Source organism: Geobacter sp. (assembly GCF_030834625.1).
Taxonomy (GTDB): domain Bacteria; phylum Desulfobacterota; class Desulfuromonadia; order Geobacterales; family Geobacteraceae; genus Geobacter.
The window spans coordinates 1-56,791 of the sequence record NZ_JAUQXO010000022.1; the positions used below are offsets into that span (position 1 = coordinate 1).

Genomic DNA, 56,791 nt, shown 5'->3' on the forward strand with positions numbered 1-56,791 from the left:
TTCATCCTCTTTCACAACAAGCGTCACCCCCAGGAGATGGGCAAGACGGAGGTTGAGGCGTTCCTCACCCACCTGGCCGTGACCCACAAGGTCTCGGCCTCTACCCAGAACCAGGCACGGGCCGCGATCCTCTTTCTCTACCGCGAGGTGCTCGAAACCGAGCTCCCCTGGCTCGATGACGTTGAGCAGGCGAAGAAACCCCAGCGCCTGCCGGTTGTTCTGACGGTGGGCGAAGTCCAGACGCTGCTGTCACGCCTGGCGGGCACCCATGAGCTGATGGCACGCCTTCTGTACGGCAGCGGCATGCGCATCATGGAATGCGTGCGCCTGCGGGTGAAGGATGTGGACCTGGAGCGGCGCGAGATTGTCGTGCGCGAGGGAAAGGGGGCGAAGGACCGCGTGACGATGCTTCCCCTGTCGCTGGTGGAGCCCCTGCGGGCGCACCTTGCCAAGGTGAAGCTGATCCATGGGGATGACCTTGGTGCGGGGCTCGGAGAAGTCCACCTCCCCGCTGCCCTGGCGCGGAAGTATCCCACGGCGGGACGGGAGTGGGGATGGCAGTACGTTTTCCCTTCCCAGCGCCTGTCGGTTGATCCCCGTACAGGGGTTACCCGACGCCATCATCGCGACGAGCAGGGGTTGCAGCGTTCGGTAAAAGAGGCTTCCCGCGCCGCGGGAATCGCCAAGCTCGTCACCCCCCACACCCTGCGCCACTCCTTCGCGACGCACCTCCTCCAGTCGGGGTACGACATCCGCACGGTGCAGGAGCTTCCGGGCCACAAGGATGTGCAGACGACGATGATCTACACCCATGTGCTGAACCGGGGGGGCAAGGGGGTGGAAAGTCCCCTGGATCGGTTGTAGAATTGACCGGCAACCTAATCGGGCACGGAGGGAACGCCATGAAGGAAAAGATCGAGATCATAACGGGGGATATCACGAAGCTGGCGGTGGATGCCATTGTGAACGCGGCCAACGAGTCGCTCCTGGGGGGGGGCGGGGTGGACGGCGCCATCCACCGGGCCGCGGGGCCGGAGCTGTTGGCGGAATGCCGCACCCTGAACGGCTGCCCGACGGGGGACGCGAAGATGACGAAGGGGTACCGGCTGCCGGCGAAGCACGTGATCCACACGGTGGGGCCGGTGTGGCACGGGGGGGCGAAGGGGGAGCCGGAGAAGCTCCGGAGCTGCTACCGCCGCTGTTTCGACGTGGCCCACGGAGCCGGCCTCACGTCCATCGCGTTTCCGGCCATCAGCTGCGGGGTCTACGGCTATCCGCTGGATGAGGCGTGCACCATCGCCCTGGAGGAGACCAAGGCCGCCCTGGAACGCTACCCGGAGCTTCAGCGGGTGATCTTCACCCCCTTCGGGGCGGCGGCGGAGGCGGCCTACCGGGCAGCTCTGGCGAGGGTGTTCGGGGCATGAAGGCGGTGATCCAGCGGGTGAGCGAGGCGCGGGTGGTGGTGGACGGCGAGACCGTGGGGGCCATCGGCCGGGGGATTCTGGTCCTTCTCGGGGTGGAAAAGGGGGACACGGAACGGGATGCGGCGTGGCTGGCGGAGAAGATTGCCGGGCTGCGCATCTTCGAGGACGAGGCGGGGAAGATGAACCTGTCGGTGCGGGAGGTGGCCGGGGGAATCCTTGCCGTGTCCCAGTTCACCCTGGCGGGGAACTGCGCCAAGGGGCGGCGCCCCTCCTTCGACACGGCAGCCCCGCCCGACGAGGGGAAGCGGCTCTACGACTGCTTCACGGACTTCGTGCGGGAGACCGGCATCCCCACGGCCACGGGGATCTTCCAGGCGGACATGAAGGTGCACCTGGTGAACGACGGACCGGTGACGTTCATCTTGGAGAGCCCGAAGGCTATCGGGGGATAATCCCCACGGCAATCATGGTCCCTTCCTCGATCTTCGAAGGTGCTCGCTCGCCGCCCCCTCCAGGGCTTCGTCCAGGTCGGCAGCGGTGCCGGCATAGGCTTGGGCATAGGAAACCAGTTCTTCGTTAACAGCATTGACCCGCTGCGGCCTCACCCACTCTACCTCCGCCGGAAGAGGAAGATGGGAATTGTGCATCAGTGATGTTTTCATGGCAGACCTCCTGTCATAAGAATATGCCCGCATAGACAAGAGCGCAAGAAGGACATGTTCACCGAAGCGTGGCCTCCCCTTTTTCCGTTTGGCGCTTCCCGCCGCCGTGGTGTACCATAGCGGCTTTCCGCGCCCACTTTACTCCCCCGGGAGCTGACCGTTGGACATCAAGGCCGTCCTCGACAATCTCTACGCATCCCGCTCGCCCCGCCACCTGGCGAACGACCCCCTCTCCTTCTGCCACCGCTATGCCTCCCCCGAGGACCGGGAGATCGCGGGGCTCGTGGCGTCGTGCCTCGCCTACGGCAACGTGAAGATCATCCTCCGGAACCTGGAGGCGGTCTTTGCCGCCCTGGGGCCGTCGCCCCGGCGATTCGTGGAGAATTTCGAACCGAAAGAGGGGCTGCGGCGCTTCGCCGGCTTCAAGCACCGCTTCAACGACGGCCGCGACCTCTGCGCGCTGCTGCTGGCGGCCCGGACCATGATCGAGGAGGCGGACACCATCGGCGATTTCTTCCTGGGGTGCCACGATCCCCATGCCGAGGATATCACCCCCTCCCTTATCGAGTTCAGCGCCGCCATCCTCGCCTTTGACTACGCCCCGGTCTTCGGCACCGATGCCATCCCCGCCGATTCCTACTTCCCCTTCTTCTTCCCCTCTCCTGCATCGGGGAGCGCCTGCAAGCGGCTCTGCATGTACCTGCGCTGGATGGTCCGCCCCGCCGACGGCATCGACCTGGAGGTCTGGAAGGGGGTCTCCCCGGCCCAGCTGGTAATCCCCGTGGACGCCCACATCCAGCGGATCTGCCGCCACCTGGGGTTCACGAAGCGGAAGCAGGCCGACTGGCGCATGGCCCGGGAGATCACGGCGGCCCTCCGGCGCCTGGACCCGGCCGACCCGGTGAAGTACGATTTCCCCCTCTGCCACCTGGGAATCTCGGAAGGGTGCGACGGCACGGTGCAGCCCCTCTGCCGGGAATGCCCGGTGGTGAAGCTGTGCGGGGCGGGTGCGCCATGAGCGGGATGCCGGCCGTCACCCTGGCGTCCTTCGCGCCGGAACACCACCCGTCCTCGTATCGCTTCGAGGGATTCGTGGAGGAGATCAGGGCCCGCACCCCCGAGGAGGTGGTCCCGGCCCTGAAGAGGGTTGAGGAGGCCGCGGCCCGGGGGCTCCACGCGGCGGGCTTTGTCTCCTACGAGGCGGCGGCGGGGCTCGGCACCGGCCTCGCCACCCACCCGGCCGGCTCCCAGCCGCTTCTCTGGTTCGGCCTGTTCGAGAAGCGTTTCGGTTTCTCGCCCCGCCTCCCCGACGCGGAGGAAGGGGAAGAGGCCTACGACACCACCCGCTGGGAGCCCACCCTCCCCCCCGAGGCATATGAAATCGCCATGGGGCGCATCAGAGAGTACATCGCCGCCGGCGACACCTACCAGGTTAACTTCACCTTCCGCCAGCGCTTCGCCTTCACGGGGGACCCCGGGGCCTACTTCGGCGACCTCTGCCGCGCCCAGAAGGCCCCCTTCTGCGCCCATCTGGACCTGGGACGCTTCCAGATCCTGTCGGCATCCCCCGAACTCTTCTTCGAGCTGCGCCACGGCCTCCTCACCTGCCGCCCCATGAAGGGGACCGCACCCCGGGGACGCTGGCGGAGCGAGGACGAGCAGCTCAAGACCCGCCTTGCCGAGAGCGAGAAGGAGCGGGCCGAGAACCTGATGATCGTGGACCTTATGCGCAACGACCTGGGGATGGTGGCGAAGACCGGGTCGGTGCAGGTGGACGGGCTCTTCGCGGTGGAGACCCTGGATACGGTCCACCAAATGACCTCAACCATCACGGCACGGCTGCGGGAGGGGGTAGACCTGCCGGAGCTCTTCCGGGCCCTCTTCCCCTGCGGCTCCGTGACCGGCGCCCCCAAGAAGCGGAGCATGGAGATCATCCGGGAGCTGGAGGATTCTCCCCGGGGGGTCTACACCGGCTGCATCGGCCACGTGTCGCCCGGCGGGGAGATGACCTTCAGCGTCGCCATTCGCACCGTGGTCATCGACACCGAAACGGGGGCAGGAGAACTGGGTATCGGCAGCGGGGTCACCATCGGCTCCCAGGCCGGGGACGAGTATCGCGAGTGCCTCGCCAAGGCCCGCTTCGCCCGCACGCGCCTCCCCGACTTCCAGCTGGTGGAGACCATGCTTTACGAGGAAGACAAGGGGTGCTTCCTCCTGGAACGGCACCTGGCGCGGCTTTTCCGCTCGGCAGCCTACTTCGGCTTCGCCGTCCGCCTCGGCACCATCACCACGGTCCTTGACCACCGCACCGGCGGTCTCGAAGGGAAGCACAAGGTGCGGCTCCTCCTGAACCGGCGGGGGGCCTTTACCATCGAGACCGAGCCGCTCCCCGCCGTGGACGATGCTAATCCGGTGGCAGTCTGCTTCGCCTCGGAGACCGTCGACTCCGCCGATTCGTTCCTCTACCACAAGACCACCCACCGCCCCCTCTACCAGCGGGAGCGGGAGCTGCACCCCGCCTGTGCCGACGTGATCTTCGTGAACGAGCGGGGGGAGGTGACCGAGGCGGCCAACGCCAACGTGGTGGCCCGCATCGGCGACGCACTGGTAACCCCGCCCCTTTCCTGCGGGCTCCTCCCCGGCACCTTCCGGGAGGAGATCCTGGCCCTGGGCCAGGTGCGGGAGCGGGTCATCACCCGGGAGGAGCTGAAGCGGTCAGAGGAGATATTTCTCGTCAACTCGGTCCGGCAGTGGCGCTGGGCGCGGCTGGTTTAATCAGAGAAAAGGAGATATTCCATGCATAAATTCGGTTTCATCGGCCTCGGCATCATGGGAAGCGCCATGGCGAAGAACCTTCTGAAGGCGGGGTTCGGGGTGACGGTCTGGAACCGCTCCCCCGACAAGGCGGAAGAGCTGGTGGCCCTGGGGGCGGAACGGGTCGCGACGCCCAAGGCGGTGGCGGAGTCGTGCCCGGTGACCTTCGCCATGCTGGCCGACCCGGCGGCGGCGGAAGAGGTCTGCTTCGGCAAGCACGGGGTGCTGGAGGGGATCGGCGAGGGGCGGGGCTACGTGGACATGTCCACGGTGGACCCGGCCACTTCCCAGCGGATCGGCGTGGCCGTGGTGGCCAAGGGGGGACGGTTCCTGGAGGGGCCGGTGTCGGGGAGCAAGAAGCCGGCCGAGGACGGCACTCTCATCATCCTGGCCGCCGGCGACCGGAGCCTTTACGACGAGGCGCTCCCCGGCTTCGAGAAGATGGGGAAGAAGATTGTGCATCTGGGCGATGTGGGGAAAGGGGCCGAGATGAAGCTTGTGGTGAACATGGTCATGGGCGGGATGATGGCCGTCTTCTGCGAGGGGCTGGCCCTGGGGGGAAAGGCGGGGCTCGCCACGGATGCAATCCTCGATGTGATGGGCGCCGGCGCCGTGGCAAATCCCATGTTTGCCCTGAAGGGGGGGCTCATCCGGGACGGGAACTTCGCGCCGGCCTTCCCCCTGAAGCACATGCAGAAGGACCTGCGGCTGGCGGTTGCCCTGGGTGATCGGGTGGGTCAGCCCCTCGTTGCCTCCGCTGCGGCCAACGAGCTCTTCAAGGGAGCCCGGGCCGCGGGCTTCGGCGACGAAGACTTCGCGGCCCTCTTCAAGACCATGGACCGGTAACAACCGGTGAAGGCCCTTTTCTCCCTCCTGGCGGTGGGGCTCCTGATGGGGGCCTTCCACTATCCTCTCTGAGGATCTTCGCCCTTACGGCAGCTCCTCGCCCCCCGGCAGGGCAAGCCCGGCCAGGGGGTGCCGCCGGGAATCCTCGCCTTCGTCACCCTCCCCCTGTCCGGCAACGTGCTCCTCGACCCAGCCGTTCACCTTCTCGGCCACCATGGCCTTCAGCTGCTCCTCCAGCCGCTCCCGCGCCTTCTTGTCATAGCCGGGGATCTGCCGCACCTCGTAGTGGACGTGGGGGCCGGTGGAGCGCCCCGTGCTCCCCGCCAGAGCGATGACGGTTTTCGTGTCCACCGCCTGGCCCGCCGTGACGCGAATCGCCGAATTGTGGCCGTAAAGGGTCACGTAGCCGTTGCCGTGGTCCACGGCCACCAGGTTGCCGTACCCCTTGTAGGGGCCGGCGTAGGAGACGGTCCCCCGCTGGGTCGGATAGACCGGGGTTCCCTCGGGGACGGCGATGTCGACCCCCTGGTGGTAGCTCATCCGGCCGCTGCCGAAGGGGTCGAGGCGCCAGCCGATGCCGGAGGTGACGGTGCCTCCGTCCACCGGCAATTGGCGCGAGGCAGCGGCAAGGGCGGGAATGAGAAGAAGGGAAAGAGTATAGGCAATGATCCGTTTCATGGGGTTTTCACCATCCGGTCCGGCTACTTGGCGAGGCCGAACACGATAAGGGTAAGGGAGAAGACGAGCAGGCAGAACATGGCTGCCAGGATGGGCCTGTCGCCGTTTGCCGCGCCTTCCCTGAGGGTACGAATGAAGTCTCTGATGATCGACATGGGCTCACCTTCGGGTAATCGGTCTCTCTTTTCAAAGCAACATATATGCCACGGATCAGGCCGCCGAGGCAACCCTTTTATCCCAAATTTAGCTTGTCTTTTCATCGGAATATTGACATACTGACGTGTTTTTGGGACGAGCCGGCGCTCGTCTTTTTCATTTACCGGAAACAAGAACACAAGGTCCCCCTCCCACCCAATCCATCTATCCCTTGAATCTATCGCCATACGGCAGAAGGAGCACGCACCACCCATGCAAGAACGGATCAGGAACATCGCCATTATCGCCCACGTCGACCACGGCAAGACCACCCTCGTGGACGCCATGCTGAAGCACGCGGGGGTTTTCCGCGAAAACGAGGCCATCACCGAGCGGGTCATGGACTCCAACGACCTGGAGAAAGAGCGGGGGATCACCATCCTCGCCAAGAACCTCTCGGTTCACCACGGCCGCTACAAGATCAACATCATTGACACCCCGGGCCACGCCGACTTCGGCGGCGAGGTGGAGCGGGTCCTGAAGATGGTGGACTCGGTGCTCCTGCTGGTGGACGCCCTGGACGGCCCCATGCCCCAGACCCGCTTCGTCCTCAAGAAGTCCCTGGATCTGGGCCTCAAGCCCATCGTGGTCATCAACAAGATCGATCGCCCCGGCGCCCGGGCCGACGAAGTGGTGGACATGGTGTTCGACCTCTTCTGCGAGTTGAACGCCAAAGACGAGCAGCTGGACTTCCCCATCGTCTACACCAGCGCCAAGCTGGGCTACGCCAAGCTGGACCTGGCCTCCGAGTCCAACAGCATGGAGCCCCTCTTCGCGGTGATCGAAAGCAACGTCCACCCGCCGGCCGGCGACCCCAAGGCGCCGTTCCAGCTCCTGGTCACCAACATCGACTACAACGACTACATCGGCCGCATCGCCACGGGCAAGATCTTCAACGGCAGCGTGAAGGCCGGCGAGCAGGTGGCGCTGGTGCGCCGCGACGGCAGCGTGGTGCGGGGGCGTATCTCCAAGCTCCTGGGGTACGAGGGGCTCAAGCAGGTGGAGATCGCGGAGGCATGCACCGGCGACATCGTCACCGTGGCCGGCTTTGACGAGGTGGGGATCGGCGAAACCCTGGCCGCCGCCGACAATCCCGTGGCCCTCCCCTACGTCTCCATCGACGAGCCGACCATCGCCATGAACTTCATCGTAAACTCCTCCCCCTTTGCCGGCAAGGAGGGGAAATTCGTCACCTCCCGCAACATCCGCGACCGGCTGGACAAGGAGCTGCGGACCAACGTGTCGCTCCGCGTCGAGGACACTGGCAACGCCGACACCTTCAAGGTCTCGGGCCGCGGCGAGCTTCACCTCTCCATCCTCATCGAGAACATGCGGCGCGAGGGGTTCGAGATGGCGGTCTCCAAGCCCGAAGTCATCATGCGTGAGATCGACGGCAAGAAGATGGAGCCCATGGAGTACCTGGTGGTGGACGTCCCCAGCGAGTTCCAGGGGGCCATCATCGAGAAGATGGGCCCCCGCAAGGGGGAGATGACCTCCATGCAGCCCATGGGTGAGACGGTGCGGCTGGAGTTCATCGTGCCGGCCCGTGGCCTCATCGGCCTTCGGGGCGAGCTTCTCACCGATACCCGCGGCACCGCGGTCATGACCCATACCTTCCACGACTACGCCCCCTACAAGGGCGACATCCCGGGACGCAAGAACGGAGTCCTCATCGCCATGGAAAACGGCGAGACCACCGCCTACTCCCTGGACGGTCTCCAGCCCCGGGGCATCCTCTTCATCGGCCCCGGCACCGAGGTCTACGGCGGCATGGTCATCGGCCAGCACGCCAAGGACAACGACCTGGACGTGAACCCCTGCAAGGGGAAAAAGCTCACCAACGTCCGGGCCTCGGGCTCCGACGACGCCATCAAGCTCACCCCGCCGCGCATCCTGACCCTGGAGCAGGCCCTGGAGTTCATCGACGACGATGAGCTGGTTGAGGTGACCCCCCAGTCGATCCGGCTCCGCAAGAAGGAGCTGGACCCGAACCGGCGCAAGCGGAAGTAACGCCCCTGCCGTCCCGCTCCTTCGGGGGCGGGACGGAACTTTGCGTTGACTTTGTCAGGGGATTTCACTACTTTTTCTCTGATACCAGACGGAAGGCGGGACCCCCATGAACCGTATCCAGCGACCCTCTCTCTACCCTTTTCTTATACTCTTTGCTCTTGCGGCCGCCGGCTGCGCCACCACACCGGATTCGGTGAGCCGCAACCCGGAAGCCATGGCCAAGGCGGCAGAGGAGTTCCAGAGCTCCGGCCGCAACGAAGATGCCATCGCCCAATGGCGCAAGGTGCGCGAAAGCTACGCCTCGCCGGAGCTCACCGCCCTGGCCGAGATCAAGATCGCCGACGCCCAGTTCGACGAGAAGAACTACATCGAGGCGGCCGCCTCCTACGAGGAGTTCCGCAAGCTCCACCCCAACCACGAGAAGGCCCCCTACGCCCTCTACCGCCAGGGACTCAGCCACTACGAGCAGATCACCGGCATCGACACCGACCAGACGCCGGTGGCCAACACGATTACCCTGTTCGAGTCGTTCCTGCGCACCTATCCTTCCTCCGAGCACGCCGAGGAAGTCAGGAACAAGCTTGAGATCTGCCGCATGAAGCAGGTGGAGCACGAGGTCTACGTGGGGCGCTTCTACTACCGGACCGACCGGTACGGGGCAGCCGTCAAGCGCCTGGAGGAGGCCCTGAAGAAGTATCCCCGGTCCCCGGTCCACGACGAAACCCTCTTCTACCTGGGCTCTTCCTACATCCGCTCCGGCGATAAGGCCAAGGGGCGCGATGCCTTCCAGAAGCTTTTCACCGAGTACCAGACGAGCAAATACGTGAACGAAGCCCGGAAGTTCCTGGACAAGAATTACTGATGCGCACGCTGCTGGCGGCCCTGTTCCTCCTCGCCTTGGCCGGCTGCACCCCGGAGCAGCGCACGGTGGAGGAGGTGATGCGGCAGCGGGAGCAGGCCCTGGCCACCGCGGACGCAACCCTCTACGCATCGCTCATTTCCCCCGCATACCGGGACAAGGGTGTAGACAGCCGCGCCAAGCGGGAGGAGCTGTCCCAAACCCTCGCCTCCTTCGGCCCCGTCGCCTACCGCTCCCTCGGCCGCGACATTGCGGTCCATGGCGACTCCGCCACCGTGACCGGCCGTTACGCCATGAAGGTGACCGTGGCCGGAAAGCCCCTTGAACTTGCCGGCGAGGAGACCATCCGGCTTCGCCGCGACGCGGGGGACTGGAAAATCGTCGGGGGCATCTGACCTCTCCATGCAAACCATCATCGCCATAGCCTTTTTCGGCGCCCTCGGCTGCCTTGCTCGCTACCTCCTCTCGGGGTGGGTCTACGCCCTGGCCGGCAGGGGGTTCCCCTACGGCACCCTGGCGGTGAACGTGGCGGGGGCCTTCCTCATCGGCCTCATCATGGAGTTCGGCCTCCGCACGACCCTTATCCCCCAGGAATTGAGGGTCGGGCTCACCATTGGCTTCCTCGGGGGCCTCACCACCTTCTCCACCTTCAGCTATGAAACCTTCCGGCTCCTGGAGGAGGGAGAATTCGTCACCGCGGCCGTGAATGTCCTTGCCAGTGTCCTCGTCTGCCTCGTCTGCACCTGGGCAGGGATCATGACGGCGCGGCACCTGTAACGGGAGAAACCATGTCCAAGCTCATCGGCGAACAGGTCCTCATGCGCATCTTCATCGGCGAGGGGGACAAGCACGGCCGCAGGCCCCTCCACGAGGCCCTCGTGGAACTCTTCCGTCAGGAGGGGTTCGCCGGGGCCACGGTGCTGCGGGGAGTTGCCGGGTTCGGCGCCCGCAGCGTCTACCACACCGACAAGCTCCTGCGCCTCTCCGCCGACCTCCCCCTCGTGGTGGAGGTGGTGGACTCCCAGGAGCGGTTCGACGCGATCATGCCAAAGATCGACGCCATGATGAGCGGGGGGATGATTACGCTGGAGAAGGCCACGGTCATCCACTACGACCACCGCAGGGAGAAGGAGTAGCACCCCATGAAGACCGACGTAAAGCGCCTCGCCGCCGAAATGGCGGCGATCGTCCTCATAGCTGCCGCCATCGGCATCGCCTTTAACCACCGACTCCTCCTGGAGGTTTTCCGGGGGCAGGAATCCCAGGCTCCGGCTGCGGCCGCCACCGCAACCCCGTCGACGCCGGCCGCGGCCGCAACACCGCTCCCCCTGGGACTCATGCAGGTGAAGGAACTCGTTGACACCGGCGAGGCAATCATCATCGACGCCCGGGACCGGGAAACCTTCCGCAAAGGTCATATCAGGGGAGCCGTCTCCCTCCCCCTGGGAGAGGCTGAAGGACTCATCTCCCCCTTTGCGGAACGGACCCCCAAGGACAGGCTTCTCGTGGTGTACTGCGGCGGCTACGACTGCCATGACAGCAGACTCCTGGGGGAGAAGCTCCTGGCGGCCGGCTTCGGCCAGGTCTTCATCTACGAAGGGGGATTCCCCGAGTGGCGGGACGCAGGCCATCCCGTGGCAATGGGAGGCGAGTGATGGAACCGGTCAAGAAGCACCTCACGGCAGTCCTCCGGGTGGGCCTCGGCGCCCTTTTCCTCTACGCGGGGGTCATCAAGATCATCAATCCCGCCGCTTTCGCAGGGAGCGTCGCCAACTATCAGATCCTCCCCTACGCCGGCAACTATCTGGTGGCGGCCATCCTGCCGTGGGTCGAGGTTATCTGCGGCGTCCTGCTGGTCACCGGCTGGCGCGCCCGGAGCGCAGCAGCCCTCGTGGCCCTCATGAACGCGTTCTTCATTGTCCTCCTCTTCTCCACGGTCGTGAGGGGCCTCGACATCGACTGCGGGTGCTTCAAGCAGGGGGGGGAGAAGACTACCGCCTGGACCGCCATCTTCCGGGACACCATGCTCCTGGTGGCCGCCGTTTTCGTCTACCGGAAGGGGACGAAGTAACGCCGCCCACTTGCAGCCGGCGCTGAAATGGGTTACTATTCACGGCGTTTTTTCTGACTTGTCGGAGTTGCACATGCTGAACGAAATCCTTCTCCTGGCCGGGGCATACCTCCTCGGCTCCATACCCACGGGGCTTCTGCTTGCCAAGGCAGCCGGCGTCGACATCCGGAACACCGGAAGCGGCAATATTGGCGCCACCAACGTCTACCGCACCCTTGGCCGGTCCGTCGGCATCGCCACCCTGGTGGGGGACTGCCTCAAGGGGCTTCTTCCGGTTCTCGCCGCCACATACCTGGGGATGGCTGAGATATGGGTGGCTCTCGCGGGTCTCGCCGCCTTTCTGGGGCACGTCTACACGGTATTTCTCGGCTTCAAGGGGGGTAAGGGTGTCGCCACCGCCCTCGGCGTATTCCTCGGCATCTCGCCCCTGTCGGTCCTGGTGGCCCTCGGCATCTTCATGGCCGTTGTCGCCACCTCCCGCTACATCTCCCTCGGCTCCATCGCCGCTGCTGCGGCCATGCCCCCCATCGTGGCGTTCCTGGACGGACGCCCTCCCTTCGTCGGCGTGACCCTTGTCATCGCCCTTCTTGTCATCTGGAAACACCGGGAAAACATCCAGCGATTGCGGGCAGGGACGGAAAACCGCTTCAAGGCCTGACGCCCAATCCCGGCACCCGCTCCCATGGAAGATTCGATCCCACCACAAGACCAATCCGCCAGCGAAACCAGCGAGACGCAGCACCGCTTCGCGTTCCTGAAGAATCGGCACATCCAGGCGGCACTGCTCCTTGCCCTTCTCCTGCTCGTTGCCCTACCCCTCCGCTACGCCTATTTTCTCGCCTTTCCCGCAGGAGACGGCAGTACCGTGCGAATCGTCGACTTCGCCAAGGGGGAGCCTCTCGCACAGATCGCCGCCGATCTGGAACGGGAGAGGATTGTATCCAGCGCACGTCTCTTCGTCGTCCACGCACGCCTCAAGGGGGCAGACGGCCGGCTCCAGGCCGGGGAATACCAGTTCAGCGACGGGATGCGGCCCACGGAGATTCTCCGCAAAATGGTGACCGGCGAGATCAATGTCCGCCGGTTCGCCATCCCCGAAGGGTACTCCATCCACCAGGTCGCCGAGCTCCTTGAGAGCCAGAAACTCTTCAGCAGGGAAGGATTCATTAAGGCTGCCACCGACCCGACACTCCTGGCCGAACTGGGCGTAGAGGGGAATAGTGTCGAGGGATACCTTTTCCCGAGCACCTACAACGTAACCCGAAAAATGGACGAAGCAGCCCTCATCCGGGCCATGGCGGCCCAATTCAACAAGATCTATGGTGAACGTTTCGTCGAGGCGACACGCCGCAGCGGCATGACGAGGCACGAGGTTGTGACCCTCGCCTCCCTCATCGAGAAGGAGGCCGTGGTTGCTGCCGAACGCCCCCTCATCTCATCCGTCTTTCACAACCGTCTTGCCCGGGGGATGCGCCTGCAGAGCGACCCGACCGCCGTCTACGGCGTGAGGGCCTTCGGCGGCACCGTCACGAAACAGGACATCGAGCGCCACACCCCCTACAATACCTATCTCATCACCGCCCTTCCCCCCGGCCCCATCGGCAATCCCAGCGAAGGAGCCATCGAGGCCGCCCTCACCCCTGCCCGCACCGGATACCTCTACTTCGTCGCCAAGAAAGACGGCACCCACCACTTTTCCACCACCCTCGACGAGCACAACGCCGCCGTCAACACCTATCTGAAGAGCAACCGCACCGGCGCCGCTCACTAACAGGCGCCACTGGCTATCAGAAGCCCTCGCTTCACTCCGCCTTCCCGCACACCCACGACAAAACCCTTGAACATCGGGGACAAAAAAACCCCGCCGTATGACACAGCGGGGTTTTTCCAACCAAATGGAATGATATTCTGAGTTCTTACGCTTTCTCCACCTTCACCGACGCGCTGCCGGCTCCCTTTCCAAGGAGAGCATTCACGTTCATGCTGCGGAAATGGTACGGAGCAAAAAGAAGCCCAGGTTGTACGCTGTTCGTCACCCGCGCAGGGCCGGTGACGCTCGCAGTCCCCGCGGAGAGGCGAAGCGCGGCGCCGTCCGACACACCCAGTTTGGCGGCATCGTCCGGATGGATCTCGACATAGCCCGCGGGCGCAACCTCGCCGTTGTTCTTTGACCAGGTAGTAGTGGTGCCGCTGTGGTACAGGATGGCACCGGGAAGAAGCGTATAGGACTGCGCCGAGGGTGCTGCCGGACGTGCTACCCCCATGACGGCGAGGGAGATGGGTCCAGCGGCAGGGAATGCTGCCGGAAGAATGACATCTGCCCCGTACCCCGGAACAAGGCCCGCAATTTCAGCCATGATCGATGCGGGCGACGCCGGACGGCTCTCACCCGTAAGCCGGTTGTAGAGTTCCGTAAGGATGTCCCAGTCCTCGCGGGCCTCTCCCGGGGAGTTTGCCGCCTTGGCGAGGCTCTGTACCCGTCCGTCGATGCTGGTGAATGTGCCGCGCTTTTCTGCCGCCACCGAGGACGGGAAGACAATATGGGCCTGTTTCAGCGACTCGCCGGGGAACGGATCCTGAACGATGAGGAGTTCCAGATTGCCGAAGGCAGTCCTGATTCTCTCCCCCTCGGGGAAGGAGGCAACGGGATCACAGCCAAGGAGATAGAGAGCCTTGATGCTCCCCTGCTCGATCCCCTCGATGATCTGCCACAGATTCTTGCCCGAAGCAGACGCGGCCCGATTGCCCGGAAGCATGTCGGGCGCAACCCCCATATCGAGGAGTCCGCGGATGTTTGTCTTCTCGTAGACCGGGAAGAGACCGCCCGTATCCTTGCCCAAAGCTCCGAGCAAAAGGGAAAGATTCACCAGAGCTGTTACTGCTTCCTCGGCTCCGCTGCTTCGCATCAAATCGGCACCGAAGATGACGGCAACACTTTTTTTCCTGCCGAGCAGGCGCCCAGCAGAGCGAAGGTCCGCCTCGGACACACCGGCGGCTTCCGCGGCATCGGCAACCGATACGGCGCTGAGTGCCGTGGTCAGTTCGGTCAGATTGGCGATGCGGCTTGAAACGAAGTCATTGTCCTGCAGCCCTTCGTCGAGCACGACCCGGGTGAGGGCGTTGATGAGGGTGAGCTCGTTCCCCGGCCGGTATTTGAGGTGACTGTTGGCAAATTTCTTCAGCTTCACGTCCCGCATGTTCGCCAGGACAAGCTTGGCGTCGTTCTTGGTGGCTGCCTTGATCACCCGGTACTCGATGCCGGTGGCTTCGGCATTCAGGTCGCAGCCGAAGACGAGGACGGCGCCGGCCCGATCGATGGCGTCAATGGTTGCGCTGGCCCCCTGGAGGCCCAGCCTTTCACGGAGAACTTTTTGCGCCTGAGCAAAGCCGAGCCGCGCCTCCGAGTCGATATTGCCACTGCCGATGGCACCCCGGAACAGCTTCTGGAAAAGATAGTTCTCCTCATTGGTAACCCGCGGCGAACCGAGCCCGGCAACGGCGTCGGGACCGTACTTGGCGACGATCCCCTTGAGGCCCGCCACTGCAGATCCCATGGCGGCATTCCAGTCAGCCCTGGCGCTGCCGACCATGGGTTCCGTCAACCGCTCAGGGGCGTTTACGTAGCTGTAACCGAATCGGCCGTTGATGCAGAGATTGCCGCTATTGTAGTTCTCATCCTCACTCGTTACCCGCTCGACACGGCCGTTGCGGGTGTGATACTCAATCTGGCAGCCGGTGGAACAGAAGGCGCAGACACTCTTGGTTACATTGAAGGCCCAGGGACGGCCACGGAACTTGAAGGGCTTGCTGATAAGGGTGCCGGTGGGGCAAACGCCGACGCAGTTTCCGCAGAACTCGCAGTTGAGGGGCTTGCCGTCCACGGTGTCGATCACCGTGGCCTCGCCCCGGTTCACCACAGCAATGGCATTGCAGCCCACCACCTCGTGGTCGACCTTGACACATTTTTCACAGAGAATGCAGCGATTCGGGTCGCTCTCGATGAGGGGCCAGTCGTAACGGATCTCCCGCCGCTCAAGAAGTGCCGAGTATTCCTGGCGAGACGCACCCAGACCATAGCAGGCATTCTGGAGATCGCACTCGCCGCCGGCATCACAGACTGGGCAGTCAAGGGGATGGTTGACCAGCATAAGCTCCATGATCTTCTGGCGAATCTTTGAGAGCTTCTCAGACTGGGTCGTAACCTTGATTCCCTCCTTGACCGGCGTGTTGCAGGCGGTCATGGGGCGATCAACACCTTCCACCTCAACCGCACAGACACGGCAAGCGCCGGTGGGCGAGACCTTCTTGAGCCAGCAGAGAGTCGGTATTGTGATACCGAGGAGCGCCGCTGCCTCGAGGATGGTACTCCCCTTGGCTACCGAGATGTCTTTCCCGTCGATTGTAAGACTGACCATATCCGTTTCACCCCTGGAAAGCGGCTCGGGCTCGGGACACACCAGCGCCCGGGGTCGTTACCGACACCCGGGCCGCCATGGCCCCGGCCGTGGGCCGAAGTGACATGCTGACTTGTGTGGACTAGACCGCCGCCATTGCGACGCGGTAGCAACGCAGGCACCGTTCTGCTTCCTGGACTGCCTTGCTGTCGACGAAACCGAGCTCGACTTCCTGGTAGTTCCCCTTGCTGGCCCGCTCCCGGCCATGAACTTCGGCCTGGTGCGCCCTCTCGACGGAATCGAGCCACGGCACCGTTTCTCCCTTGTCGTAAACCGGGAAATTGGTGAGGATGTCCTCCATGAACTCGTCGTCGGTGAGGTAGACCTTCCCCTCTTCCAGCCAGCGCTGGATGACCCGGGCAGCCCGATGTGCATTGCCGATACAGGCAACGACGGTCAGTGGCCCGATCTCGGCATCACCACCGGCAAAGACGCCGTCCAGATCGGTTATGAGGGTCCTGACGAGAGGGTTCCCCATGCCGTCCTTCAGCTCTTTGCCTGCAGCGTCCTTGAGGGGAATATACTTGGTGACCACCGTATTCCATTTGGTGATGTCGATCCCCATGTTCTCGGGAATGAATGAGAGGTCCGGATCCTGGCCGATGGCCGGAATGACCGTATCGCATTCGACCACGAATTCGCTGCCGGGAACCGGCTCGGGGCGACGACGACCAGAGGCATCGGGCTCCCCAAGGGCCATCCGGACGCATTCCACGCCGGTGACCTGCTCGTTCCCGTCGACGATGATTCTGGTGGGGAGCACCTGGAACTCGAAGCGGACCCCCTCCTCATCGGCACCGTCCACCTCCCAGACATCGGCCGGCATCTCCTTGCGGGAGCGGCGATACAGGAGGATCGACTCTTCAGCCCCCTCACGCAACGCAACGCGGACACAGTCAATGGCGGTGTTTCCGCCGCCGACAACGACCACCTTCTTGCCCATGCCGGTGGGGCGTCCCATGTAGGCCTCGCGGAGGAAATCGATCCCCCCCTTGAGGAACCCCTTGTACCCCTTGTCCTCACCCTCTACCCCCATCGGCTTCGAGCGGTGGGCGCCGGGAGCGAGAAAAACGGCATCATACTTTTTCTTGAGATCATCGAGGGAAATATCGATACCGATCCGGGTGTCGTAGATGATCTCAACCCCCATGGAGGCGATGATGTCGATATCGCGCTGCAGCAGGTGCCGCGGCTGGCGGTAGGGGGGAATGCCGACGGCGATCATGCCGCCGCCATATCCTTCGGGCAGAGCCTCATAAATGGTGCAGGGATATCCTTCGAGAGCCAGATAATAGGCACAGGCAAGACCTGCCGGCCCGGCCCCCACGATGGCGACCGTTTTGCTCTTGCGGGGCTTCGGCTTCATGGGGGGCTCGGCGTTGTGCATCCACTCGTAGTCGGAGGCAGAGCGCTTGAGCACCATGATATTGACCGCGTCGTCCACGTTCTTGCGGCGGCAGTGGGTTTCGCACGGATGGGGGCAGACCCGGCCACAGACGGAGGGAAGGGGCATGTTGTCGCGGATGACGGTAAGCGATTCGTCAAAGCGGTATTCCTTGATCGCTTCGATGTAGGCGGGGATGTCGATATGGGCGGGACAGCGGTCCATGCAGGGGGCAGTGTACTTCTCGATGTAGCGATGGGTCGCGACGGGCTTTTGTGCACCCCTTATGTACGCGAGGAAGTCGTCGCGGAAATGCTTCACCGCATCAACGACCGGCACCGTGGACGACTGGCAGAGGGTACATTTGCAGTTGGCCAGCAAATCGCCCAGATCCGTGATGCTATCCAGATGGGCTTCGGTCCCCCTCCCCTCGACAATGGCGGCCAACGCGTCCATGAGGACACGGGTCCCTTTCTTGCCCGGGGTGCATTTGCCGCAGCAGTACAGGGTCTGCACCCTTTTCATGTATTCCGCAGCCATGGCCGGGACATCGACACCCTTGTCGAAAAGAATGATACCGTCCCACCCCATAAAGGCAGCCAGCGACCGTTCCCCGTCCAGGGTAGTCGGGAGCCTGAAGCTCGCGTCCTTGGCCTCGCCCCCTGCGCGGTTATCGACGACAGTCCCACCCCAGCTCGAAAAAACCACCTGTGCCACGCACGCCTCCGTTCAGACCTTCTCAGACAGGGTCAACAGTGCTTAACCATCTGCATTTATTGACTAATTTAACAACTCAAAATTGTATACAGTATGCACTATCTATCACAACATCCTTTGATAAATCAAGGGAAAAATATTGAATAATTGGTCTCCCCTTAGGATTGCCCCCACGCCCACCCCTCTGGTATAGTCTGCGGACGGACCGCGTCGGGGCCGATTCCCGGGAAGAGAGGAGCCAGGCAATGTATCAGGAGGCCTTTGCATCACTGTTTGAGGTAAACATGGGGATTCACAACGGGGAACGGATCCTCGTTTTCAGCGACACACTCCGCCCCGACGAGACACCGGCTCCTGCCGACAGAGACCGCCGCGAGCGGCTACTGCGGGTAGCGGAGGATGCCGCCCAGTTCGCGGACACCGCGTACGGAAACACTGATTTCCTTTCGTACCCTGCCACTGCGGCATCGGGTGCCGAACCGCCGGAGGCGCTCTGGAGGACTGCCTTTGGGGATGCAATCGTCGAGAGCCTCATCGCCGAGGGGCTTCTACCACGGCTTATGGCAAAGGAAACGACGATGCACGACCTGGAGCGGTCCAGGGAACTGGTCCTCGCCCGGAGCCAGGATGTTGCGGACGTGGTGGTTGCCCTAGCCAACAACTCCACGAGCCATACCCGCTTCAGGCTCCTGGTGAACGCGGCGGGAGGGCGCTTCGCAAGCCTTCCCCACTTCGATCCCGAGATGTTCTTTACCTCCATGCGGGTTGATTGGCATGCCCTGGCACAACGGACGAGTCGGCTCGCCGAGGCGGTAAGTGCCGCGACAGAGATCCTTGTGGAGAGCCCCAACGGGACGCGGATGCGGATCGGCAAAGCGGGCCGTCAGGCCAAGGGGGACGACGGTCTCTTGACAGCGGCGGGAAGCTTCGGAAACCTCCCCGCTGGCGAGGTCTACCTGGCTCCCCTCGAAGGTACGAGCGAGGGGGTAATGGTGCTGGAGTACGGGCCGACGCGGAAGCTCTCCTCTCCCCTGGAACTTATCGTGCGCAACGGAATGGTGGTGGAAATTCGCGGAGAGGAGCCACACCGGGAATGGCTCGAGGGGCGTTTTGTCGAGAGCGAAAAAAATCGCAACATCGCCGAACTTGGCATCGGGACCAATGACCGGGCCACCCGGCCAGACAACATCCTGGAGGCAGAGAAGATCCTCGGCACCATTCACATTGCACTCGGCGACAATTCCGGCTTCGGCGGCACGGTCCAGACACCGTTTCACGAGGACTATGTTTTTTACGGTCCGACTCTTACTGCTGTGACCGCCGACGGCTCCCGCACGGAACTGCTGAGGGACGGCACACTGTTGATTTAACTCCCGCCCCTTGTCGCTCGTGAATCGCTCAAGCTTTTCCAATTCCGTCCGATGAGTAGACTGAGAAGTGTTGCATACAAGAGACACGTCAACATCGGATGACAGGAAGGACCCATGGGAGAATCTCCCCCCAAAAACGGTACGGGGCTGACCTTCAGGCTCGCCGACGACCGCAAACTCAAGGCCATTTACTCCCCTGCGGGTGAGAAGACGCCGGTCAACCTCGGTTTTCTCAGACACGCCCTCGCAGCCGGCGGGTTCGCGGACATGTTCATCTACGACCATGCCCTTGTGGAACTCATCAAGCGTTACAATGCCGCCAGCCAGGAGTTCGTTTACGATATCGGCGAACAGCGCGACGGCACCTTCATTATCCGCAACACCCCGGACAACATTGAGGCCTACCTGACCCTGACCCTCCCCTACGGGGGGAAACCGGTACGTGCGGAGCAGCTGCACCAGGCAGTCAGGGAGCGGGGGATCGTCTACGGCGTACTCACCCATGAAATCGAGGCGGCCGTGGCATCGGGCGAGGTTTCGGACCGTCTCATCGCCTGTGGCATCCCCCACGAACCGGGAACCGACGCGGAACTCGTGAGTTTCATACCCCAGATGCGCGACCGCCAGCCTCAACTCATGGACAACGACATCGTCGACTACCGCAATATGGGCGAAATCGTCAGCGTAAGGGCGGGCGACCCCCTCATGCGCCGGATCCCGCCGGTTCCGGGCAAGCCGGGAATAAACCTCATGGGGAAGGAGATCGCCCCGCCACCGGTGAAGGATATCCAGTTCGCCCCCAATCTGAGCGGCACGGTTTTCGCGCCCGACGACCCCGACCTCCTTATCGCCGCCATCGACGGACAGCCGGTGCTCGTGGCCAACGGCGCCACGGTGGAACCGGTCATCAAGGTAAAAACCGTTGACCTTTCCACCGGAAACCTCTCTTTCAAGGGCTCCATCGACATTGCCGGCGACGTTGTTACTGGTATGACGGTGCGCGCCTCGGGCGACATCTTCATTGGCGGCGTCATTGAAGGGTCCACCGTCGAAGCGGAGGGGAGCATCGCGGTGCAGGGAGGGATTATCGGCCAGGGAGAGGCCAGAGACGGCCATGGGGAACCGGGCCATGAAATTGCCCTGGTACGCGCCAAGGGCGCCGTTGAGGCGCTCTTTGTGGAAAACGCCCATGTGGAAGCAGGCGACAGGATCGAGATCCACGGATTTGCCATGCAAAGCGAACTGGTGGCAGGCAACCGGATTGTCATCGGTCAGGAAGGAAGCTCCAAGGGTCACATCATCGGCGGCTCCTGCCAGGCGGTCAACCGCGTGCAGGCCGTCACCCTCGGCTCCCACGCGGGAGTCCGCACGCTGGTGAGCGTGGGGCTTGATCCCCATGTGAAGGAAAAACTCTCGACCGTCAACCTTAAGATCCATGAAAAGGAGCGCGAGCTGGAGGAGCTGACAAAAAAGCTCGACTACTTAACTACTTCCATTCACAAGGCAACACCGGAGCAGGTCGAGCAGACTCGTCTTGCCAAGGAAAAGCTCGCGACAGCCATATCGGAACTCACGGGAGAAAAGAAACGGCTCCAGAAGCGCGTAGAACTGAGTGCAGACGCCCAGATCCGCGTGGAGCGGGCCGCCCTGAGCGGCGTAGTTATCGCCATCGGCACGAAGACCCTTGAGATAAAAGACGACGTGGAGGGGGGGGTTACTTTCCGGCTGGAGGAGGACGCCATCGTCGCCTCCCCGTGAGCCTTCGCCCGACCCGGCCGCCTTCCCGATTGACACCTCCCGCAAAGTATGGAATGGTTCCCGGTCAACGGGGGAGGGAACCATGCGGGTTATCGGACTGACCGGCGGAATAGCGTCGGGGAAGAGCACGGTTGCACGGATACTGCAGCGGCTTGGCGCCGTGATTATTGACGCCGACCTGCTTTCGCGGGAGGCGGTTCTTCCCGGCACCCCGGCCCATCAAGCCATCGTGACATCCTTCGGCCCGGACATCCTCCTGCCCGACGCGACCATCGACCGCAAGGCCCTTGGCCGGATAGTCTTCGCCGACCCGGATGCGCGGCTGCGCCTGGAGGCCATCACCCATCCGGCCATCGCCAGCCTGGCCGAGGAGCTGTTGGCGGAAGCCCGCCAATCGGACGCGCCGGTGGCGTTTTACGTGGCACCGCTTCTCATTGAGGCAGGGGTCACCGAGCGGGTCGACGATATCTGGGTGGTGTACGCGGATCGGGAGACGCAGATCGCCCGCCTCACGGAGCGAGACGGTATAGACAGGGAGGAGGCGGAGCAGCGGCTCGCCGCCCAGATGCCCATGGAGGAAAAGGCAACCTACGGCTCGGCTGTCATCGACAACCGGGGAACGCCGGAGGAGACAGAGCGGCAGGTGACCGCCCTCTGGAAGGAGAGAATAGAAAAAAGCCCCCGGTAGATCCGGGGGCTTTTATTATTTGTGGTAGCCGAGCTTCATGGATATCTCCTCGGCGGCCTGCCTGACGAGGGGGATGAGCTCCTTTCCCATTCGTTCGTCGGTGAAGCGCATGGATGGCCCCGAAAGGCTCACGGCACCGATGATCCGGCGGGTGTAATCGCGGATCGGCGCGCCGACGCAGCGCACCCCCATATCCAGCTCCTCGTTGTCGATGGCGTATCCCATCTCCGCCACCTCTTTCAGGTGCTTCTTCAGCACGTCCCGGTCGGTGACAGTATTGGGGGTGAAGGCCTTGAGCTCTTTGGCAGGGAAAAAGGCCTCGAGCTCCTCGTCGGGCATGTAGGCGATCTGCACCTTCCCCGCAGCTGTGCTGTAGGCCGGAAGACGGGAGCCGACGCGGGGCACCACCCGCACCGTGAGATCGGTTTCCACGACATCCAGATAGACGATGCTCTGCTCCTTGAGGATCGCCACGTAGGCGGTCTCGTTGCACTCCTTGACCAGCCATTCAAGGACCGGCCGCGACTGGCGCAGCAGCCCCATCTGCTTGATGAAGGTCTGCCCCAACTCCAGGGTCTTGAGACCGAGCCGGTAGTTCTCCGTAACCCTGTTCTGCTCGATGTAGCCCCGGGACTCCAGGGTAGCCAGCAGCCGGAATACGTTGTTTTTGTGGAGTTTCAGCCGCTTGGACAGCTCCGTTACGCCGAGTTCGTCCACATCGTCGTGGAACTGTTCAAGGAGGTCGAGGGCATGGTCGACCGCCTGGATGATATATTCGGATTTATCCTTCTTGGCCATTGGCCCTCCTCTTTCTCAGGAAGAAATAAGCCTTTCTTCATAAGCCTTCAGGGGAAATAAGTCAAGGGCAACGTCCCTGCCTGGGACAGTTCCCTTACGATCCCGGACTGATTTCCGTTGTTGTCAATTCAAAAAATCATCAAAAATGTAGAATATTGTTTTATAATTGTCAAGGCTCATTATTTACTTTATAGTCCCATCATGAACACGACACCAGAAACCGCCGGCGACTCCGCAGCGTAAATCCTTTTCAGGGGACTATTTTTTTTGATCATCAACGGAGCCGGATGCGCTCCCGGACACCCCGCCTCCCGTTCTATTCTCAGGAGACTCTTCATGCTCAATCTGCGTAAAAAGATCCTCGTGGCCATTGACGGCTCCCCTCTCTCCGACAAGGCGGCGGAGGAGGCGGTGCGGATGGCGGCGGGGAATCCGAGCCAGTTCAGGAGCAAAATCTACGCCATGCTGGTCCTCCCCAACGCCCCCCGAAGCACCTTCACCGACTTCGTCCCTCCCCCTCCCATCACGGAAACCAAGGAATGGGACGAACTGAGGGAGCGGGTCTTCTATGTCATCGAGAAGAACGCGAAGGAGGCGGACATCCCCCTGGAAATAAAGGTGGTGTACGGCGATCCGGCGGACGAGCTCATCACGTACGCGGAGAAGGAACAGATCGACGTGATCGTCATCGGGAGTTCGGGGAAGGGATTCCTGAAGCGCAAGCTCCTCGGGAGCGTCTCCCACAAGGTGGTGAAGAACGCCTCCTGCTCGGTCTACATCGTCAGGGGGTAGGAAATCGTTAGGAAGGCCTTCTCACGTACACAGAGGGTCAGGCAGAACCGGTTTCGGTCAAAAATAAACAGCCTCACGTCTATGCTCTCCGGCCTTGACCTACAGCACGCAGTCGACCACGTACAAATTGTCCCCGGCAAACAGGCGCACGCTTGGCACCAGCCCACCCCCGGCCAGTTCGGGTCTTTGCCCCTGCTCAAGCCCCTCCTCCATAAAGGAAACGGCATACCCGGTCACCAAGCGCCGCATGATGGTGGCGATGGGAACGGAGCCGGTTTGCAGTTGGAGGCGTCCCTTTATATACCCCTGATTTTCTACGGAGGCACTTTTCTGTTACAATTCGATACATAGCGTCGCCCTTCTGGATTTGTGGGTTTGTTGAGGAACAACATCATTTCAACTCGTTAATAATTACAATGCGGTTATGCGATTCTGCTAAGTGCGAAAGTTGAGATGGTTTGAAACTCAGCGGAGGACGCACCGGGAAAGGCTTGAGGAAACGAAAAATGGGAAAGAAAAAGATTCTTGCTGTGGATGACGAACCCAACATCTTGATGTCCATCGAGTTCATCCTGGAGATGGAGGGGTTTGAGGTCCACATTGCGCGGGATGGGGAGGAGGCCTTGGAAGTGGCCGAGCGCGTGCGGCCGGATTTGATTCTCCTGGACGTCAACATGCCCCGGAAAGATGGTTACGAGGTGTGCCGGATTCTCCGGGAGCGGGAGGATACGAGTGGAACGAAAGTGATCATGCTCACGGCCAAGGGACAGACCCTTGAAAAGAAGAAGGGGCTCGAGGTGGGGGCGGACGAATACGTGACAAAGCCATTCAGTGCCGAGGATCTGCTGGTGAAGATCCGTGCGATGATTGAGCCGTGATGACCGACCAGGATGCCCGGCCACCGCGCCGGAAAAAAAGCCTGCGCCACCGCTTGATTGTGTCCCTCACGGGCTTGGCGGTACTCCCTCTTATAGTTGCTATGGCGTCCCTGTTCTTCGCGGTCCGCAACGACGTCGGGAATATCCATGGGCGCCAACTCGCCCAGGAAGCGGGGCAGTTGGCAAAACATCTGCGGGGTGAGTTGCACGGGATCCCCTCCGCCCCGGAAGGGGTGCGGCAGTCCCTCGAGCTGCACCAGAAGGGGGAAGATGGGGGCGCGGTGCTGTTCACCGGCAGGGGACAGCGCCTGGCGGGCAGCCCAAAGATTCCCATCCCTCCTGTTGCGGAGGAGGGAACGGGCTGGGTGACCTTCGAGGCCGGCGGCAAGAGCTATTTCGCCGGCGTGACGGCAGTGCAAGTACCTGAGGACACTGCCCCCCGCAACTGGTTCGTCGGCGTGGTCCAACCGGCGTCCCAAGTGTTCGACCATCTCTATTCGGTAAGCCGCCAAGTAGCACTATTCCTGACTCTGTACGTCATTTTCGTCGCCATCCTGGCGTGGTGGATGGCTGACCAATACATGCGCCCCATCCTGGAAATTCGGCGCGGCGCCGAGATCATTTCCCGCATCAACCTGAGCCACCGGATCAAGATCGAAGCTGGAGACGAGATCGAGGAGTTGGCCCACGAGTTCAACCTCATGGCCGCGAACCTGTCCAAGGCTTACGACGAGCTCGAAGAGCGCGTACGGGAAGCGACCCGGACGCTGCAGGAGGAGCGCAATCGTCTGGCAACCGTGCTGCGCACCATGGTCGACGGCGTGGTCGTGGCCAACGAGGCCGCAGAGACCATCCTGATGAACCCCCGTGCCCGGATCATCCTGGACCGGGGGTACACCTCAGGCATAGGAGCTGCCCTGTCGCGCATCTTTCCCAGCGACCGGCTCAGCTTCCACCTGAAACGACTTCGCCAGGGGTGGGACCCGGGCCGGGAAACCGCGGAAGAGGTGGTCTTTCCACTCCGGGACGGGAAGCTCCTCAAGGGCTCCCTGTCGGTCGTCCCCGGCCCCGGAGGAGAGCGGGCAGGATTCCTCCTGGTATTTCGAGACCTGAGCGCTCCCACCGAAGAGGGCAAACGGTTCGAGGAGACCCTGCGGGAGATGCCCCAGCTCCTTAAGGGGCCGATTGCCACCTCCCGCTCCCTGGTCGAGACGCTCCAACGACACCGGGAGATGCCTGCAGAGAAACAACGGGAGTTTCTAGCGGCGGTGGCGGAGGAGATGGATCGCTTGAGCGTGCGGGTGGCGGCAATGGAGGAGGCGGCCAACGCTGCCCGAACGTCGCGCTGGCCTGCCATCCCTTCCAATCCCCGGGAGCTCCTGGAGGAATCGGTGGGTTCGGTCACGGGGATCTCCGTTGAGATCGAGGCGGGCGGCGGTCCTATCCCCCCTGTGCTGGTGGAGCCGTTCTCCTGGGTGGCCTCCTTGCGGTGCGTCCTCCAGTGGATCGAGCAAAGGAGTTCCGGACAGCCGCAGGTCGGCGCGAATCTCATGGTGGAGGACGGGACCGTGGTTACCACGTTTCGGGTCGAGGCTCCCTTCGCTGGCGACCTGGCCGAGCTGGAATCCCTTGAGGTCTGCCCTGCCGGTGAGGAGCCCCTCCCCCTGGGAGAGGCGGTGCGAAGAAACCGGGGTGAGCTGTGGACCCGCTCTTGCCGGGATTCCCTCGAAGTGCGGCTGGCGCTGATGCAGGCAACCGCCGTTTCCGAAGCGCGTCGTGCGGACGGACTGATCGAGGGAGAGCCGGAGTTTTACAATTTTGATCTCTTCCTGCCGCGGCCGGTTTTCGAGCGGGAAGATCTGCTTCAGGCAGACCTGGCGGATCTCGATTACGTGGTGGTTGACACCGAGACCACCGGGCTGCAGCTTTCCCAAGGGGACAAGGTCATCAGCATCACCGGGATTCGCATTCGCCGGGGGCGGGTCCAGAACGCCGACATCTTTAACACCCTGGTCAACCCGGGCCGGCCGATTCCTCCCGAATCCGTTGAAATTCACCGGATCGAGGATCACATGGTGGCAGGCGCTCCCTCCATGAACGAAGTGTATCCGCAATTCGTCGAGTACGTGGGGGACTCGATTCTGGTGGCCCATAACGCGGCATTCGACAAGAAGTGCCTCGATATGGCCGCGGCCGAAGCGGGGCTCCCCCAGATCGACAACCCGATACTCGACACCCTTTTCCTTTCCTACGCCCTTCACAAGGAAACCGAAGGGCACAGCCTCGAAGCCATCGCGGAGCGCATGGGGGTCACAATCGAGGGGCGGCACACTTCCCTGGGAGACGCCCGTGCCACCGCCCATATTTTCCTGGGCCTCCTCGCGCTGCTGCCGCGGCGGGATGTGAGAACCCTCGCCGAAGCCAAGGCCTTCTGCGACCGCCACTTGCTCCTGCGCTGGCAGTCGTCACGATTCTGACGGAAAGGGGGTAATCAAGAATGGATGTGACCTCGCGCCGACTAGCCGCCCTGTTTGCCCTGGGGCTTGTGGCCCTGTACCCCCCTCTGCTGGGGGCGTTTAACCGGCCGGGCGCCTTCCTGGGGATCCCGATCCTGCCCCTGTATCTATTCACGGCCTGGGGCGCGCTGGTGCTGGCCTGTTGGGTACTGACCCGAGGGGACGAACCGTGAACCAGACCTTCTGGATCGCCTTCCTCGGGACTGGGTATCTCCTCGGCCTGTTCGCCATCGCCTACGCCACGGACAAGGCCAGGGAGAGGGGGCGCAGCCTGGTCGACAACCCGTGGGTCTACAGCTTTTCCCTAGCCGTCTACTGTACCTCCTGGACGTATTACGGCAGTGTTGGGCAGGCCGCGTCCACAGGGCTGGGATTCCTGCCGATCTACCTGGGCCCCACGCTTATCTTTCTCCTGGGGCCGTCCCTGCTCAAACGGCTCGTTTCCTTCTGCCGGACGGAAGGGGTTACGAGCCTCCCCGACCTGCTCGAGATCCTGTACGGAAAGGGATGGACCCTTGGCGCCCTGGCCACCATTATGATGGTGATCGGGATCACCCCGTATATCGGGCTCCAGCTCAAGGCGGTGGGGTACACCTTCGACCTGCTCACGGGCCGCACCGGGAGCGCGGGAGTATTTGACGATGCGTCCTTCTGGGCAGCCCTTGGCCTGTCGATCTTTGCCGGGCTCTTCGGAGCGAGAAGCCTGGTCGCCACCGAGCGACACGAGGGTATGGTCGCGGCGATAGCCTTCGAGAGCGCGGTGAAGCTCGGGGCTTTCCTGGTGATCGGCCTCTACATTACCTTCGGCATCGGCGGCGGGTTGACGCAGGTTTTCGAGAAGGCCCTTGCGGACCGGGAGCTCTCGCGTCTGTTCCTTCTCGGGGAGGGTTCGGGGACATCTCTTTCTGCATGGGTCGCTCTGAGCGTACTCTCTGCGTCAGCCGTGATCCTTCTGCCCCGTCAGTTTCACATGCTGGCTGTCGAGAACGTGCGGGAGCGCCACCTACGGAAGGCATCCTGGGCGTTTCCGGCCTACCTGCTTTTCATTAATCTGCTTGTGCTCCCCGTGGCCCTGGTCGGGCGCCTGTACGGGGGAGATCTGAGCCCGGATTTCTTCATGATTTCCCTGCCGCTGTCACGTGGTCATACGGAGTTGGCGTTTCTCGCCTACCTGGGGGGATTCTCGGCCGCGACGAGCATGGTTATCGTCGAGGCGGTCGCTTTGGCAACGATGATACTTCACCATTCCGGGGTAGCTGTCCTGGGTAGCGTTTTTCCTGCTTTTCGCGGAGAGGGGGTGGACCTTTCCCGGCCCCTCCTGTACACCAAGCGGGCCGTCATCTTGGGCGTGGTGCTCCTGGGGTACGCCTTCAAACGGTGGATCGGCGAGTCCCACACCCTTGTTGCCACCGGACTATTGTCCTTCTCCGCCGTGCTCCAGTTTGCGCCTGCAGTCCTTTTCGGCCTGTACTGGAAAGGGGGAACCCGAACTGGAGCCCTCGCCGGGCTTGCCGCTGGCTTCGGGATATGGATATATACCCTGCTTCTGCCGAGCTTCGTTGACTCGGGCTGGGTGAGCGCGTCTATCCTGACGCAAGGCCCCTGGGGAATCGAACTGCTGCGGCCTCGGGCCCTGTTCGGGCTGCAGGGATTCGACACCTGGACCCACGCCCTGATTTGGAGCCTGGTGTTCAACATGGGGGCCTATTTCATCTTCAGCTTCCTGACCCCTCGCGCCGCGGAGAAGGGCCAGCGTTCCGGGCTACCGTCCGCGTGGGCCACAAGGGCCGACCTGGAAGGGCTTCTGGCGCGGTTTGTGGGTGCCCGGACGGCCCAGGATGTGCTGGGGGCTCTTCCCGAGCGTTCCTCCCCCCAACTGCTCCTCGAAGCTACCGAGCGCTGCCTGGCCAGTGCCCTCGGAACCCAGTCGGCTCGCATAATTATCAACAGCACCCTTGCGTGGCCCCGGGAGCGGGCCGTGGAGATTCTGGACGTCTTCGGCGGCGTTTCCAAGACCCTGGCAGAGAGCCGGGATGCCCTGGAACGGCGGCTCCGGGAGTTGATGGTCCTCCACGAAGCCTCCCGCGCCCTCTCGCGGAGCCTGGACATCGACACGCTTCTGCAGGAGGTGCTTCTCCTGATCAAGCGAGAGTTCGGGTTCGAGCACCTGTCGGTCCGGCTCCTGAGTGAGGACGGCATATTGAGGATCCGCAGCCACGTGGGACTCAGCGAAGCTTACGTGGCGGCGTCCGCCATGGCCCCCACCCGGGAGACCTATTTCGGCACCGCGTTCCTGGACGCTCGGCCGGTCGTGGTGGAAGACACCCGGGAGATCGACAAACCCCTGCTCATCTCCAAGCTGGCCAAGGAATTACCGGTGAGTGCGCTCATCCACGCACCGATGACCTACGAGGGGCGGGTGACCGGAGTACTCACTGCCTATGCCACCCGGGGCCCCATGCATTTCACCGATGAGTTCGTTGAGCTGTTCGCGGCCTTGGCCAACCAGCTCGCCATGGCTGCGGTCAATGCTCAGCTCTACGCCGAGGTTCAGGCTTACAGCCACGCCATGGAGGAGAAAGTGGCCCGGCGCACGGCCGAGCTCGAGAAGGCCAACGCCCGGCTCCTGGAGCTGGACCGTCTCAAGAGCGATTTTCTCTCCACGGTAAGCCACGAGTTGCGAACCCCCCTCACTTCGATCAGATCCTTCTCCGAGATCCTGCTGCGCTACGACGTGGACGATGCGGAAAAGCGCAAGAAGTTCGTGGGCATTATCCATAACGAGGCGGAACGGCTCACCCGCATGATCAACGACCTGCTCGATCTCACAAAGATCGAAGCCGGGCGCCTGGAGTTGTATCCTGAACCGCTGGAACTGGAGCCGATCTTTTCAAAAGCACTCGTCACCACCCAACCGCTCTTCGCCGAAAAGGGAATCAACGTGGCCAGCGAAATCGAAGCCGGCCTTTCACCGGTTTATGCCGACGCGGATCGGCTCCACCAGGTGCTGACGAACCTTCTTTCCAACGCCGTGAAGTTCTCGCCGGCGGGAGGAACGATCCGACTCAGCGGAAGGAAGCAAGACGGCTTTGCCCTGATCAGCGTGGAGGACGAAGGCCCCGGCATTCCCCCGGACAGGCTGGAGCAGGTTTTCGAGCGCTTTCACCAACTGCAGGATCCTCAGAAATCCAATCCCCTCGGCACCGGGCTAGGGTTGACGATCTCCCGGGAGATCGTAGAGAGGATGAGTGGGAAGATCTGGGTCGAAAGCGAGCTGGGGGCCGGCGCGGTATTCTACTTCACCATTCCCCTCGCCGATCAAAAGACACCGAATCCGGTTTTCACCTGAGTTGCACAGGCTTTGCCACGCTCAGCAGGAGTGTCATGTCGAACAACGCAATCAGCGAAGAGAGCTTCTTTTTAACCCCCCTCTCCCTCTTCAAGGAGATTGAGGCGGCCCAATCCATCGACGAATTGCGGGAATTCGGCGTGAAGGTGCTCGACATCGTGATGTTTGCCACCCGCGCGCACGCCGACATAAAAAGCATTGTGCAGCTCATCTCCCAGTTCAACTGCGCCATCACCCAGCGCCTCATCGCCCTGTTGGAAAGCACCGAGGGTATCCGCCTCCCCGAAGGGGCCACTTACCTCGCCCTTGGCAGCGAAGGACGGGGCGAACAGACCCTGTGCACCGACCAGGACAGCGCCATCGTTTACATCGACGACCTCCCGCCGGAGAAACTTCGCGACGTCGAACGCTTCGCCACCCAGCTCGTCGATGCCCTCGAAGAAATCGGCGTCCCCCGTTGTCCCGGCAACATGATGGCCAGCACCCCTCAGTGGCGCCACAGCCTCACCGAGTGGAAAGAGATTATCGACCAGTGGGTCACCGTCCCCACCCCCGAACACATGCTCTACTTCGGCATGTTTCTGGACATTAGGTCCCTCCATGGGGACGAGACCCTGGGCACACAATTGCGTGACCATATTTGCGCCGTCGTCCGGCTCGCCCCCTTCTTCCTCCCCAACATGGCGGGTCATGTTGTGCGCTTCCCGCCGGCGCTCACCAGGTTCGGACGCATCCGGGTCGAGCGCAGCGGAGAGCATAAGGGCAAGGTTGACCTCAAGAAAGCCGGCATCTTCGCCATTACCGCTGGCACGAGCCTCATAGCCCTTGAAGTCGGCATCATCGGCGGGACCACCTGGGAAAAGCTCGAACTCCTTGGAAAGCGGAGAGTTTTCACCAGCGGTGATCTCAAGATCATCGTAGAAGCATTCACTTTCCTGGTCCAACTTCGTGTACAGGGGCACCTGCGGGATCTGTCCGCAAACGGCAAACCTTCAAACCATGTCGATCCGCTGGTCATGACCGACATAGAGCGGCGCCAATTCCGGCAAGCCCTCAAAGGGGTCAACACCTTCCTGCGGATCGTCCGCAACCGCTACCTGCTCGACTACATCTCCATATGATTGATCCCAAAAACGGCAGTTCAACATAGAGCAGGCTGGTTTATTCAAGAGGAAGGAGGCCCGGTCTCTTTCCGGAGATACATGATGATCTCCTTGAGGCTCTCCACGATGATCCGCTCGTCCCGGGGAAACTCCGCAGGGGAGAGCTCAAGGGTGAGGGTGTCATTGTAGCCGGTATTGCGCAGGTGGTTCAAAAAGCGGGTGAGCGGAAGGATGCCGCGGCCGGGGAGGAGGTGCTCCAGGCCATGGCCGTAGTCGGAGAAGTGGATGTTCCTGATCCGTCCGCTGTTGTAGCAGAGGTAGAAGTCGTTGATGAAGTTGGCCTTCCCCGACCCCATGTGGGTAGTGTCGAAGGTCATGTAGAGGTTCCGTTCCTGGATGAAGTCGATGAACTTCTCCGTACTGGAGAGGATGTGAGGGTTCAACCTGATCCGCTTCCCCACCCACGGCATGTTCTCCAGGGTCACAATCACATTCCCCTGCCCCACCTCTTTCTGAAAGTCCGTGATGCGGTACATCCAGTGCCAGAATCCGAACTCGACCCCCATCCACGAGGGGGGGTGGAAGTTGACGAGGGAAACGCCGCAGTCGGCGGCAAGTTCCACGCTCCGCTTGAGAGAGTCGACCGGGTTTCCCCAGTCGTCGAGCGGCATGAAGGGGGCATGGAGGGAATTGACCGGCAGAATCCCGGCCAACTCCTGGATGAGCTTTTTGCAGTTGACCTTCTGGAAATCCTGGTTGATGACCAGCTCGACCCCGTCAAAACCTGCCTCGCGCGCCATCTCCATCACCTTGCCGAGGGGAAAGGTGAAGATGGTGCCGTGGGAGAGTGTGATCCGCACCCCGCCTACCCCTGTCCGGTAACGCTACTGTAGACGATCTTCTGGAGACTCCCCACCGCCTCCAGTCCACTGTGCAGCTCATACATCTCATCGCTCCCCAGACCGTCAGGATCGATGAACACCCCTCCCTCGCCAGCGATCTCCCTCTCCACGGCGTGACGGCAGAAGCAGTGCCAGGCCCGCAGGAGCCGCTCCGCCAGGTCCACGTCGATCCGCCCCTGATAGAGAAGCCCCCGAATCCGTTCCGTCGTCCCCGTCTCCGGTATGTCGTGGCGCACCGTCATGAGACGCACGTTGGCCACAAGGGGACCTATGCCGTAGAGGGCCAGATTGAACATCCCCCTCTCCACGCGAAGCCTGCCGAAGAAGTCGAAGCCCGATGGCATCATCGCCGTCCGCCGGGCGATCTCCCGCAGGGGGTCGGTGTGGAACGAGAGCATGGCGCGAACCAGGTTGACCATGTCAGCGGCAAGGGAGGGATCCCCGGCGACAAGGCGCAGGTCGGCCAGCCGGACAAGCCCTTCCAGGTCTCCTCCCCCCCCGGCTACCCGGGCGGCAATCCGCTGGCGCCACTCCGCGAGACTGCCGCGCCACGAGGTAGAGGCGGGCGTAATCCCGGTACGACTGCCGATGCCCAACCGCTCCAGCAGGGCAGCCGCCCGGCCGCTGAAACCCACGAAGGATGACCCCGCCTCGCTCTCCTCATGGACCAGCAGAAAGTCACAGGCATCGAACCGGGTCGCCTCGCCCCGCCCCGCACTCCCCACCGCCATCCAGCACCAGCGTCCAGCCGGGAGCCCGACTCCTCCCACGGCCATCTGGTTAGCCGCAATCCGCAGGGCTGCCGCCGTTACCCGATCCAGGGCCGCCGTGCGCAAGAGATGATACGCCGTCACCGACCCGCGGCGGCGGAAGTGATCGGCTGCCATGACATGGAGCCGGTCCTGGACCAGGACGAGCGCCTGGACGTCCTCGGCCTGGTCCGCCTCATCCAGGGCGCGTGAGAACTCCTCCCGGCCCTGCTGTTCAGCCGCCAAATCCTCTTCGAGGGCATCCCTAACCCTCAGAAGAAGTTGCTCCTCCTCCCCGGCCGACAGATGCGCCATCCGCCCATAGAGCCCCTGACGCACCTGCTCCACGAATTCTGCGGTACCGCGCCGGGTCAGGAGATCCTCGCCCCTCGCTCCAAGTAGCAACGCCATATCACTGCTCCTTTGCCGTCAATGTGAGTCCATGTGGCCGTGAACCTGCTCGGCCAGAAACCGCCGCACCTCCTCGGGAGGAGGAGGTGTCAGGAGCGACACCCCGATCATTACGGCAATAACGGTGGGAGCGCCGAAAAAGGCCGAGGAGGTAAGGGGAAAGATTTCGGCCACCACCGGCAGAAAACGACCGAAAAGGGGGACCGAGAAGGTGATGAGGACCCCGGTGAGCATCCCGGCGATGACCCCGTGGCGGTTGGCCCTCCCCCACCAGATGCCCAGGAGGAAGGCGGGGAAGATGGTGTTGCCCGCCAGGGCAAAGGCCACGGCCGTTATCTCGGCAATGAGCCCCGGCGGGTCGAGGGCGATCACCAGCACCACCCCGGCCAGGGCCACCACCGACCCCTTGGAGATGGCCATCTTGGTGGCTTCCGATGCCCGGGGATTGATGAGCCGGTAGTAGATGTCGTGGGAGAAGGAGGCCGCGCCGGTAATGAGGAGCCCGGCCACGGTGAAGAAGGCGGCGCTCACTGCCCCGGCGGCGAGAATGCCGATCATCCACGGGGGGAGCCCCCCCATGACCGCCGTCTTGATGACGATGATGTCGGCCATTTTGGTGGCTGCGGCAGGAGGGAGGGGCATGCCGGCGCGGGCCTCCAGGAGCCGGGCGAAGACGGCGTAGGCAGGGGCCGACCAGTAGATGAGGGCGATGAAGAAGAGCCCCCACACGAGACTCCACCGGGCGTCCCGGATATTGGGGACCACGTAGAAGCGGGACAGCACATGGGGAAGCCCGGCGGTCCCCACCATGAGGGTAAAGCAGAGGGAGACCCACTGGAAGAGGGAGCCCGAGGCAAAGGGGGCGGTAAAGTTGATGCCGAATTCCTGCTTCAGATCCTGGATGGCCACCCCGTAGCCGAACTGGGGGAGGAGCCAGAAATAGCCGAGCTTATGGGCCAGGGCCATGAGGGGGAGGATGAAGGAGACGATAAGGACCGTGTACTGGAGCTGCTGGTTGCGGGCCACCCCGAGTACCCCCGAGATTATCACATACCCCACTACCACCGCGGCGCCCAGCATCACGCCGTTGCGGTAGTCGGTGCCGAAGAGCCAGCCGAAGAGCATCCCGATCCCCTTGAACTGGGCCGTGCAGTAAATGACCGAGATGGTGATGGAGATGCCGGCTGAGATGAGCCCTGCCATGGGCGAGGCGTAGCGGTCTCCCACGAAGTCGGGAGCCGTGAACTTGCCGAAACGCCGGATCTGCCCCGCCATGAGGACCAGCAGAAGCACATAGCCTCCGGTCCAGCCGATCACGTAGGCCAGGGCGTAGTATCCCTGGAGGTAGAGGAGCCCCCCCATGCCGAGGAGGCTCGCCGCGCTCATCCAGTTGCTGGCGATGGCGGCCCCGCCGCCGATCCGGCCGATGTAGCGGCCGCCGATGCCGTAATCGCTGGCGATCCGGGGCCGGGCGCGCAGACCCACCACAATGAAGGAAACAAGGGTCAGGGTAACGATGATGAGGGGGATGAGATTGGGCCCCGCGTCAGTCATGGCTTCGATCCTTCTTTCTGCTGTGCTGTTCCGTGTGACGATCGATGTAGATATTGAAGAGGATGCAGAGAATGATGAACCAGAGGGGGAGGAACTGGGCCGTGAACCAGAAATGCCAGGGGAACGAGAGGAAGGTGAGGCGGGTGAGAATCCCCTCCCCCTGGGGCGTCTCGGCCAGGAGCCAGAGAACGACCTGGACGCCGAAGTTGGCCACGGACCAGCCCAGGAGGACGAAGAGGATGATCGCCACCTCGCCGGTCATGTACCCCTTTTTGGGGCGAAAGATATTGACGTCGTACCACTCGCGATCATGTCCCATGGGCACACCTCCCCATCGATACTCGTCTGAACCCAGGCTACCTCTATTGTATCGGCTTTTGCCGCGATTTCTCCAGGCGCCGGCCGTAATTCAGCCCTTCACGATCTCCCGCAGGACCGCCGTGGCGTAGCTCCCCTTGGGGAGCGAGAACTCCAAGACGAGCCCCTCCGCGTCGATGCCCACCCGCGGTTCACCGAGGAAAACCCGCAACGGCCGCCGCTCCCCCTCCATCCGGAGCCCGCCGGGGAGGTCGAAGCTGGCCGGTTCGAGGCCCTCGGCCGCCAGGAGCGACCGCTCCAGCGCCCCCTCCTCCCCCTCGGGCATCGTCATCCGGCAGCCGAAAAGGGGCCCGGTGGGGGAGATCTCGAAACTCTCCACCCGGGGGGCCTCGACCGCGGCGTCCGTCACCAGGAAGGAGGCGCCGTTTGCGTGCTTCCAGGCCAGATCCCCCTCCCGGACGGTATCGAGGGAGTCGAGCCGCGCCTCAACGACCCGGTCGAAGAGGGCCGACTGGCAGGCCGAGAGGTAGAGTTTTTTGAGGCGGGGATGGACGGCATGGAAGGCCCGCTCGAAGTCGTCGGGGCGCTTCACGAGGCGCTGGAGAACGTCCCGTTCGGTGCGGCAGTGACCCGGGAAGAGGCGCAGGCTCTCCTCCAGCTCCCCCTGGCGGTACGCCTCGATGGCGCTTCGCCACGCCTCCCCCGACACCCGGGCCGGATCGCCCACCAGCAGATCCACCGCAGCGCGCCAGTCGCCGGCCAGCATGGCCCGGCCGATGAGGTGGCTGTTCCCCTGGACGCCGTAGCGCTGTTCGCCGAAGCGATTGGGAACACCGCGCCGCATCAGCACCGCCAGGATGGCCTCTGCCCGCTCCAGGGCATCGGACACCACCCCCCTGACGCGGATCCGGAAGCGGTTCCCCGCCAGGTGTCCCAGCTTCAGCTTGTTCCGGTGCCGCACCGCCGAAAGGACCGTAATGCCGGGGAGCTCCAGGGCAAGCACCTCCTCGGGCTTCACCCGGGGGAGCGACACGGTCTGCCGGGTCACCCCGCGGGCATCCTTCATGCCGGCATACCCCACGTCCCGCTCGGACAGTTTCAGCGCCCGGGCTAGGCGGCGGATGGCATCGAGGGTCGTCACCCCCCGCTTTTCGATGAGGGCGTAGACGTGCTCGCCCTCGCCGCAGGGGAGGTAGAGGGGAATCTCCTCCACCACGAAATCCTCGGCGGTCTCCTTGATGGTGCCGCCGGTGCCGGGGAGGTGGTCAGTCAGGTAGCGCTTCTCGCCGCTCACTCAGCGCCTCCCGCTGATTTCCGGTAGTGGACGAAGTAGATCCGCTTCCCCTCGTCCAGGAACCGCATCATGTACTTTGAGAGATGGTATCCCTCCAGCCCGTGGCGGTAGCGGTCCGGGGCAAGCATGTTCCCGTACCCCTCCACCCCCGGCATGAACTCCGCCACGTCGATGCCGTAGTCGTCGAAGTCGGTGGCGAAGTAGAAATCCCCTCCCGGCGCCAGGTAGTCGCGGATGGATTCGGCAAACTGCCGGTTCACGAGCCGGCGCTTGCGGTGCCGCTTCTTGGGCCACGGGTCGGGACAGTTGATGTGGACCGCCGCGAGGGACCCTTTCGGAATCCGCTCGGCGATGAACTTGCGGGCCTCGTCCCGCACGACGCGCACGTTGGTGAGCCCCAGCCGTTCGAGCCGGCGGCAGGTCTTGTCGCACCCCTTGTTGTAAAAGTCGATGGCGATGTAGTTGGTGGCGGGATTGTCGGCGGCGGTCCGGGCAATGAAATCGCCGATGCCGCAGCCGATCTCCAGGGCCAGGGGGTTGGCGTTGCCGAAGACGGCGGCCCAGTCGGCGGGTGTCGCAAGCTCGTCGGGGTTCAGGAAAAAGGGGGAGTCGATTTCAATCATGCGCTGCATTCAGTAAGGTCCTCGGCGGGGAAAAGTGGGCGTACCATACCACAAAAGCCCGGAGGCGCGGAAGCGCTTTTCTTGCCATTTGCGGACTGCTGTGCTATAGCTATCTGATTGAAATAACGAAAAAAAGGAACACCAGATGAAATTCAGTGACTTGAACCTCCCCGAGCAGGTGCAACGGGGAATCGCCGATACCGGCTTCACCGACTGCACCCCCATTCAGGAAAAGACCCTCCCCCTGGCCCTTTCCGGCAAGGATGTGGCCGGCCAGGCCCAGACCGGCACCGGCAAGACCGCCGCCTTTCTCATCAGCCTCTTCACCCGGCTCCTGAACAACCCCAGGGGAGAGGAAACCCGCAACCCGCGGGCCCTGATCCTGGCCCCCACCCGGGAGCTGGTGGTCCAGATCGACAAGGATGCCCAGGCCCTGGGCGCCCACTGCGGCTTCACCATCCAGGCCATCTACGGCGGGGTCGACTACATGAAGCAGCGGAGCGCCCTGAAGGATGGGGCCGACGTGGTGGTCGGCACCCCGGGACGGCTCATCGACTATCTGAAGCAGAAGGTCTACTCCCTCAAGGACATCGAAGTGCTCGTCATCGACGAGGCGGACCGGATGTTCGATATGGGGTTTATCGCCGACCTCCGCTTCATCCTCCGGCGGCTTCCCCCCTTCGACAAGCGCCAGAACCTCATGTTCTCCGCCACCCTCAACCAGCGGGTCATGGAGCTCGCCTACGAGTTCATGAACGTCCCCGAGAAGGTGGCGGTCACCCCCGAGCAGATGACCGCCGAGCGGGTGGAGCAGGTCCTCTACCACGTGGGGCGGAAGGAGAAGTTTCCGCTCCTCCTGGGACTGCTCCGCAAGAAGGGGATGGAGCGGACCATGATCTTCGTCAACACCAAGCGGGAGGCGGAGTTCCTGGACGAGCGGCTGAACGCCAACGACTTCCCCTGCCGGGTCATCTCCGGCGACGTGGAGCAGCGCAAACGCCTCAAGATCCTGGATGATTTCAAGAGCGGCAAGCTCCCGATCATGATCGCCACCGACGTGGCCTCCCGGGGCCTCCACATCGACGGCGTTTCCCACGTCATCAACTATGATCTCCCCCAGGACGCCGAGGACTACGTCCACCGCATCGGCCGCACCGCCCGGGCCGGAGCCGAGGGGATGGCCATCTCCATGGCCGACGAGGACGGCGCCTTCCACCTGGAGGCGATCCACGAGTACATCAAGGACAAGATCACGGTGGAGTGGGCCGAGGACGACCTCTTCGTGCACGACTTCAAGCGGGTGAAGCCCAGGCCCAAGAGCCACGAGACCAGGGCCAAGGGACCGACCCACCACGGAAGGAAGCATCCGGAGGGGGAAAAGAAAGTCGCGGAAGGCGAGGCGATGAAACGCCGCCGGCCCCGGAAGAAGCCGGCGGGGGAGAAATCCAAGGTGGATTAGCATCCGTCCAGCAGGATATGGTGAGAATAGAAGTACGAAAAAGGGGAAAGGTCCATTGGCCTTTCCCCTTTTCTCGTTCATTGGATTACCTGCTGCGAATCACTCGTAGCGGAGCGCCTCGATAGGATTGAGGGAGGCGGCCTTGCGGGCCGGATAGAACCCGAAAAAGATCCCCACCCCTGCGGAGAAGCCGAAGGAAAGGAGAATCGCCCGGGCCGAGATGAGGGTCGGCCAGTCAAAGAACGTCGTCACCAGCTGAGCCCCGGCCACGCCGATCACCATCCCGATAATCCCCCCGAAGAGCGTCAGCAGCACCGCCTCGGTCAGGAACTGGAGGAGGATGTCCCCCTGTTTCGCGCCGATGGCCATGCGGATGCCGATCTCCCGGGTCCGCTCCGTCACCGACACGAGCATGATGTTCATGATGCCGATCCCCCCCACCACCAGGGAGATGGAGGCCACCGCTCCGAGAAGGATCGACATGACCCGCGACGACTGCTCCGAGGCTGCCAGGATCTCCGAAAGGTTGCGGACCGAGTAGTCCCGCTCCTTGCCGGGGCCGATCCGGTGCCGCTGATCCAGGAGGGTTGTGACTTCCTCCTGGGCCTGGCTGAGGAGCTCCTTGCTCCGGGCCTGCACAAGGATGGAGCCGACGGTGTTCGGGAACTGGGCGCCGAGAATCTTCCGCTGGGCGGTACTGAGCGGCACGAGGATAATGTCGTCCTGGTCGCTCCCCTGGGCCGACTGCCCCTTCTCCTCCAGAAGTCCCACCACCGTGAAGGGAACCCGCTTGATCCGGATCGACTTGCCGATGGGGTCGTCGCTCCCGAAGAGATTCTCGGCCACGGTCTGGCCGATGATGCAGTTCTTGGTAGCCCCCTCCACATCCGACGGGGAAAATTCGCGACCTTCCACCACGGGCCAGGTGCGGATATCCAGAAATTCCGGCGTGATCCCCATGATGATCGTGGACCAGTTCATGTTGCCGTAGACCACCTGTGCCGTTCCCCGCACCGACGGGGCCGCGCGGAGCACCGAGGGGAGCTCGGTATTGACGGCCTTGGCGTCGTCCTGGGTGAGCGTCGGGGTAGTGCCGGCCCCGGCCCGGAGGCCGCCGGCTGTGGTAGTGCCGGGGATGACGAGGATAATGTTGCTGCCGATGCTGGCAATCTGGTCGGAAATGATCTTGCGGGCGCCGGAGCCGATGGCAATCATGATGATGACCGCGGCAATGCCGATGATGATCCCGAGCATGGTGAGGAACGAGCGCATCTTGTTGCTGCGCAGGGCCCGCAGCGATATCCGGAGGCACATGAGGAGATCCATCAGAAGCCCCCCTCACCAGACGCTCTGTTGCCGCCGTTGCGGCTGTCGTCGAGGATCATGCCGTCCCGGAAGGTCATGGCCCTTGTTGCATGGGCGGCAATGTCCGGCTCGTGGGTAACCATGATGATGGTGATCCCCCGGCCGTTCAGCTCGCCGAAGATCCGCATGATTTCCTCGCTGGTGGCGGTATCCAGGTTGCCGGTGGGCTCGTCGGCCAGAAGCAGCGCCGGATCGTTCACCAGCGCCCGGGCGATGGCCACCCGCTGCTGCTGCCCCCCTGAGAGCTGGTTGCTGTAGTGATCGGCCCGATCGGCGAGCCCCACCATGCCGAGGGCGGCCATGGCCCGATCGCGGCGCTCCGCCGCCGGCACGCCGCCGTAAATGAGGGGAAGCTCCACGTTCTCCCGGGCGCTCGTCCGCTTCAGGAGGTTGAACCCCTGGAAGACGAAGCCGAGCTTCCGATTGCGGAGTTCGGCCAGCTCATTGGGAGAGAGGCGCCCCACGTTCACTCCCCCCAGGTGGTAGTCGCCGGCGGTGGGAACATCGAGGCAGCCGAGGATGTTCATACAGGTGGACTTCCCGCTCCCCGAGGCCCCCATGATGGCGATGAACTCACCGGGCTCCACCACGAAGGAAACCCCCCGCAGGGCCTCCACCCGCTGATCCCCCATGGCATAGACCTTGGTGACGTTCGTTATTTCGACGACCCGCTCCATCAGAACCTCATGGGCGGCCCGCCGCCGCTCTTCTTCTGCTTCTCCTTGGGATTGGACTCCTGGACGATGACCTTATCCCCCTCCTTGAGACCGCCGCTAGCCACCTCCACGTGGCTGTCGTTGCCGAGACCCGTGGCGATCTTCACCGGAACCGGTTTCTTCTCTGCCGACAGGACAAAAACCTGCTGTCCCCCCTCCTGCTTCCCCTTCATCCCCGCCGGGCGCCCCGTGGCACGGGGCTCATCACTTTCTTCCTTGTCGGAGCGGGGCTTGTAGCGGAGCGCCGCCTTGGGCACCTTGAGGACGTTGTCCTTTCGCCCCACCTCGATGGCCACGTTGGCGGTCATCCCCGGCTTGAGCTTCAGGTCGGGGTTGGCCACGGTGATCACCACCACATAGGTGACCACGTTCTGGGTAACCACCGGGGCATTGCGCACCTGCGCCACCCGGGCCTTGAATGGGGTGTCAGGATAGGCGTCCACCGTAAAGGAAACCGGCTGCCCCACCCGAACCCGACTGATGTCAGCCTCGTCGACGCTGGTCTCGATCTGCATCCGGGTGAGATCCTGGGCAATGGTGAAGAGGGTCGGAGTCTGGAAGGAGGCGGCAACGGTCTGCCCCACGTCGACGCTGCGGGAGATGACGACACCGTCCACCGGCGAGCGGATGGTGGCATTCTTCAGGTTCGTCTCGGCCCGGGCCAGGGCCCCCCGGGTCTGGACCACGGTGGCCTCGGCAGCCTTCACGGCGGCAACGGATTCTTCATAACGAGTTTCCGCGGTATCGAAGTCCCCCTGGGAGACAACCCCGTCCTTCACCAGCTGCCGGTTACGGGCCATGGTCCGTTTCGCATCAACGGCGGTGGCCCGGGCCTTGGCGAGGTTCGCCTGGGCCGCGAGGGAATTCCCCCGGGTCTGCTCCATCTCGGCGCTGAAGAGGGCCGGATCAATCTGGGCAATGACCTCCCCCTTCTTCACGGGAGAGTTGAAGTCGACGAAGAGCCTCTGAATGGTCCCCGAAACCTGGGTCCCCACCTGAACGGTGGTAACGGCGGAGAGGTTGCCGGTGGCTGAGACCGTGGCGACAATGTCGCCCCGTTCCGCGGGGGCGGTCTTGTAGGTCCGCTCCGGCTCCCGTGTGGCAAAGACGTAGAACCCGCCGGCCACGGCCAGGACGAGCACCGCGGCGATGATGGAGACTTTTTTCATGACGACCTCGAAGAGGGATACGTTGTGAGAAGTATGTATAACAGAAACGGTCCCGCGCTGGAACCGTTGACACGAAAAAGCCCCCTGCCATGGGGCAGGGGGCTGGTGGTTAAGCCCGCCGCACTACGCGACGGGCAAGAGTCGGCAACCCTCCTTGCAACGGGTTACCGGGCGAAGCATATAGATCGTGGTCCACATGGCCGAGTTCTCCTTTCGCAATGATGTTCCCGCCTTCGCGGGCCTGATTCAATAGTAATCACCCCCCCGGACAATGTCAACGGAGGGGGCGATTAAATATCTTTATACACATCTCTTAATCATTTTCAGGAGCGCCCCTTCCCGTACGCCGAGAGCCCCCTCGGGGCAGAGCTCCCGGCAGCAGAAACAGCGGATGCAGGCGTGGTAATCGAAATGGAGCCTCCCCTCCCGAATCTCGATGGCCCCGGGTGGGCAGGCGTCGCGACAGATGCCGCAGAGGGTGCAGGTCTCGGGATTCCCGCAGGGGCGCGAGGTGAGGTAGTGGCGGAGCCGGTTCTTGAGGAAACGGGGAAGGCCGAACTGGACATCGGAGAGGTGGGGGAGGCGGAAGGGGTGAATTTTCACCTCATCGACCGCCACTCCCCGGGTCTCGATGGCGGTCCGGTCCCAGCCGTCGATGCCTTGCGCCTCGGCGGCCCGCTCCACCCAGAGGAGCTTCTTGGGGATACCGGCCAGTTCGGCGGCGATGACATCCACCGCCACCGGATTCGTGCCGGCAAGGAGAAGGCCGCAGGGGCGAGGGTCGCCGCTTCCCGGCCCGTCACCCTCCATGGCGAGGATGCCGTCAACGATGGTCAGGTCGGGCCTGCGCAGGAGGTAGATCTCCAGAAGCATCCGGGCGAAGAGCTCCCGGTCGGCCCCTGCCTTCAGGTGCCACCCCGCCTTGGCGGCTCCTACCACCGCGCCGAAGAGGTTCTTCACGGCGCAGGTCATGGTCATCATCTCGTGGGTCTTGAGCTTGGGAAGGTTGATGAGGCGATCGGCCTCCAGGTACGGACGGGCAATCTGAAACTCCCTGAAGAGCCCCTGGCCCCGCACCGTCACCGTCTCGTCGAAGGGGACGAACTCGGCCCCGGTCTCCTCCACCACAGCCAGGATGCCGCTTCGCTCCGCCACCCGCCGGAAGCCGCCGACGCCGGGGGAGTCACCCACGAGCGGAATCCCACCGGCCTCCCGCACCAGCCCGATCACCTGCCGGAGCAGCTCCGGGTGGGTCGTGACCGCCCGCTCCGGCTCCCTGGCGGCGAGCATGTTCGGCTTGAGGAGAACCCGCTCCCCTGGCTTCACGAAGGCAGCCATGCCCCCCAAGGGCGCCAGAAGCCGGGCAAGGGCGGGCTGAACGACGTCGGGCCGGTAACTCCCGGCCCGTTCGATGGCAACGGTGTGGCTCACTCCTCCACCCGCTCGGTGATAAGTCGCACCTGCCGCTCATGGAACCAGTAGTACCAGATCCAGTTGAGCATGACGACGATCCGGTTGCGGAAGCCGATCAGGTAGTAGAGGTGGAGCAGGAGCCAGACGAGCCACGCCGCATACCCCCGGAACTTCATCCCGAATGCGCACGCAACGGCCGCGCTCCGCCCGATGGTGGCCATACTTCCCCGGTCGCGGTACCGGAATTGGGGGAGAGTCTCCCCCTTCTCCCGGGCTACGATGGCCTCTCCGGCATAGGTCCCCATCTGCATCGCCACTGGCGCCACCATGGGAAGCGCCGCGCCGTCCTGCTCAAAGTACGCCATGTCGCCGATGACGAAGACTTCGGGATGCCCGGCGATGGTCAGGTCCGGCTCCACGGGGATCCGCCCCCCCGCCTTGGGAGTGACGCCAAGAGTCCCGGCCAGGGGAGCCGCCTTGACCCCCGCCGACCAGAAAAGGGTATGGGCCGGGATGATGGCACCGTCGTGGAGGGCGACCTGCTCGGGCCCCGCATCCACCACCCGGGCGTTGAAAAGGACTTCCACCCCCATGCTTCGGAGCTTCTCCAGAGTGTACACCTGCAGCTCCGGCGGCATGGCGGCCAGGAGCCGGTCAAAGGCCTCCACCAGCACGACCCGCGCCGCCTGGACGCTCAGATCGGGGTAGTCCTTGGCCAGGACGTAGCGAACGAGCTCCATGAGGGCACCGGCAAACTCGACCCCGGTGGGTCCACCACCCACGATGACGAAGGTCATGAGGGCCCGTCGCCGGGCCGGGTCGGGCTCCACCATCGCCCGCTCGAAGGCGGTGAGGATATGGTTGCGAAGCCGCTCCCCGTCGATGAGCTCCTTCAGGTCAAAGGCTTGGCGCTCCACCGATTCGAGACCGAAGTAGTTGGTGACGCTCCCGGCGCCAATCACCAGGTAATCGTAGGGGATGCGTCTGCTGTCGGTGACCACCTCCCGGGCCTCGAAATCAATGCCAGTCACCTCCGCCAAGTGAAAGCGGGTGCCGGGCCACTGCCGGGCCATGGCCCGCACCGGGTAGGCAATGGATTCCTGCTCGAGGCCCGCCGTTCCCACCTGGTAGAGGAGGGGCTGAAAGAGGTGGTAGTTGTTCCGGTCCACCAGCACCACGTCGAGCCCTTTCCCCGCCAGAACGCGGGCCGCCCGGATACCGCCGAACCCCATGCCGATGATGACCACCCGTTTCACGATATCATGTACCTCCCCGGATATTGAACTTTCAGAATCGTACTTCTCGCGCCGTCCCAGCGCCTCGACCCTTGTCAAGAACAAGGGGAACCAGAGAAGGATATCCTGTTTTTCCCCCCGAAACAACCGGAGTTCGGTTTACACGAAAAATCTGCTATGCTGACTGCTACGAAAAAGGAGCCACCATGGAACAGGAGATAGCCGCCTTTATCCGCCACCTGGAAACGGAACGCAATGCCTCGCCCAACACCCTGGCCGCCTACCGCTCAGACCTGGCCCAGTTCCGGGAATTTGTCCAGGTCGAGTTGGGTTCGTCGGCGGAGCCGGAGGGGGTTTCGCACCTCCTGATCCGGCGCTGGCTCGCGCTCCTGCACCGGGACCACACAAAAAGCTCCGTGGGCCGGAAGCTGGCGGCGGTGCGGGCCTTCTTCAAGCATCTGGTCCGGATCGGGAGCCTCGCCAAGAACCCCGCGGAGCTGGTCTCCACCCCCAAGAAAGAGAAAAGAGTCCCCTATCATCTCTCCATCGACGAGGTGACAGCCCTGGTGGAAACACCCCGGGAAACGGATCTGTTGAGCCTGCGGGACCGGGCCATCCTCGAAACCCTCTATTCATGCGGTGTTCGGGTTTCGGAGCTCACCGGCCTGAACGTTGGGGGAATCGACCTGGACGACGGCACCGTGCGGGTCCTCGGCAAGGGGAGCAAGGAACGGATCGTGCCGGTAGGAAGCCACGCCCGCACCTCCCTCTCCCGCTACCTCGAGGCGCGGAACCATCCCCACCCCGACGCTCCCCTCTTCACCAACGCCCGGGGCGGCCGGCTCACCCCCCGCAGCGTTCGGCGCGTGATAGACAAGCATATCCTTCGGATCGCTGCCATGCGGAAGATCTCTCCCCACACCCTCCGCCACACCTTCGCCACCCACATGCTCGAAGGGGGGGCAGATCTGCGGGCCATCCAGGAGCTCCTGGGCCACGCCTCCCTCTCCACGACCCAGAAGTACACCCACGTGGGCATCGACCGCCTCATGGAGGTCTACGACAAGGCCCACCCCAAGGCCCGGAAATAATCCTTGTCATTTCATAAATTATCCCGTATGGTGCCCGTTGACTGATCAACGCTCAGGCGGAACCTGCCACCAGGCACACCCCGAAGTACCCCCGCCATTTGCTTCATCGCTCACTAACCCCCCTCTGCTTACGGCAACGCCTCACGGCGCAGCAGCACAAACGGTTGGCGACGATGTTTCATGCCAGTCAATTCTGTGTTGTTGCCGTCCCCCATTAGGGCATCAGGTTGCCCTGCGGCTCACACGCGTACTCTTCATGTCTTTCCGGTGACGATCACGGCGCCCTTCGCGACGCGCGTGGCATGGTGCGTTGCATGCCCGCAATCCGATCGGCTATGTCCGTTGGCGTCCGGAAACGACCCTAAAGGAAACGATTCAATGACTTTTGCTGAACTGAACCTCCTCCCCCCCATCCTCAAGGCGGTCGCCGCGTGCGGCTACACTGATCCGACCCCGATTCAGGCCGAAGCGATACCCAGAGCATTGGTGGGTCGCGACCTTCTAGCCACTGCCCAGACCGGCACCGGCAAGACCGCAGCCTTTGTCCTTCCAGCCCTCCAGCGTCTGGCAGCCCCTGCCCAAAAGCCCGGCCGCGGTCCCCGAGTGCTCGTCCTGACCCCCACCCGGGAGCTGGCCAACCAAGTGACCGACGCGGTCCGCTCCTACGGCAAGCTCCTGCGGGTACGCAGCGGCGCCATCCTCGGCGGCATGCCCTATCGGGAACAACTCCGGCTCCTTTCGGCTCCGGTGGACCTGATCGTAGCCACGCCTGGGCGCCTCGTGGACCTGCTGGATCGGAGGAGCCTCGACCTTTCCCGCCTTGAGATGCTGGTCCTCGACGAAGCCGACCGGATGCTCGACATGGGGTTCAGCGATGACGTGGACCGGATCGCCGCCGCTACCCCCGCCGACCGCCAGACCCTCCTCTTCACGGCCACCATGGACAATGCCATGGCGCGCCTGGCAGGGAGGTTGCTGCGCGAACCGGAGCGGATCGAGATCACGGGCCCCAAAACGACCCATGAGAATATCGAACAGCGCCTCCATGTGGCCGACGACCTGTCCCACAAAAACAGGTTGCTTCAGCACCTGATCACCGATGGCGACGTCCACAAGGCGATCATCTTCTCCGCCACCAAGCGCGACGCCGAGAATATGGCCGTCGAGCTCAGGAATCAGGGACATTCCGCCGCGGCCCTCCATGGCGACATGCCCCAGAATGCCCGCAACCGGACCATCGCCGCCATGAAGCAGGGAAGGATACGGCTTCTGGTGGCCACCGACGTGGCGGCCCGCGGCTTGGATGTAACCGGCATCAGCCATGTCATCAACTTCGACCTGCCGAAATTCGCCGAGGACTATGTCCACCGCATCGGCCGCACCGGCCGGGCAGGGGCATCGGGCATCGCCATCTCCTTCGCCTCCCTTAACGAGGTCAGCTACCTGGCCCGCATCGAGCGCTACATCGGCCAATCCCTGCCCGAACACCGGATCCCGGGGCTTGAGCCGCGCCGCCCCCTCTCCCGCGTCTCTGCCGGGAAAGGGAGTAGACCGGCAGGCTCCACCAGTGGTGCCCGTAAAAGCTACGGTCCCCGCGATAACGGCAAAACGGGCGGCAGCAGGCCCAGCAGTGCCAAACGTTCCCCTTGGGGCGAGCGCTCGTCTTCCAACGGGCCGATTGTCGAATACCGCAGTTCCAAGAGCGGGCAGCCCCGCAGGCAGTCCTGATTCCACTGTAATAGGGGGTCGGCAAGGGCATGGGGCGTCGACTCCCGCCCTTGCCGGCCACGTATCGCCAGGCGGCCTTTTCTTCGCTGCCCAATAAGACTGAAACAAAAAACCCCACCGGGAGACCGGTGGGGTTTTTTGTTTGCGGAACGGTACGAGAGCTTACCCCTCGCAGAGGTCGATCTTCACGTCCCAGTTCTTGATCTTCATGGTGCCGTTGCGCTCCAGGTTGAGGTGCATCTTGAAGGCGCGGTCCCACAGCTGCGGCTCGTGGCCGACCTTGCGGGCAAGGCAGTCCTTTGTGGCGATCTCCAGGTACTCGCTGAGGATCGGCTTGTAGTCCGGGTGGGCGCACTTCTCGATGATGCGCTTGGCCCGCTCCTTCGGAGCCATGCCGCGGAGGTCGGCCAGACCCTGCTCGGTAACGACGCAGTCCAGGTCATGCTCGGTGTGGTCGATGTGGGAGCAGTGCGGCACCACGCAGGAGATACCGTTCGGGTCGGTCTTGGAAGGACGGCTCGACGGGGTGTGCATGATCTTCAGGAAGCCGTTACGGAGGAAGTCGCCGGAACCGCCGAGGCCGTTGATCATCCGGGTACCGCCGACCAGCGTGGAGTTGGCGTGGGCGTAGATGTCGATCTCAACCGGGGTGTTCATGGCGATGCACCCGAGGCGACGGATCGGCTCAGGGGCGTTGGAAATGGAGAGCGGACGAAGGGTGCACTTGCCGAAGTACTTGTCCCAGTTCTCGAAGAAGCGCGGGAAGCCCGGGCTCTCGGAGAGCGACAGGGAGCAGGCAGAAGCGGCATCGCACTTGCCGGAATCAAAAAGATCCAGAATGGTGTCCTGCAGAACCTCGGTGAAAACGGTCAGGTTGTAGAAGGGCCCCTTGGCCAGACCGCCGATGACGGCGTTGGCAATGGATCCGACGCCAGACTGGATCGGAAGGAGGTTCTTGGGGAGACGGCCGGCCTTCACTTCATGGGAGAAGAAGTCGATGAGGTGGTTGGCGATTGCCTCGGAGGTGTCGTCCTGCTCGGCAAAGGCACGCCCCTTGTCACGGAGCTTGGACTCGACCACGGCAATGATCTTGCTCGGATCGCACGGAACGTAGGTTGTGCCGACCCGTTCGTCAGTCTTGGTGATGCCGATGACCTTACGATTGGGCGGATTCTCGCAGACAATGATGTCGTGAATCCCTTCGAAGGAAGGCTCGCCGGTGTTCACCTCGACGATGATCCTGTCGCACTGCATCAGGATCTCGGGGATGACGCCGCAGGAGGTGGTGGGAACCAGGCCGCCGTCCTCGGTGATGGCGGAAACTTCGATAATGCCCAGATCGAGACGGCCAGTCTCGCTGTCCTTGGTGTAGAAACCGTAGCCCAGATCCTGCGCGAAGAGAGAGAGGTGCTTGTCACCCATCCGGATGCGGCCTTCGTTGATGCCGGCGGCGATGTTCTTGCCGGTCTGGTACGGCCAGCGGCGGTCGATCATGTCGAGGGTGGCCCAGCGGTCCTCGGTCTCGGCCCCGACGGAGGCGCCGATGAAGAGGTTAAACTTCCACTTCCCCTGCAGGTTGTTCTTCTCCACGTGGTCGGCCAGCGCAATGGGCACCACCTTGGGGTAACCGGCCGGGGTGAATCCGGACCAGCCGAGGTTCATGCCCGGCTTGAAGAACTGGATGGTCTCCTCGGGAGTCATGACCTTGCTGAGCAGTGACTTGCAACGTACGCGGTCTTGCAGTGTGCCGTACTCTGACATCTCTTACCTCCGTTTTGTGATGGTGATTACAAGCAAAGCCTGTAAACGCTGGGACATAACAAACTGGTAATTTCACTATTGCTCCGACGGTACTACCAAAGCTGATGGCGTTTACCCCAAATTAGAACCGGATTTTACTTGCCACCCTTTCTTTAGTCAAGCTAAAAAATTATTAACAATTCATGATCTAGCATGTGCCGTTCCGCATACTGCATACACTTGACCAGGCACGCGGATACGGACAAAAAAGGAGAACGTCACGATGATGCCTTACGATCCAGGCTGCGGTACTGGATCGCCTCAGAGACGTGCTGCTCGCGGACCCCATCGCTGCCGTCCAGGTCGGCAATGGTGCGGGCCACCTTGAGGATGCGGCTGTAGGAACGGGCCGAGAGGCCAAGACGGTCGGTGACCAGTTCGAGCATCCGGTTGCCGGCTGCGTCCGGCTCGCAGAATTTCTTGATGAAGCGTGGCGTCATCTGGGCATTGCTGTGTACTTTCGAACCACTGAAGCGATCGCGCTGGACCTCGCGGGCTTTTTCGACGCGGCTGCCGATACTCCGTGAGCTCTCCCCCTCGCGGCCGTCGGCCAAATCCCGGTACTTGACGGCGGGCACCTCGATGTGAATGTCGATCCGGTCCAGCAACGGTCCGGAGATGCGGGAACGGTAGCGCTGGACCATGACCGGCGTGCATGAGCAGGGGTGGAGAGGATCGCCAAGATAGCCGCAGGGGCACGCTTGCGCCCCCAATTCTTTACTGTATGTAGTCAGGACAGTCATAACGTATGACAATACACCAAAGGGTTATCCTGTTCAAGCAATTACCACTGGTGACCATTTAAGAAAAGCAAGGCTGGACGCGGGGTTATGCCAGAAAAATGTTGCTGAGCTAATAGGCGTAAGCATCTGCACCATAACAAACTGGGAACTAAATCGCGGGGAACCGGAGATAAGATTTATTCCGGCTATTATTAAGTTCCTTGGGTATAATCCTCGACCGGAACCGGAAGGCACTCTTGAACGGTTAGAATGGTATCGCTGGACTAATGGATTGAGTATTGAACGGCTCGGCATTGTCATGAAACGCGACCCGGAACAGTTATCTGACTGGCTTTCCGGGAGACATAAACCATTTAGGAAGAGTCTTGATAAAATCGCCACGTTTCTTAATAGCAAAGAATGAGGCACTGAACTTTCGCGTTTGTATTCAGTGCCTCATACTTCATTCGATTAACACTGAAAGCAAACTCCGGTGAGTTGTTCAGACTTTTCCCACAACTTGCTATGCACTTCGCTTTTCCGTGAGCTACATGGCAACTTCACTTCGACCGGAGTTCCACGCATTTGAAACCAGCTTTTTGGGCCATAGTATGTTCCTGAACGTGTCTCTTCAACGGAAGCTCGTAGTGATGGTAGTGCGCCCTGTGACCCATGTTGACCGATAATCTTGGTAATACACTCAAATTTATGTTTTTGAAGGTTGGATACGGTAGCGCCAGGATGTGAAGCTACGGAAGTCAGCCAAGGGAACCGCCGTCCAAGTTCGAGCATAAAGGCCAAGTTTGCAAGCTTTGACTGTCCGTATGTCCTCATCGGTTTATACAATCGTTCGCTTTGCAGATTATCCAGTTCAATCTTTCCCCAGGTGGCCGCAGCACTTGACACTGAAACAACGCGGGGTGTCTTGCTTCTTTGCAACGCCGGAAGTAGAAGTCCGGTGAGAGCAAAGTGACCAAGATGGTTGGTGCCGAACTGCTTTTCAAATCCTTCAACCGTCAATTCTCTTTCCGGGAGAGCCATTATACCGGCGTTATTGACAAGTATGTCCAACGGTTCGTTTGTCGCCAGATATTTCTCGGCAAATAGCCGAACGGACATAAGGTCAGACAGGTCAAGAAACTCAAGACGGAATTTCGCTCCTGGTGCTTCCTGGCGGAGTTGCTTCAAGGCAGTATTACCCCGTGCCTCATCCCTGCTGGCAATGACTACGTTTGCGCCGGCACGTCCGAGTTCCAAAGCGGTATGGTAGCCAACTCCGCTGTTTGCTCCGGTTACAATCGCATTCTTGCCGGTTTGGTCACCAATATTCTCTGTGGTCCACTTATCTGATTTACAGCAACATGTGCATTTCATCTTCTCTTCTCCTTTGACAGTTTGATAGTTTTACACTTTGATATTTGTCGAAGTGTATGCTGAAATAAAAAGCCTGCGTCCAGGCTTTAAACAATTCGATATTGGTTCTTCTCTTAACCCGGCAAGAGTCGTTTGACTTCTTCCCATGTTGCCAGATTGGGTTTGGCTATGAGGAACTTTCCCTGGCGTTCTGTTGTAATCAAACCGGCATTGGTAAGTTCTTTAAGGTGATGGGATACGGTTGGTGCACCGATTTTCAATGAAGCGATTATATCCGAGACGCAACATTCACAAGCATCTGTCTTAAATCCGTCTTGGTCACCCTTTACGATGCTGAGGTAAATCTCAAGTCGGTTGGGATGGGAAAGTGCTTTCATAATTTTTGCGGCCTGCTTGATATCCATATGGTCTCCATACAATTTGACAACTATCGAAATGATAGGCCGGGATAAAACTTTCGTCAAGAAGTTTTTTAGTTACGCGGCATCATACTTAAAACACAGTGGGATGGTGTTTCGGTGTGGGTATATCAGAGTGTAATCGTCGTGAAGCGTGTTTTCAGTAGCATGTATCATACTAAAAACGTGTCTGGCGAGTGTTTTAGGAGGATATATACGACTATCCTCTGTTCTTGATAAGGTCTACTTTTATCCCTAAATCGTAGAATTGTCAAAGTGGTTGATATCACAGGGTTATTTCTTGACTTCTTTGATTTTTGATGATAGTATTCTCATCATAATTATGAATCAAGTCTAAAAGACGATTTAACCCAAAATCCACAAAAGCAGAATGGGGAAATGAATATGAGTTTGAAAGATATTTATGACGTAGATACAAATTTTGTCCATATTTTTAGTGAAATGTTTCGGTCTGGCGACGCGAAAGATATGGGACCGCATACACTTATGGTTTATTTGGCAATCAAAATTCACGTAAACATGAATAATGGGGTAGCATTTCCAAGTGTAGATACCCTTCAGGAAATTACAGGTGTTTCAAGAAGTCAGGTATTTCGGGCACTGAAAGTTCTGGAAGACATCAACTATATTGTAAAATCCAAACATAATAAAGTTGGTGGCGGGTCACATAATGTCTACAAAATGCAGGAAAAATTTATAATGAAGGACGTTGACGGGAACGATACGGCTGTAGCAACTTTTGATTACGTTCCGTCTGCAGTGAGAGCAACAATGGCTGAACTGAAAAACTTCCAGATGACTGGCGAGAAGGGCAATATTGTTCGCATTGAAAATCTTGTTCTTAATTTTAATAACTACACAAATTGCACGATTAATCAGTCAAATATTCGTGAAGCTCATAACAATTATGCGAAGACAAAGCGTGTTCAGAAGTTTATTGAATCCGACCCGAAGCGGGCAGAATACGTTAGTAATTTAGCTAAAATGACTAATCCGGCGTAATCACCTATACATTTATTGTAGTTTAAAGCCCGTTATTACGGGTTTTTTGCGTATTGGACGTACAGGTATGTTCAGCACGGTGGCAACTACTTCAAGCACGCTACAAACTGAAACACACTCGTTTCCAACTATTAGTAATATAATGAACCGATATTCAATCGAATTACTGGGTTTTATATACAAACCATAGTGTCTGACAGACACCGTGGTTTTGACATTCTGGGTTAGAAGAGAAACTATTTTGAATTTCAAGCACGGTGTCTGACTGACACCATGCCTAATCGCGTAAGTAGTTGATTGTTCGTTGCCAAATACCTTTGTTTTAGCTGATTGTCAATAAACCACGGTGTCTGTGTGGTACCCTAAAAAGAAGCCTTTTCTTGTTAATAAATTAAATACCTAATTGCAGTTCGAATTTTTTGTTTTTTGAAAACCCATTGAGGTTCAGGTTGGTTCTTTACCACTCCAAGGTATTTGGATTTATTTCTCATGCATGGCGTGTTGTCACAATCAAAGGCGAAAACCGCCGGACGATTGGTATCGCCTCGGCAGTTTTTGACATCGCAACAGGAATTGTGATTAGAGGCGACAACCTTCATCTCCTGGGACACTCGCTGGTGTCCCTTCACGGCATCCATGCTGGAAACGAAATACTTTCGCATTGAGTCAGCGGAAATTCCGCCATGCCTTAAACCCCACATGAACCTGGACGGCCAACGAGCCGGACATCTCGGAAATTTCCGCCAAAGGTTCAGGTAGAGGATGTTGACCTTTATTGAATTTCGCTTGCGATGTCCATGTTTGTTGGCGGGATGGTTTTAGCCGCCTAAACTGGACACCGACAGTCGGAATGCTTTGATTCCGACAATGCCGGGGCGCTCACAGAACGAAGTGAATAGCGACCTGGAGTATCCGGCGCAGATTTATCGCGTCGCAAAATTCATGTGACTGATATTTTTTGAAAAACAAAGAAAATAGTATTCAGCAAAAGTCCATCAATATCAGCCTGTTAAGCAATCCACAATAGTGCACAGAAACGTCCAGATTTCGTTTCTGGCAGGTTTGAATTGGTCGGATAATACTACGACCGCCTCAAAGACATTCACACGTTAAATTCAAGCGACATTCTTGAATTGCTTGTTCTTGCAGGACATACACAAAGACCACCATTTCAAATAAGATTTGGTGGTCAGGATTTTACCGATATAATCGAAGATTTGATAAGACTACGGAAATACTGGTAATTATTCAATAAAACAGCTTGACTGTCGGCTACAAGGGAGTTAATTGTATAGTAATTCTACTCTCTTGAGACTTCTTAACTGAACCCCAGCCATACCTATCTGGTTCTCTGCTTTTATTGCATTCTTTCCGGTTTTACCCGTTTCCATGTGCTTTTTCGACTGATACAGGTTTTGAATAATCACGATTATTAAACACTTTGAACAAGTAGCTTTTACTGATTCTCTTCTTGTGGTTTGAAGCCAGATAGTCACAAATCCTTGAATATGAAAGCCCTTCCTCCCGTAGTTTTTCAATAATGTGTTCCCACTCTCCTTCCAGTTTCTCACGCTTCACCGGTTTCCTTGCAGACCTGCTTTTAAGTTTCAATACTTCAAGCTCTGCTTTCTTCTGGTCAATCAATATTAAGTCATCCCTGATTGACAACTTTCTACCGTCCGATTCCCTCCATGCTATCCTTAAAGCTTTTATCAGATAGCCATGAATATTCTCCGGGGTTTCGTCTGGTTTCTTTTTATGCAAGCGACAATCATTAAGGTATTCTCTCCGCACGTCCATCATGCTTTGCATAATTTGTTGCTGCAAAGCTATCTCCTGGCGTGCAAACCAAAGCAAAAGTTCTTTTGCGTCCATAACGTTTCCTTATCCGTTCATTTTGCAATCAATTAATAATCCATCATCTAACTCTGACAACCGCGACAGTCAACTCTCAATCGTCAAGGTTGTTTTCACATAAAGTGGTCACGAGTTCGTGAAGTTTTGGCATACAGCCAAAACAACACGAAATCGTCAAAAACGCAGTTGTAAACGTCAGAAAAAAGCCTTGGTTTCAATCGCCGTCATTGCGAGCGTTTAGCACCGCATAATGACCAACCCGTTCAGGTTGTAAAAGCGAACATGGGTGACACCTGCCCTTTGCCATACGGCATAAAATAGGCGCTCAGTCTTAACTCCGCCGTCCGACGCCAGCGGGTATTCACAAATTCTGGAAGAAAGCGAGGTTCCCATGCGTGGTTCAATTAGTAGTCAATGTGGTAGGTTGTCTGTTGAAGTGAATAAACTTGGTGAAAGCAAATACGAAGCGAAAGCCGAAGCACGTTCAGAACTATCAAGTGCTGGTTTGTCCGCGACATCCGAAGCGATAGCAGAAAAAACCGGAATTTATTCGGCTGGCACCATGTCTAACTATATTGAGCGCTGGATTGAATTCGGTGAATACGCAAAATCCGAACTCGGTATAAAGGACATGGAAAAGCTGGATGCAGAAGCGGTTCGGTCGTTTTTGGCGGATAAAATTGAGCAAGACGTAAGCTACAGTCATTTTAGTCAATATTGCGCTGCGCTTGGAAAACTGGAGCAGGCAATAGAATCATTTTCGCAAAGTGTAAGAGGAATAGAGCGAGACCCTGATTTTAGAACTGCGATTGATGAACTCCGACCGGAAGCAAGGGCGGAATTAAGCAGATTTGAAGGTTCCCGTGCGTATGATGACCCGGCTAAATTAGTTGAAAACCTGTCCGGGATATCTCAGCTCGTGGCACAAATTCAGTTAGAATCCGGCGCGAGACTATCGGAAGCAAGCAATATCACTGCTGGACAATTAAATGGTATGTCGCAAGATTGCACCGAAAAAGTTGTCGGGACGTTCGATTTCGTAGGTAAAGGTGGCAAGGAAAATATCGGCAACCTTTCACCGGAGACATATGAACGGCTTGTTCAACATATAGCCGAGCATGGTTCATTGTCGCATAGCGTGGATACATATCGTGAAGACCTAAAATCGGCGTCTGAACGTACAGACCAACAGTATAATGGTAGTCATGGATTAAGATGGTGCTTTGCACAGGAGAGATATTCGGAATTAAGGGGTGCAGGGTTCGGTGAAAAAACCAGCCTTGGGCAAGTAAGCGAAGAAATGGGTCATAACAGAATTTCCATCACGGAACATTATCTCGGTCATTAATTTTCTGGTATTCCGTCGGCAGACTTCGGTATTGATTTTCACGGCAACACGAAGTTTGTTCCGATTATTGAAAAGAAATTAGCCCCACATCTGTTTTTGTCATACCCCGCAAGGGATTGACGAGCAGTGTGGGGCTTTTTTTGTGTCTAAAATGTCGGCGGCAATACTTCCAGCCGCCGATCTGGCCAGAGTGATTCTCTGGCCAGACAATTCTCGCGACTACAAACTTGATAAAACTTTGAACAAACTCAGGTCGGTTCGATTGTACAATGTGTTGTCAATGTTCTGCTCTACTACGCGGTATTTTACAGCAAACCCATAATTCATCTATTGACCTCTTTACATCAAGAAGCTGTATCACCCTTCTTTCCAACTCTCTCCAATCCAGAAATACATCTTTCCGCTTCGTACTGGCTACGGTGCGTCGATATGGAAGCGAAATTTATTCGTTTTCGAAGATTTCGGCACTTCACTATATCGGTAAATCGTAATCGAGTCGTAGTACCGGTTTAATCTTTGTTTTCTGCTACCGGTTCTTCGTTTAATTGTTTCTGCCCATCGGCGTCGTTAATAATGTTAATAGTAAACGAACCGATGACATTCGCTATCTTACTGCAACCGGCATAAAAACTTACCACCAGCGTGGCAGTACATAAAATCAGCATTAGTTCAATTTCGTTCAGGATGTCCTCCTTTTTTTGTTTAATGAAATCGTTCAGGGTACCCAATATATAATTCGCCCATGTTCTGATTTGAGGTCAAGTCTGCATCGCTTCGTTGTAGCAACGGTATTCATACCGGTTGGGACCAATTGTAATCACTGCATCAATCCGGGCATCACAGAAAAATTCCAGTTCCTGAAACCTTTCAGACACG

At 60.6% G+C, this 56,791-nt stretch carries 52 protein-coding genes (1 of these 52 cut by a window edge); 29 read left to right on the forward strand and 23 right to left on the reverse strand.

The window, feature by feature from the left end; all coding sequences use genetic code 11:
* The 3 genes from RCH91_RS05520 to dtd all read left to right on the forward strand — a co-directional run.
* Positions 1-864 (forward strand): integron integrase (locus RCH91_RS05520; RefSeq protein WP_306533602.1); only part of this gene is annotated, 864 nt, incomplete at its 5' end.
* 38 nt (positions 865-902) lie between these two features.
* The gene (locus RCH91_RS05525; RefSeq protein ID WP_306533604.1) at positions 903-1,424 is read left to right on the forward strand and encodes an O-acetyl-ADP-ribose deacetylase; all 522 of its coding nucleotides are present in this window, start codon (positions 903-905) and stop codon (positions 1,422-1,424) included.
* The gene (gene dtd / locus RCH91_RS05530; RefSeq protein WP_306533605.1) at positions 1,421-1,876 is read left to right on the forward strand and encodes a D-aminoacyl-tRNA deacylase; all 456 of its coding nucleotides are present in this window, start codon (positions 1,421-1,423) and stop codon (positions 1,874-1,876) included. Before RCH91_RS05525 ends, dtd begins: the two co-directional genes overlap by 4 nt.
* Positions 1,877-1,888: 12 nt before the next feature.
* On the opposite strand, the gene RCH91_RS05535 is transcribed toward dtd, so the two are convergent.
* Positions 1,889-2,086, reverse strand: coding sequence for a hypothetical protein (locus RCH91_RS05535; protein WP_306533606.1), 198 nt, complete (start codon positions 2,084-2,086; stop codon positions 1,889-1,891).
* A gap of 160 nt (positions 2,087-2,246) precedes the next feature.
* Here RCH91_RS05535 and RCH91_RS05540 point away from each other — a divergent pair, with 160 nt between their 5' ends.
* Genes RCH91_RS05540 through RCH91_RS05550 form a run of 3 tightly spaced genes read left to right on the forward strand, consistent with a single transcriptional unit; the run spans position 2,247 to position 5,746 of the window.
* Positions 2,247-3,104: a TIGR02757 family protein gene (locus RCH91_RS05540; protein WP_306533608.1), complete on the forward strand. Its 858-nt coding sequence runs from the start codon at positions 2,247-2,249 to the stop codon at positions 3,102-3,104.
* On the forward strand, positions 3,101-4,861 hold the full coding sequence (pabB, locus tag RCH91_RS05545; protein WP_306533609.1) for an aminodeoxychorismate synthase component I: 1,761 nt from the start codon (positions 3,101-3,103) through the stop codon (positions 4,859-4,861). Before RCH91_RS05540 ends, pabB begins: the two co-directional genes overlap by 4 nt.
* 21 nt (positions 4,862-4,882) lie before the next feature.
* Entirely contained in the window at positions 4,883-5,746 is an 864-nt protein-coding gene (locus RCH91_RS05550) for an NAD(P)-dependent oxidoreductase (protein ID WP_306533611.1), read from the forward strand.
* Positions 5,747-5,830: 84 nt separating this feature from the next.
* On the opposite strand, the gene RCH91_RS05555 is transcribed toward RCH91_RS05550, so the two are convergent.
* A complete protein-coding gene (locus RCH91_RS05555) occupies positions 5,831-6,424 on the reverse strand; it encodes a M23 family metallopeptidase (RefSeq protein WP_306533613.1) in 594 nt (197 codons plus the stop codon).
* Positions 6,425-6,447: 23 nt separating this feature from the next.
* Positions 6,448-6,579, reverse strand: coding sequence for a hypothetical protein (locus RCH91_RS05560; RefSeq protein WP_306533614.1), 132 nt, complete (start codon positions 6,577-6,579; stop codon positions 6,448-6,450).
* Between the two features lie 253 nt (positions 6,580-6,832).
* Here RCH91_RS05560 and typA point away from each other — a divergent pair, with 253 nt between their 5' ends.
* From typA to mltG, 9 genes are all read left to right on the forward strand, one after another.
* Complete coding sequence (gene typA / locus RCH91_RS05565; RefSeq protein WP_306533615.1) at positions 6,833-8,629, forward strand: translational GTPase TypA; 1,797 nt, start codon at positions 6,833-6,835, stop codon at positions 8,627-8,629.
* A gap of 106 nt (positions 8,630-8,735) precedes the next feature.
* Entirely contained in the window at positions 8,736-9,491 is a 756-nt protein-coding gene (locus RCH91_RS05570) for an outer membrane protein assembly factor BamD (RefSeq protein WP_306533617.1), read from the forward strand.
* Positions 9,491-9,883 (forward strand): nuclear transport factor 2 family protein, encoded by a 393-nt coding sequence (locus RCH91_RS05575; RefSeq protein WP_306533619.1) that lies wholly within the window; start codon positions 9,491-9,493, stop codon positions 9,881-9,883. The genes RCH91_RS05570 and RCH91_RS05575 overlap by 1 nt, the downstream gene beginning before the upstream one ends.
* Positions 9,884-9,890: 7 nt before the next feature.
* The gene (gene crcB, locus RCH91_RS05580) at positions 9,891-10,265 is read left to right on the forward strand and encodes a fluoride efflux transporter CrcB (protein WP_306533620.1); all 375 of its coding nucleotides are present in this window, start codon (positions 9,891-9,893) and stop codon (positions 10,263-10,265) included.
* Between the two features lie 11 nt (positions 10,266-10,276).
* A complete protein-coding gene (locus RCH91_RS05585) occupies positions 10,277-10,624 on the forward strand; it encodes a DUF190 domain-containing protein (RefSeq protein ID WP_306533622.1) in 348 nt (115 codons plus the stop codon).
* A gap of 6 nt (positions 10,625-10,630) precedes the next feature.
* Positions 10,631-11,143: a rhodanese-like domain-containing protein gene (locus tag RCH91_RS05590; RefSeq protein WP_306533623.1), complete on the forward strand. Its 513-nt coding sequence runs from the start codon at positions 10,631-10,633 to the stop codon at positions 11,141-11,143.
* Positions 11,143-11,559 (forward strand): MauE/DoxX family redox-associated membrane protein, encoded by a 417-nt coding sequence (locus RCH91_RS05595; protein WP_306533624.1) that lies wholly within the window; start codon positions 11,143-11,145, stop codon positions 11,557-11,559. Before RCH91_RS05590 ends, RCH91_RS05595 begins: the two co-directional genes overlap by 1 nt.
* Positions 11,560-11,632: 73 nt before the next feature.
* On the forward strand, positions 11,633-12,217 hold the full coding sequence (plsY, locus tag RCH91_RS05600) for a glycerol-3-phosphate 1-O-acyltransferase PlsY (protein ID WP_306533625.1): 585 nt from the start codon (positions 11,633-11,635) through the stop codon (positions 12,215-12,217).
* A gap of 24 nt (positions 12,218-12,241) precedes the next feature.
* Entirely contained in the window at positions 12,242-13,330 is a 1,089-nt protein-coding gene (gene mltG, locus RCH91_RS05605) for an endolytic transglycosylase MltG (RefSeq protein WP_306533626.1), read from the forward strand.
* A gap of 145 nt (positions 13,331-13,475) precedes the next feature.
* On the opposite strand, the gene RCH91_RS05610 is transcribed toward mltG, so the two are convergent.
* Both RCH91_RS05610 and RCH91_RS05615 read right to left on the reverse strand, forming a co-directional pair.
* A complete protein-coding gene (locus RCH91_RS05610) occupies positions 13,476-15,974 on the reverse strand; it encodes a molybdopterin-dependent oxidoreductase (protein ID WP_306533627.1) in 2,499 nt (832 codons plus the stop codon).
* A gap of 121 nt (positions 15,975-16,095) precedes the next feature.
* Positions 16,096-18,114: an FAD-dependent oxidoreductase gene (locus RCH91_RS05615; protein WP_306533628.1), complete on the reverse strand. Its 2,019-nt coding sequence runs from the start codon at positions 18,112-18,114 to the stop codon at positions 16,096-16,098.
* A gap of 245 nt (positions 18,115-18,359) precedes the next feature.
* On the opposite strand from RCH91_RS05615, the gene RCH91_RS05620 reads away from it, so the two are divergent.
* From RCH91_RS05620 to coaE, 3 genes are all read left to right on the forward strand, one after another.
* A complete protein-coding gene (locus tag RCH91_RS05620) occupies positions 18,360-19,484 on the forward strand; it encodes an aminopeptidase (RefSeq protein WP_373694367.1) in 1,125 nt (374 codons plus the stop codon).
* Between the two features lie 114 nt (positions 19,485-19,598).
* On the forward strand, positions 19,599-21,242 hold the full coding sequence (locus RCH91_RS05625) for a FapA family protein (protein WP_306533630.1): 1,644 nt from the start codon (positions 19,599-19,601) through the stop codon (positions 21,240-21,242).
* Positions 21,243-21,324: 82 nt separating this feature from the next.
* On the forward strand, positions 21,325-21,930 hold the full coding sequence (coaE, locus tag RCH91_RS05630) for a dephospho-CoA kinase (protein WP_306533631.1): 606 nt from the start codon (positions 21,325-21,327) through the stop codon (positions 21,928-21,930).
* Positions 21,931-21,945: 15 nt separating this feature from the next.
* On the opposite strand, the gene RCH91_RS05635 is transcribed toward coaE, so the two are convergent.
* Complete coding sequence (locus RCH91_RS05635; protein WP_306533632.1) at positions 21,946-22,728, reverse strand: IclR family transcriptional regulator; 783 nt, start codon at positions 22,726-22,728, stop codon at positions 21,946-21,948.
* 336 nt (positions 22,729-23,064) lie between these two features.
* Here RCH91_RS05635 and RCH91_RS05640 point away from each other — a divergent pair, with 336 nt between their 5' ends.
* From RCH91_RS05640 to RCH91_RS05660, 5 genes are all read left to right on the forward strand, one after another.
* Positions 23,065-23,520 carry a universal stress protein gene (locus RCH91_RS05640; RefSeq protein ID WP_306533633.1) on the forward strand — a complete coding sequence of 152 codons (456 nt, stop codon included), beginning with the start codon at positions 23,065-23,067 and terminating at the stop codon, positions 23,518-23,520.
* Positions 23,521-24,026: 506 nt separating this feature from the next.
* Positions 24,027-24,398, forward strand: coding sequence for a response regulator transcription factor (locus RCH91_RS05645; protein WP_306533634.1), 372 nt, complete (start codon positions 24,027-24,029; stop codon positions 24,396-24,398).
* A complete protein-coding gene (locus tag RCH91_RS05650) occupies positions 24,398-26,875 on the forward strand; it encodes an exonuclease domain-containing protein (protein WP_306533635.1) in 2,478 nt (825 codons plus the stop codon). The genes RCH91_RS05645 and RCH91_RS05650 overlap by 1 nt, the downstream gene beginning before the upstream one ends.
* A gap of 208 nt (positions 26,876-27,083) precedes the next feature.
* Positions 27,084-30,263: an ATP-binding protein gene (locus RCH91_RS05655; RefSeq protein WP_306533636.1), complete on the forward strand. Its 3,180-nt coding sequence runs from the start codon at positions 27,084-27,086 to the stop codon at positions 30,261-30,263.
* Positions 30,264-30,298: 35 nt separating this feature from the next.
* Complete coding sequence (locus RCH91_RS05660) at positions 30,299-31,384, forward strand: DUF294 nucleotidyltransferase-like domain-containing protein (protein ID WP_306533637.1); 1,086 nt, start codon at positions 30,299-30,301, stop codon at positions 31,382-31,384.
* A 44-nt stretch (positions 31,385-31,428) separates the two neighbouring features.
* On the opposite strand, the gene RCH91_RS05665 is transcribed toward RCH91_RS05660, so the two are convergent.
* The 6 genes from RCH91_RS05665 to trmB form a co-directional block, all read right to left on the reverse strand.
* Positions 31,429-32,226: a sugar phosphate isomerase/epimerase gene (locus RCH91_RS05665; RefSeq protein ID WP_306533638.1), complete on the reverse strand. Its 798-nt coding sequence runs from the start codon at positions 32,224-32,226 to the stop codon at positions 31,429-31,431.
* Positions 32,227-32,231: 5 nt separating this feature from the next.
* A complete protein-coding gene (locus RCH91_RS05670; RefSeq protein ID WP_306533639.1) occupies positions 32,232-33,428 on the reverse strand; it encodes a putative nucleotidyltransferase substrate binding domain-containing protein in 1,197 nt (398 codons plus the stop codon).
* Between the two features lie 18 nt (positions 33,429-33,446).
* Positions 33,447-34,982: a VC_2705 family sodium/solute symporter gene (locus RCH91_RS05675; protein ID WP_306533640.1), complete on the reverse strand. Its 1,536-nt coding sequence runs from the start codon at positions 34,980-34,982 to the stop codon at positions 33,447-33,449.
* Positions 34,975-35,301 carry a DUF4212 domain-containing protein gene (locus RCH91_RS05680; protein WP_306533641.1) on the reverse strand — a complete coding sequence of 109 codons (327 nt, stop codon included), beginning with the start codon at positions 35,299-35,301 and terminating at the stop codon, positions 34,975-34,977. The genes RCH91_RS05675 and RCH91_RS05680 overlap by 8 nt, the downstream gene beginning before the upstream one ends.
* Positions 35,302-35,391: 90 nt before the next feature.
* On the reverse strand, positions 35,392-36,594 hold the full coding sequence (gene truD / locus RCH91_RS05685; RefSeq protein WP_306533642.1) for a tRNA pseudouridine(13) synthase TruD: 1,203 nt from the start codon (positions 36,592-36,594) through the stop codon (positions 35,392-35,394).
* Entirely contained in the window at positions 36,591-37,226 is a 636-nt protein-coding gene (gene trmB / locus RCH91_RS05690; RefSeq protein WP_306533643.1) for a tRNA (guanosine(46)-N7)-methyltransferase TrmB, read from the reverse strand. Before trmB ends, truD begins: the two co-directional genes overlap by 4 nt.
* A 136-nt stretch (positions 37,227-37,362) precedes the next feature.
* Here trmB and RCH91_RS05695 point away from each other — a divergent pair, with 136 nt between their 5' ends.
* The gene (locus tag RCH91_RS05695; RefSeq protein ID WP_306533644.1) at positions 37,363-38,676 is read left to right on the forward strand and encodes a DEAD/DEAH box helicase; all 1,314 of its coding nucleotides are present in this window, start codon (positions 37,363-37,365) and stop codon (positions 38,674-38,676) included.
* Between the two features lie 99 nt (positions 38,677-38,775).
* On the opposite strand, the gene RCH91_RS05700 is transcribed toward RCH91_RS05695, so the two are convergent.
* The 5 genes from RCH91_RS05700 to RCH91_RS05720 form a co-directional block, all read right to left on the reverse strand.
* On the reverse strand, positions 38,776-40,002 hold the full coding sequence (locus RCH91_RS05700; protein WP_306533645.1) for an ABC transporter permease: 1,227 nt from the start codon (positions 40,000-40,002) through the stop codon (positions 38,776-38,778).
* Positions 40,002-40,718, reverse strand: coding sequence for an ABC transporter ATP-binding protein (locus RCH91_RS05705; protein ID WP_306533646.1), 717 nt, complete (start codon positions 40,716-40,718; stop codon positions 40,002-40,004). The genes RCH91_RS05700 and RCH91_RS05705 overlap by 1 nt, the downstream gene beginning before the upstream one ends.
* Complete coding sequence (locus RCH91_RS05710; RefSeq protein WP_306533647.1) at positions 40,718-41,926, reverse strand: efflux RND transporter periplasmic adaptor subunit; 1,209 nt, start codon at positions 41,924-41,926, stop codon at positions 40,718-40,720. The genes RCH91_RS05705 and RCH91_RS05710 overlap by 1 nt, the downstream gene beginning before the upstream one ends.
* A 300-nt stretch (positions 41,927-42,226) precedes the next feature.
* Entirely contained in the window at positions 42,227-43,357 is a 1,131-nt protein-coding gene (locus RCH91_RS05715) for a DUF362 domain-containing protein (protein ID WP_306533648.1), read from the reverse strand.
* Entirely contained in the window at positions 43,354-44,595 is a 1,242-nt protein-coding gene (locus tag RCH91_RS05720; protein ID WP_306533649.1) for an NAD(P)/FAD-dependent oxidoreductase, read from the reverse strand. Before RCH91_RS05720 ends, RCH91_RS05715 begins: the two co-directional genes overlap by 4 nt.
* 185 nt (positions 44,596-44,780) lie before the next feature.
* On the opposite strand from RCH91_RS05720, the gene xerC reads away from it, so the two are divergent.
* A complete protein-coding gene (gene xerC / locus RCH91_RS05725; protein WP_306533650.1) occupies positions 44,781-45,665 on the forward strand; it encodes a tyrosine recombinase XerC in 885 nt (294 codons plus the stop codon).
* A 378-nt stretch (positions 45,666-46,043) separates the two neighbouring features.
* Entirely contained in the window at positions 46,044-47,393 is a 1,350-nt protein-coding gene (locus RCH91_RS05730) for a DEAD/DEAH box helicase (protein ID WP_306533651.1), read from the forward strand.
* Positions 47,394-47,555: 162 nt separating this feature from the next.
* Here RCH91_RS05730 and RCH91_RS05735 read toward each other — a convergent pair whose 3' ends face one another.
* Both RCH91_RS05735 and RCH91_RS05740 read right to left on the reverse strand, forming a co-directional pair.
* Positions 47,556-49,154, reverse strand: coding sequence for an acetyl-CoA hydrolase/transferase C-terminal domain-containing protein (locus RCH91_RS05735; protein ID WP_306533652.1), 1,599 nt, complete (start codon positions 49,152-49,154; stop codon positions 47,556-47,558).
* A 257-nt stretch (positions 49,155-49,411) separates the two neighbouring features.
* Entirely contained in the window at positions 49,412-49,936 is a 525-nt protein-coding gene (locus RCH91_RS05740) for an ATP-binding protein (RefSeq protein WP_306533653.1), read from the reverse strand.
* 40 nt (positions 49,937-49,976) lie between these two features.
* Between RCH91_RS05740 and RCH91_RS21415 the strand changes: the two genes are divergently transcribed.
* On the forward strand, positions 49,977-50,339 hold the full coding sequence (locus RCH91_RS21415) for a helix-turn-helix domain-containing protein (RefSeq protein WP_373694369.1): 363 nt from the start codon (positions 49,977-49,979) through the stop codon (positions 50,337-50,339).
* Between the two features lie 47 nt (positions 50,340-50,386).
* On the opposite strand, the gene RCH91_RS05745 is transcribed toward RCH91_RS21415, so the two are convergent.
* A complete protein-coding gene (locus RCH91_RS05745) occupies positions 50,387-51,289 on the reverse strand; it encodes an oxidoreductase (protein ID WP_306533654.1) in 903 nt (300 codons plus the stop codon).
* 113 nt (positions 51,290-51,402) lie between these two features.
* The gene (locus tag RCH91_RS05750; RefSeq protein WP_306533655.1) at positions 51,403-51,693 is read right to left on the reverse strand and encodes a helix-turn-helix transcriptional regulator; all 291 of its coding nucleotides are present in this window, start codon (positions 51,691-51,693) and stop codon (positions 51,403-51,405) included.
* Between the two features lie 399 nt (positions 51,694-52,092).
* Here RCH91_RS05750 and RCH91_RS05755 point away from each other — a divergent pair, with 399 nt between their 5' ends.
* Positions 52,093-52,710: a helix-turn-helix domain-containing protein gene (locus RCH91_RS05755; RefSeq protein WP_306533656.1), complete on the forward strand. Its 618-nt coding sequence runs from the start codon at positions 52,093-52,095 to the stop codon at positions 52,708-52,710.
* A gap of 1,377 nt (positions 52,711-54,087) precedes the next feature.
* Here the strand turns inward: RCH91_RS05755 and RCH91_RS05760 are convergent.
* Positions 54,088-54,585, reverse strand: a complete 498-nt coding sequence (locus RCH91_RS05760; protein ID WP_306533657.1) for a hypothetical protein — start codon at positions 54,583-54,585, stop codon at positions 54,088-54,090.
* A 373-nt stretch (positions 54,586-54,958) separates the two neighbouring features.
* Here RCH91_RS05760 and RCH91_RS05765 point away from each other — a divergent pair, with 373 nt between their 5' ends.
* A complete protein-coding gene (locus RCH91_RS05765) occupies positions 54,959-55,915 on the forward strand; it encodes a hypothetical protein (RefSeq protein WP_306533658.1) in 957 nt (318 codons plus the stop codon).
* Between the two features lie 758 nt (positions 55,916-56,673).
* Here RCH91_RS05765 and RCH91_RS05770 read toward each other — a convergent pair.
* Positions 56,674-56,791: the 3' end of a hypothetical protein gene (locus RCH91_RS05770; RefSeq protein ID WP_306533659.1), read on the reverse strand. 179 nt of this gene lie beyond the right edge of the window; the window shows 118 of its 297 coding nt (coding positions 180-297); its start codon lies off the right edge, out of view; its stop codon occupies positions 56,674-56,676.

Excerpts from the sequence above, each read along its gene's own strand:
- RCH91_RS05625 (WP_306533630.1), top strand. The coding sequence starts at position 19,599 with ATGGGAGAATCTCCCCCCAAAAACGGTACGGGGCTGACCTTCAGGCTC.
- RCH91_RS05590 (WP_306533623.1), top strand. The coding sequence starts at position 10,631 with ATGAAGACCGACGTAAAGCGCCTCGCCGCCGAAATGGCGGCGATCGTC.
- dtd (WP_306533605.1), top strand. The coding sequence starts at position 1,421 with ATGAAGGCGGTGATCCAGCGGGTGAGCGAGGCGCGGGTGGTGGTGGAC.
- RCH91_RS05570 (WP_306533617.1), top strand. The coding sequence starts at position 8,736 with ATGAACCGTATCCAGCGACCCTCTCTCTACCCTTTTCTTATACTCTTT.
- RCH91_RS05670 (WP_306533639.1), bottom strand. The coding sequence starts at position 33,428 with ATGGCGTTGCTACTTGGAGCGAGGGGCGAGGATCTCCTGACCCGGCGC.
- xerC (WP_306533650.1), top strand. The coding sequence starts at position 44,781 with ATGGAACAGGAGATAGCCGCCTTTATCCGCCACCTGGAAACGGAACGC.
- RCH91_RS05710 (WP_306533647.1), bottom strand. The coding sequence starts at position 41,926 with ATGAAAAAAGTCTCCATCATCGCCGCGGTGCTCGTCCTGGCCGTGGCC.
- RCH91_RS05620 (WP_373694367.1), top strand. The coding sequence starts at position 18,360 with ATGTATCAGGAGGCCTTTGCATCACTGTTTGAGGTAAACATGGGGATT.
- plsY (WP_306533625.1), top strand. The coding sequence starts at position 11,633 with ATGCTGAACGAAATCCTTCTCCTGGCCGGGGCATACCTCCTCGGCTCC.
- RCH91_RS05560 (WP_306533614.1), bottom strand. The coding sequence starts at position 6,579 with ATGTCGATCATCAGAGACTTCATTCGTACCCTCAGGGAAGGCGCGGCA.
- RCH91_RS05765 (WP_306533658.1), top strand. The coding sequence starts at position 54,959 with ATGCGTGGTTCAATTAGTAGTCAATGTGGTAGGTTGTCTGTTGAAGTG.
- RCH91_RS05750 (WP_306533655.1), bottom strand. The coding sequence starts at position 51,693 with ATGGATATCAAGCAGGCCGCAAAAATTATGAAAGCACTTTCCCATCCC.
- mltG (WP_306533626.1), top strand. The coding sequence starts at position 12,242 with ATGGAAGATTCGATCCCACCACAAGACCAATCCGCCAGCGAAACCAGC.
- RCH91_RS05755 (WP_306533656.1), top strand. The coding sequence starts at position 52,093 with ATGAGTTTGAAAGATATTTATGACGTAGATACAAATTTTGTCCATATT.
- RCH91_RS05610 (WP_306533627.1), bottom strand. The coding sequence starts at position 15,974 with ATGGTCAGTCTTACAATCGACGGGAAAGACATCTCGGTAGCCAAGGGG.
- RCH91_RS05695 (WP_306533644.1), top strand. The coding sequence starts at position 37,363 with ATGAAATTCAGTGACTTGAACCTCCCCGAGCAGGTGCAACGGGGAATC.
- RCH91_RS05535 (WP_306533606.1), bottom strand. The coding sequence starts at position 2,086 with ATGAAAACATCACTGATGCACAATTCCCATCTTCCTCTTCCGGCGGAG.
- RCH91_RS05675 (WP_306533640.1), bottom strand. The coding sequence starts at position 34,982 with ATGACTGACGCGGGGCCCAATCTCATCCCCCTCATCATCGTTACCCTG.
- RCH91_RS05740 (WP_306533653.1), bottom strand. The coding sequence starts at position 49,936 with ATGACTGTCCTGACTACATACAGTAAAGAATTGGGGGCGCAAGCGTGC.
- RCH91_RS05760 (WP_306533657.1), bottom strand. The coding sequence starts at position 54,585 with ATGGACGCAAAAGAACTTTTGCTTTGGTTTGCACGCCAGGAGATAGCT.
- RCH91_RS05705 (WP_306533646.1), bottom strand. The coding sequence starts at position 40,718 with ATGGAGCGGGTCGTCGAAATAACGAACGTCACCAAGGTCTATGCCATG.
- RCH91_RS05525 (WP_306533604.1), top strand. The coding sequence starts at position 903 with ATGAAGGAAAAGATCGAGATCATAACGGGGGATATCACGAAGCTGGCG.
- RCH91_RS05550 (WP_306533611.1), top strand. The coding sequence starts at position 4,883 with ATGCATAAATTCGGTTTCATCGGCCTCGGCATCATGGGAAGCGCCATG.
- RCH91_RS05730 (WP_306533651.1), top strand. The coding sequence starts at position 46,044 with ATGACTTTTGCTGAACTGAACCTCCTCCCCCCCATCCTCAAGGCGGTC.
- coaE (WP_306533631.1), top strand. The coding sequence starts at position 21,325 with ATGCGGGTTATCGGACTGACCGGCGGAATAGCGTCGGGGAAGAGCACG.
- typA (WP_306533615.1), top strand. The coding sequence starts at position 6,833 with ATGCAAGAACGGATCAGGAACATCGCCATTATCGCCCACGTCGACCAC.
- RCH91_RS05660 (WP_306533637.1), top strand. The coding sequence starts at position 30,299 with ATGTCGAACAACGCAATCAGCGAAGAGAGCTTCTTTTTAACCCCCCTC.
- RCH91_RS05555 (WP_306533613.1), bottom strand. The coding sequence starts at position 6,424 with ATGAAACGGATCATTGCCTATACTCTTTCCCTTCTTCTCATTCCCGCC.
- crcB (WP_306533620.1), top strand. The coding sequence starts at position 9,891 with ATGCAAACCATCATCGCCATAGCCTTTTTCGGCGCCCTCGGCTGCCTT.
- pabB (WP_306533609.1), top strand. The coding sequence starts at position 3,101 with ATGAGCGGGATGCCGGCCGTCACCCTGGCGTCCTTCGCGCCGGAACAC.
- RCH91_RS05735 (WP_306533652.1), bottom strand. The coding sequence starts at position 49,154 with ATGTCAGAGTACGGCACACTGCAAGACCGCGTACGTTGCAAGTCACTG.
- RCH91_RS05680 (WP_306533641.1), bottom strand. The coding sequence starts at position 35,301 with ATGGGACATGATCGCGAGTGGTACGACGTCAATATCTTTCGCCCCAAA.
- RCH91_RS05645 (WP_306533634.1), top strand. The coding sequence starts at position 24,027 with ATGGGAAAGAAAAAGATTCTTGCTGTGGATGACGAACCCAACATCTTG.
- trmB (WP_306533643.1), bottom strand. The coding sequence starts at position 37,226 with ATGCAGCGCATGATTGAAATCGACTCCCCCTTTTTCCTGAACCCCGAC.
- RCH91_RS05650 (WP_306533635.1), top strand. The coding sequence starts at position 24,398 with ATGACCGACCAGGATGCCCGGCCACCGCGCCGGAAAAAAAGCCTGCGC.
- RCH91_RS05585 (WP_306533622.1), top strand. The coding sequence starts at position 10,277 with ATGTCCAAGCTCATCGGCGAACAGGTCCTCATGCGCATCTTCATCGGC.
- RCH91_RS05700 (WP_306533645.1), bottom strand. The coding sequence starts at position 40,002 with ATGGATCTCCTCATGTGCCTCCGGATATCGCTGCGGGCCCTGCGCAGC.
- RCH91_RS05635 (WP_306533632.1), bottom strand. The coding sequence starts at position 22,728 with ATGGCCAAGAAGGATAAATCCGAATATATCATCCAGGCGGTCGACCAT.
- RCH91_RS05595 (WP_306533624.1), top strand. The coding sequence starts at position 11,143 with ATGGAACCGGTCAAGAAGCACCTCACGGCAGTCCTCCGGGTGGGCCTC.
- RCH91_RS05745 (WP_306533654.1), bottom strand. The coding sequence starts at position 51,289 with ATGAAATGCACATGTTGCTGTAAATCAGATAAGTGGACCACAGAGAAT.
- RCH91_RS05575 (WP_306533619.1), top strand. The coding sequence starts at position 9,491 with ATGCGCACGCTGCTGGCGGCCCTGTTCCTCCTCGCCTTGGCCGGCTGC.
- RCH91_RS05640 (WP_306533633.1), top strand. The coding sequence starts at position 23,065 with ATGCTCAATCTGCGTAAAAAGATCCTCGTGGCCATTGACGGCTCCCCT.